At 56.1% G+C, this 57,671-nt stretch carries 46 protein-coding genes (2 of these 46 running past the window's edge); 25 read left to right on the plus strand and 21 right to left on the minus strand.

What is annotated here, in order from left to right; translation table 11 throughout:
- Positions 1 to 436 carry the 5' portion of a GntR family transcriptional regulator gene (locus DC3_RS14185; protein WP_146885368.1) on the minus strand. 236 nt of this gene lie to the left of the window's left edge, so the window shows 436 of its 672 coding nt (coding positions 1–436); it begins with the start codon at positions 434 to 436; its stop codon lies beyond the left edge, outside the window.
- A 127-nt stretch (positions 437 to 563) separates the two neighbouring features.
- Here DC3_RS14185 and DC3_RS14190 point away from each other — a divergent pair, with 127 nt between their 5' ends.
- On the plus strand, positions 564 to 1,253 hold the full coding sequence (locus DC3_RS14190) for an AzlC family ABC transporter permease (protein WP_146885370.1): 690 nt from the start codon (positions 564 to 566) through the stop codon (positions 1,251 to 1,253).
- Complete coding sequence (locus DC3_RS14195; protein ID WP_146885372.1) at positions 1,250 to 1,546, plus strand: AzlD domain-containing protein; 297 nt, start codon at positions 1,250 to 1,252, stop codon at positions 1,544 to 1,546. The genes DC3_RS14190 and DC3_RS14195 overlap by 4 nt, the downstream gene beginning before the upstream one ends.
- A 57-nt stretch (positions 1,547 to 1,603) precedes the next feature.
- Here the strand turns inward: DC3_RS14195 and DC3_RS14200 are convergent, their stop codons facing one another.
- Complete coding sequence (locus tag DC3_RS14200; protein WP_146885374.1) at positions 1,604 to 2,116, minus strand: hypothetical protein; 513 nt, start codon at positions 2,114 to 2,116, stop codon at positions 1,604 to 1,606.
- 804 nt (positions 2,117 to 2,920) lie between these two features.
- On the opposite strand from DC3_RS14200, the gene DC3_RS14205 reads away from it, so the two are divergent.
- Entirely contained in the window at positions 2,921 to 3,943 is a 1,023-nt protein-coding gene (locus DC3_RS14205; RefSeq protein WP_186816039.1) for a GGDEF domain-containing protein, read from the plus strand.
- Here the strand turns inward: DC3_RS14205 and DC3_RS14210 are convergent.
- Both DC3_RS14210 and DC3_RS14215 read right to left on the minus strand, forming a co-directional pair.
- Entirely contained in the window at positions 3,915 to 6,419 is a 2,505-nt protein-coding gene (locus tag DC3_RS14210) for a GGDEF domain-containing protein (protein WP_186816040.1), read from the minus strand. The genes DC3_RS14205 and DC3_RS14210 overlap by 29 nt on opposite strands.
- Positions 6,420 to 6,708: 289 nt before the next feature.
- Positions 6,709 to 7,029: a hypothetical protein gene (locus DC3_RS14215; RefSeq protein ID WP_146885380.1), complete on the minus strand. Its 321-nt coding sequence runs from the start codon at positions 7,027 to 7,029 to the stop codon at positions 6,709 to 6,711.
- Between the two features lie 767 nt (positions 7,030 to 7,796).
- On the opposite strand from DC3_RS14215, the gene DC3_RS14220 reads away from it, so the two are divergent.
- From DC3_RS14220 to DC3_RS14260, 9 genes are all read left to right on the plus strand, one after another.
- A complete protein-coding gene (locus tag DC3_RS14220) occupies positions 7,797 to 8,852 on the plus strand; it encodes a LacI family DNA-binding transcriptional regulator (RefSeq protein ID WP_146885382.1) in 1,056 nt (351 codons plus the stop codon).
- A gap of 460 nt (positions 8,853 to 9,312) precedes the next feature.
- Positions 9,313 to 11,568, plus strand: a complete 2,256-nt coding sequence (gene yicI, locus DC3_RS14225; RefSeq protein WP_146885383.1) for an alpha-xylosidase — start codon at positions 9,313 to 9,315, stop codon at positions 11,566 to 11,568.
- Positions 11,569 to 11,875: 307 nt separating this feature from the next.
- Positions 11,876 to 12,814: an ABC transporter permease gene (locus tag DC3_RS14230; protein WP_222594769.1), complete on the plus strand. Its 939-nt coding sequence runs from the start codon at positions 11,876 to 11,878 to the stop codon at positions 12,812 to 12,814.
- Complete coding sequence (locus DC3_RS14235; RefSeq protein ID WP_146885387.1) at positions 12,811 to 13,725, plus strand: carbohydrate ABC transporter permease; 915 nt, start codon at positions 12,811 to 12,813, stop codon at positions 13,723 to 13,725. The genes DC3_RS14230 and DC3_RS14235 overlap by 4 nt, the downstream gene beginning before the upstream one ends.
- Positions 13,726 to 13,800: 75 nt before the next feature.
- The gene (locus DC3_RS14240) at positions 13,801 to 16,092 is read left to right on the plus strand and encodes a glycoside hydrolase family 95 protein (protein ID WP_146885389.1); all 2,292 of its coding nucleotides are present in this window, start codon (positions 13,801 to 13,803) and stop codon (positions 16,090 to 16,092) included.
- 68 nt (positions 16,093 to 16,160) lie between these two features.
- The gene (locus DC3_RS14245) at positions 16,161 to 18,203 is read left to right on the plus strand and encodes a beta-galactosidase (protein ID WP_146885391.1); all 2,043 of its coding nucleotides are present in this window, start codon (positions 16,161 to 16,163) and stop codon (positions 18,201 to 18,203) included.
- A gap of 698 nt (positions 18,204 to 18,901) precedes the next feature.
- Positions 18,902 to 21,118 carry a diguanylate cyclase domain-containing protein gene (locus tag DC3_RS14250; RefSeq protein ID WP_186816041.1) on the plus strand — a complete coding sequence of 739 codons (2,217 nt, stop codon included), beginning with the start codon at positions 18,902 to 18,904 and terminating at the stop codon, positions 21,116 to 21,118.
- 142 nt (positions 21,119 to 21,260) lie between these two features.
- Positions 21,261 to 21,848 carry a hypothetical protein gene (locus tag DC3_RS14255; RefSeq protein ID WP_146885395.1) on the plus strand — a complete coding sequence of 196 codons (588 nt, stop codon included), beginning with the start codon at positions 21,261 to 21,263 and terminating at the stop codon, positions 21,846 to 21,848.
- Between the two features lie 111 nt (positions 21,849 to 21,959).
- A complete protein-coding gene (locus DC3_RS14260) occupies positions 21,960 to 22,937 on the plus strand; it encodes an aldo/keto reductase (protein ID WP_146885396.1) in 978 nt (325 codons plus the stop codon).
- A 77-nt stretch (positions 22,938 to 23,014) separates the two neighbouring features.
- On the opposite strand, the gene DC3_RS14265 is transcribed toward DC3_RS14260, so the two are convergent.
- Entirely contained in the window at positions 23,015 to 23,263 is a 249-nt protein-coding gene (locus DC3_RS14265; protein ID WP_146885398.1) for a hypothetical protein, read from the minus strand.
- 150 nt (positions 23,264 to 23,413) lie between these two features.
- On the opposite strand from DC3_RS14265, the gene DC3_RS14270 reads away from it, so the two are divergent.
- From DC3_RS14270 to DC3_RS14280, 3 genes are all read left to right on the plus strand, one after another.
- Entirely contained in the window at positions 23,414 to 24,235 is an 822-nt protein-coding gene (locus DC3_RS14270) for an MmyB family transcriptional regulator (RefSeq protein ID WP_146885400.1), read from the plus strand.
- Between the two features lie 45 nt (positions 24,236 to 24,280).
- Positions 24,281 to 25,177: an alpha/beta fold hydrolase gene (locus DC3_RS14275; RefSeq protein ID WP_146885401.1), complete on the plus strand. Its 897-nt coding sequence runs from the start codon at positions 24,281 to 24,283 to the stop codon at positions 25,175 to 25,177.
- Positions 25,178 to 25,281: 104 nt separating this feature from the next.
- Complete coding sequence (locus tag DC3_RS14280) at positions 25,282 to 26,565, plus strand: hypothetical protein (RefSeq protein ID WP_146885403.1); 1,284 nt, start codon at positions 25,282 to 25,284, stop codon at positions 26,563 to 26,565.
- Between the two features lie 54 nt (positions 26,566 to 26,619).
- Here DC3_RS14280 and DC3_RS14285 read toward each other — a convergent pair whose 3' ends face one another.
- From DC3_RS14285 to DC3_RS14295, 3 genes are all read right to left on the minus strand, one after another.
- Entirely contained in the window at positions 26,620 to 27,906 is a 1,287-nt protein-coding gene (locus DC3_RS14285) for a monooxygenase (RefSeq protein ID WP_146885405.1), read from the minus strand.
- An 8-nt stretch (positions 27,907 to 27,914) separates the two neighbouring features.
- Positions 27,915 to 28,268, minus strand: a complete 354-nt coding sequence (locus tag DC3_RS14290) for a c-type cytochrome (protein WP_146885407.1) — start codon at positions 28,266 to 28,268, stop codon at positions 27,915 to 27,917.
- A gap of 65 nt (positions 28,269 to 28,333) precedes the next feature.
- Positions 28,334 to 29,191 (minus strand): hypothetical protein, encoded by an 858-nt coding sequence (locus DC3_RS14295; RefSeq protein ID WP_146885408.1) that lies wholly within the window; start codon positions 29,189 to 29,191, stop codon positions 28,334 to 28,336.
- Between the two features lie 132 nt (positions 29,192 to 29,323).
- On the opposite strand from DC3_RS14295, the gene DC3_RS14300 reads away from it, so the two are divergent.
- Together DC3_RS14300 and DC3_RS14305 are read left to right on the plus strand one after the other, a co-directional pair.
- A complete protein-coding gene (locus DC3_RS14300; RefSeq protein WP_186816042.1) occupies positions 29,324 to 30,487 on the plus strand; it encodes a sensor histidine kinase in 1,164 nt (387 codons plus the stop codon).
- Entirely contained in the window at positions 30,484 to 31,134 is a 651-nt protein-coding gene (locus DC3_RS14305; protein ID WP_146885411.1) for a response regulator transcription factor, read from the plus strand. The genes DC3_RS14300 and DC3_RS14305 overlap by 4 nt, the downstream gene beginning before the upstream one ends.
- A gap of 2 nt (positions 31,135 to 31,136) precedes the next feature.
- Here DC3_RS14305 and DC3_RS14310 read toward each other — a convergent pair whose 3' ends face one another.
- On the minus strand, positions 31,137 to 31,964 hold the full coding sequence (locus DC3_RS14310) for a hypothetical protein (RefSeq protein ID WP_146885413.1): 828 nt from the start codon (positions 31,962 to 31,964) through the stop codon (positions 31,137 to 31,139).
- The gene (glsA, locus tag DC3_RS14315) at positions 31,961 to 32,914 is read right to left on the minus strand and encodes a glutaminase A (protein WP_222594770.1); all 954 of its coding nucleotides are present in this window, start codon (positions 32,912 to 32,914) and stop codon (positions 31,961 to 31,963) included. The genes DC3_RS14310 and glsA overlap by 4 nt, the downstream gene beginning before the upstream one ends.
- Positions 32,915 to 33,191: 277 nt before the next feature.
- On the opposite strand from glsA, the gene DC3_RS14320 reads away from it, so the two are divergent.
- Positions 33,192 to 34,052 (plus strand): IclR family transcriptional regulator, encoded by an 861-nt coding sequence (locus DC3_RS14320; protein ID WP_146885415.1) that lies wholly within the window; start codon positions 33,192 to 33,194, stop codon positions 34,050 to 34,052.
- A gap of 220 nt (positions 34,053 to 34,272) precedes the next feature.
- Here the strand turns inward: DC3_RS14320 and DC3_RS14325 are convergent, their stop codons facing one another.
- The 3 genes from DC3_RS14325 to DC3_RS14335 form a co-directional block, all read right to left on the minus strand.
- Positions 34,273 to 35,814 (minus strand): catalase, encoded by a 1,542-nt coding sequence (locus DC3_RS14325; RefSeq protein WP_146885417.1) that lies wholly within the window; start codon positions 35,812 to 35,814, stop codon positions 34,273 to 34,275.
- A 63-nt stretch (positions 35,815 to 35,877) separates the two neighbouring features.
- Positions 35,878 to 36,306 (minus strand): Fur family transcriptional regulator, encoded by a 429-nt coding sequence (locus DC3_RS14330; RefSeq protein WP_146885419.1) that lies wholly within the window; start codon positions 36,304 to 36,306, stop codon positions 35,878 to 35,880.
- A gap of 226 nt (positions 36,307 to 36,532) precedes the next feature.
- Positions 36,533 to 36,901, minus strand: a complete 369-nt coding sequence (locus DC3_RS14335; protein ID WP_146885421.1) for a hypothetical protein — start codon at positions 36,899 to 36,901, stop codon at positions 36,533 to 36,535.
- A gap of 24 nt (positions 36,902 to 36,925) precedes the next feature.
- Between DC3_RS14335 and DC3_RS14340 the strand changes: the two genes are divergently transcribed.
- Entirely contained in the window at positions 36,926 to 37,336 is a 411-nt protein-coding gene (locus tag DC3_RS14340) for a hypothetical protein (RefSeq protein WP_146885423.1), read from the plus strand.
- A 200-nt stretch (positions 37,337 to 37,536) separates the two neighbouring features.
- Here DC3_RS14340 and DC3_RS14345 read toward each other — a convergent pair whose 3' ends face one another.
- Together DC3_RS14345 and DC3_RS14350 are read right to left on the minus strand one after the other, a co-directional pair.
- The gene (locus DC3_RS14345) at positions 37,537 to 38,949 is read right to left on the minus strand and encodes an FAD-binding oxidoreductase (protein ID WP_146885465.1); all 1,413 of its coding nucleotides are present in this window, start codon (positions 38,947 to 38,949) and stop codon (positions 37,537 to 37,539) included.
- Positions 38,950 to 39,014: 65 nt separating this feature from the next.
- Positions 39,015 to 39,488 (minus strand): hypothetical protein, encoded by a 474-nt coding sequence (locus DC3_RS14350; protein ID WP_222594771.1) that lies wholly within the window; start codon positions 39,486 to 39,488, stop codon positions 39,015 to 39,017.
- A gap of 726 nt (positions 39,489 to 40,214) precedes the next feature.
- On the opposite strand from DC3_RS14350, the gene DC3_RS14355 reads away from it, so the two are divergent.
- The 4 genes from DC3_RS14355 (at position 40,215) to DC3_RS14370 (ending at position 47,859) form a co-directional block, all read left to right on the plus strand.
- Positions 40,215 to 41,708 (plus strand): hypothetical protein, encoded by a 1,494-nt coding sequence (locus DC3_RS14355; RefSeq protein WP_146885425.1) that lies wholly within the window; start codon positions 40,215 to 40,217, stop codon positions 41,706 to 41,708.
- A gap of 194 nt (positions 41,709 to 41,902) precedes the next feature.
- Positions 41,903 to 42,661 (plus strand): 3-hydroxybutyrate dehydrogenase, encoded by a 759-nt coding sequence (locus DC3_RS14360; protein ID WP_146885427.1) that lies wholly within the window; start codon positions 41,903 to 41,905, stop codon positions 42,659 to 42,661.
- Positions 42,662 to 42,667: 6 nt separating this feature from the next.
- The gene (locus DC3_RS14365; protein ID WP_146885429.1) at positions 42,668 to 45,661 is read left to right on the plus strand and encodes an AfsR/SARP family transcriptional regulator; all 2,994 of its coding nucleotides are present in this window, start codon (positions 42,668 to 42,670) and stop codon (positions 45,659 to 45,661) included.
- A gap of 242 nt (positions 45,662 to 45,903) precedes the next feature.
- Positions 45,904 to 47,859: a PAS domain S-box protein gene (locus tag DC3_RS14370; protein ID WP_146885431.1), complete on the plus strand. Its 1,956-nt coding sequence runs from the start codon at positions 45,904 to 45,906 to the stop codon at positions 47,857 to 47,859.
- Positions 47,860 to 47,920: 61 nt separating this feature from the next.
- On the opposite strand, the gene DC3_RS14375 is transcribed toward DC3_RS14370, so the two are convergent.
- The 5 genes from DC3_RS14375 to DC3_RS14395 form a co-directional block, all read right to left on the minus strand.
- Positions 47,921 to 49,744 carry an MDR family MFS transporter gene (locus tag DC3_RS14375; protein WP_146885432.1) on the minus strand — a complete coding sequence of 608 codons (1,824 nt, stop codon included), beginning with the start codon at positions 49,742 to 49,744 and terminating at the stop codon, positions 47,921 to 47,923.
- Positions 49,741 to 50,211 (minus strand): MarR family winged helix-turn-helix transcriptional regulator, encoded by a 471-nt coding sequence (locus DC3_RS14380; RefSeq protein WP_146885434.1) that lies wholly within the window; start codon positions 50,209 to 50,211, stop codon positions 49,741 to 49,743. The genes DC3_RS14375 and DC3_RS14380 overlap by 4 nt, the downstream gene beginning before the upstream one ends.
- A 308-nt stretch (positions 50,212 to 50,519) precedes the next feature.
- A complete protein-coding gene (locus tag DC3_RS14385; protein ID WP_146885436.1) occupies positions 50,520 to 51,818 on the minus strand; it encodes a diguanylate cyclase domain-containing protein in 1,299 nt (432 codons plus the stop codon).
- Between the two features lie 245 nt (positions 51,819 to 52,063).
- A complete protein-coding gene (locus tag DC3_RS14390; protein ID WP_146885437.1) occupies positions 52,064 to 53,569 on the minus strand; it encodes a caspase family protein in 1,506 nt (501 codons plus the stop codon).
- A gap of 320 nt (positions 53,570 to 53,889) precedes the next feature.
- Positions 53,890 to 55,155 carry a spherulation-specific family 4 protein gene (locus DC3_RS14395; RefSeq protein ID WP_146885439.1) on the minus strand — a complete coding sequence of 422 codons (1,266 nt, stop codon included), beginning with the start codon at positions 55,153 to 55,155 and terminating at the stop codon, positions 53,890 to 53,892.
- A gap of 348 nt (positions 55,156 to 55,503) precedes the next feature.
- On the opposite strand from DC3_RS14395, the gene DC3_RS14400 reads away from it, so the two are divergent.
- Both DC3_RS14400 and nagA read left to right on the plus strand, forming a co-directional pair.
- A complete protein-coding gene (locus DC3_RS14400; protein WP_146885441.1) occupies positions 55,504 to 56,298 on the plus strand; it encodes a DeoR/GlpR family DNA-binding transcription regulator in 795 nt (264 codons plus the stop codon).
- Entirely contained in the window at positions 56,295 to 57,410 is a 1,116-nt protein-coding gene (gene nagA, locus DC3_RS14405; RefSeq protein WP_146885442.1) for an N-acetylglucosamine-6-phosphate deacetylase, read from the plus strand. Before DC3_RS14400 ends, nagA begins: the two co-directional genes overlap by 4 nt.
- Positions 57,411 to 57,458: 48 nt before the next feature.
- Here the strand turns inward: nagA and DC3_RS14410 are convergent, their stop codons facing one another.
- Positions 57,459 to 57,671: the 3' portion of a VOC family protein gene (locus tag DC3_RS14410; RefSeq protein ID WP_146885444.1), read on the minus strand. The gene runs 129 nt beyond the window's last position; 213 of the gene's 342 nt are visible here — the last part of the coding sequence; its start codon lies beyond the right edge, outside the window; it ends in the stop codon at positions 57,459 to 57,461.

The raw sequence follows: 57,671 nt of genomic DNA on the forward strand, positions 1-57,671 counted from the left end.
GCACCCCGTGAAAGGTCTCATCGGCTTGCAGGGCAGTGCGAGAATCCTTGACGGAAAGGGCTTCCTGAAACCTCTGGTTGGCCTCATCCATCTTTTGCAGGTCTGCTTCGGTGAGATTGAGGAAGGCCAGTTGCAAGGCCAGATCTTCCAGGTGGGCAATGATGGGGTAGGTGTGCTGACTGTTTTTCAGGTTGAGGGGGGCAACCCGGGTCCAGCGGTTCTTGGCGGTTTCGATCAGGCCTTCGTCTTCCAGGCGGCGCAGGGCTTCCCGGATGGGAGTGCGGCTGACCCCGAGTTTCAGGGCCAGTTCCTGGTCCCGGATGTTTTCTCTGGGGGCCAGGGTGCCCTCGATGATCCAGGTCTTCAAAGTCCGGTACACTTCCTCTCTGGCAAGGGCACGTTTCAGAGGGGCCTGGTCTGCGGGGATGGGTGACATCTGCTTCAATGTAGCACATTCCCATTTTGTATCGTAATATGTAATATATTACTGAAGAGGGCAGGCGAGGAGCTGCTGCCCAGAGGTGAACGATGAACAAACACACATGGACCTTTGCAGGTGAGGCATGACCCTGACCCTCAGGCACTCCGATTTCAGGCTTGGATTTCTGGCCATTGTTCCATTGTGGATTGGTTTTCTGCCCTTTGCCATTTCCTATGCCCTGATCGCCCGTTCTGCTGGACTCTCCCTGTGGGAAACACAACTGATGAGCCTCACCGTTTTTTCTGGAGGCGCACAGTTCACAGCTGCAGGCATGTTCCTGCAACAGGCCAACATTTTCAGCATTGTGCTCACCACCTTTCTGCTCAATGCCCGTCACCTGCTGTACGGTCTTTCGGTCAGCCAGAACCTGAAGCTCTCCCCCCTTCAGAGAACCAAAGCAGCCTGGGTGCTCACCGATGAAGCTTTCGGGGTGACGGCCAACGCCCACTATCCCAGCTACGCCTACCTGATGGGTGCCAGCATGAGCGTTTTTGTGAGCTGGAACGTCTTCACCCTGGTGGGTGCCCTGCTGGGAAACAGCATTCCCGATCCCCTCAAATACGGGGTGGATTTTGTGTTCCCTCTGGCTTTCCTGGCCCTGCTGATGCCCACCCTCAAAGACCGTCCGGCCTTTCTGGTGGCTGGCTTCAGTGCTTTGCTGGCCCTGTTCCTGCAAAAAGCTCTGCATCTGCCAGGAGGGGTCAGTGTGCTGCTGGTGGGCATTCTGGGCAGTCTGCTGGGGGCCTTCCTCACGTACAGGGAGAAACCATGAATGCTGCCTTGACCATCCTGATGATGTTCCTGGTCACCTATGCCACCCGCCTTGCTGGCCTCAGTCTGGGCAATGCAAAAGTGCCTGGGTTCTGGTTGCACTTCCTGAAGTTCATTCCAGTCAGTGTGTTCACCGCTCTGGTGGTGCTGAATTTCGGCTCGGAAAACAGGGAACTCCCGGTTCGCCTGATCGCAGCGCTTGTGGCAGGAGGCGTGTTTTATTTTCACAGGCAACTCTGGAGCTGCATTCTGGTCGGGATGGTGGTGTTCTGGGGGCTCAGGACACTGCTCTGAGCCTCACGCTTCAACAGAAGAGCACCGGGCGAAAACCCGGTGCTGTTTCACTTGCAGTCAAAGCTTGCGAATGGTGTACGTGTTGTTGCTGTAACCGGCAGAAGGGCTGGTGTTGCACCCACTGCTGTAATACCTGGAGGTGACGGTCCATCCGCTGGGCAGGCTGGACAGGGCACACACTCCACTGAGCTGGGTCTTCCCAGCCGTGTTCACCAGATTGTAGGTGTTGTAGCGGTAACTGGCGTAAGCACTGGTGTTGCACCCACTGTTGAAATAATAGCCTGTGACCACCCATCCACTGGGCGGGTAGGTCACATCGCAGGCCCCATTGAAGGTGCTTCTGCCCGCGAGGTTCTCTATGGTGTAGGTGTTGTATTCGCTTCCTGCATACGGACTGGTTCGGCAACCATACGAATAATAAATGGAAGTGACTGCATGACCGGAAGGCAGGACCTGTGAAGAACAGATGGCCGTTCCCTGGGTGCTGATGTTCTGGGCTGGCTCTGCAGGAACTTGCTTGCCACATGCAGCGAGCAAAAGGCCCAGAGCGAACAGAAGTGGTTTTTTCATGGATCTCCATTCTGGATTTCGCACAGCATAAACCTGCCATCAGGGCCTGGGGTCAACCCTGATGGCTGTCAGGAACTGTCTGACAGGAGGTCAAACCCTGACGGTCATTCTGGTGCTGTGTCTGCGAAAACCGATCACATCGTATGTAGAAATGTAACAATTTTGCATCAATGAATTCCAGGTCTTTCTTCTGGGGATTCTCCCTGGACAATGTCCATGAGGGGGTGCACAACAGGATGCTCTTCATTTTCATCCCAGAGATCCACTTCTGGTTTTGAACCAATTTTATTGATCCAATTCAAGTCGAGCTGGAACGGTACACATTGACTCGGTTCAGCAATCGGAAGAACTGAGGTGTTCAAAGTGCAACTGGACACCACCTGCAGAAAAACACCCGGAAATTTTTGTCACACATGTTACAAAAGTGTAATTGTTAGGGCTAGAATGGAGGGCATGCGGAATGAGATGCTGTTTTCCACAAAGACGCCTTCCACTTCATTTCACGTCTCAACACGTCCCCTGAAGTGGGCTGGCAAACCTTCTGAGCAGATCTGTCCTGTCGTGTGCTGGAATGGCACTTTCTCCCTGATCTTCTTCCTGCACCTCTGAATGTCCTCCCATCCTTCTCCCCTGAACCGCTCTGCAAGACCCTCCATGCCCCATCCAGTCCTCAAGCATCTCCAGAACTTGCTCCTGCTCGATACATCCACCGTGTGCAGCCTGTTTATGCTGCTGACCGTTGGGTTTTCAGTGGCCCAGATGCATCCAAATCACCCACATTTCTCCTGGATCTGGGGAGGCCTGATGGGAATTTTGCTGGGCCTCCGACGGATGGCTTCAAAGAGAAGGTCACAGAGAAAACTCTACATTTCAGACACACTTCTTGCTCTGGGATGGACCCTTTATGGACTGGTGATGCCTCTGGGCAATGGACTGTCAGCAGCAACCACCCTCCTGATGGTGTCCAGTTTGCACGTCCTGGGTCAGCCTGGAGCTTCGCTCAAACAAAATGCCATCCACCTGTCCCCTCTGTTCTTTCTGTTGGCTCAACTGCTTTTGCGTCTGCCTGACCACCCGGATCATCTGGCCCTGGGGATCTTGCTTGCAGGGTGGAGTGGAGGTCTTCTGCTGATTCAGCAGCACCTGCGCCACAACCGAAAACAGGCCCTGGTACGTGAGCGCAGCCAGCACCAGGCCTTCAGACAACTTCAGGAGGCACACGACCAGTTGCAGCTCAAAAACGAGCACCTGCAACACTCCAGGAAACGTCTGCAACAGGCCCTGAAGTCCAGCCAGCAACTGGCCTCCACAGACGCCCTCACAGGGTGCCTCAACCGAAGGGGCATGATGCGACACCTGAAACAGCACTTTGCTCCTCAAACGCTTCAGGGTGCACTGCTGATGCTGGACCTGGACCACTTCAAGAAAATCAACGACCAGCACGGACATCCCTTTGGCGATCTGGTGCTGAAAACCATGGTGCAGCGCATAGAAATGCTCATCCGTACCGGGGATGTGGTTGTCAGGTACGGCGGAGAAGAATTCCTGTGCATTCTCCCAGATGCCTCACTTGATGACGCTTGCACCCTCGCTGAACGCCTGCGCCAGATGGTGGCCTGTGCTCCGGTGGTGGAGGATGGCCATTCCCAGTGGGTCACGGTGTCCATCGGGGTGACGGTTTTTGATGCGCAAGAAGAGCTTCAAACGGCCATTGAACGGGCAGATCAGGCCATGTATCAGGCCAAAGGCTCAGGACGCAATCGGGTGAAGGTCCTTTCCCCAACAGCAAGAAAACCCCTCAGGACAGTTCCTCCTGCAATGTCCTGAAGGTTGCACGGTTGCGCCCGGCATGTTTGCTCTCATAGAGGGCCTCGTCGGCCTTTTTGATCAGGGAGTGGGGAGTCACGTCATCATGGTCTTGCACGATGGCACTGATCACCCCGATGCTGAGGGTGACGTGTGAGGCCACTTTTGAGAATGCATGCGGCAGATTGAGCAGATGCAGCTCATTTTGCATGCGCTGAACCAGCAACTCTGCCTGCTCGGGTCCGGTGTTGGGGAGCACCATGGCGAATTCCTCTCCCCCATAGCGGGCCACCACATCTCCTGCCCGCCTGAACATGGCTTTCAGCATGGCCCCCACCTGCCTGAGGCACTGGTCCCCTTCCGGGTGGCCGTAGTTGTCGTTGTACAGCTTGAAAAAATCGATGTCACAGAGGATCAGGGTGAGGTACTGGTTGCTGCGCCGGGCCCGGCGGATCTCCAGGGCAAACAGCTCATCGAAGTGACGGCGGTTGGAAAGTCCGGTCAGACCGTCCTGGGTGGCCAGACGGGTCAGCATCTCGTTGGCCTCTGCGAGTTCTCGGGTGCGTTCGAGGATGCGCTGCTCCAGCACTGCATTGGCTTCTCTGAGTTGCTCGGCCTGCAGGGCATTTTCGGCGTAAAGGCGGGCATTGGAGAGGGTGAGGCCCGCGCGGTCTGCCAGGTTCTGCAGGAGGGTCTGGTCCTCGGTGGTGTAGGGCCGATCCTGCTCCAAACGCATCAGGGTGATGGCTCCTGTGACCCGCCCATGCACCCGCATGGGCACGGACATGGCCGCATACACTTCATGGGTGTCAAAAAATGGAGCCAGTTCCTGCTTGAAACGGTAACGGTTCTGGCTGGCCACCATGTTGTTGAGCACCACTGCTTCACCTGAGCGGAAAACCTCTCCACTGAGCCCGGTGTTCACGCTCAGCAGGCGGTCTCCCATCAGGAATTGCACCTGCTCACGCACTCGGGGATCTTCATGGTACACGGCTGCAAGGTGAGTGAATCCTGGTTTTTCAGAGAGTTGCACAACCATGCACATGTCCCCGATCAGGCGCACCAGATTACGGGTGATGGCCCCCAGGGCAGCATCTGGAACAAGCCCCACATCGGCGAGTTCCCGGGACACCCGATCCAGAATCTCCATGCGGTACAGGCGCTCGGTCCTTTCTTGCTCCACCCTTTTTTGCTCGGAGATGTCCATGGTCGCCCCGATCATGCGGGCAGGGTTGCCCTGCGGGTCTCGCAGAACCACACCCCGGTCGTACACGTCGGCATAACTGCCGTCTGCTTTGCGCATCCGGTACTGCTGGGACCAGATGGGACCCGATCCTGCAATGGCAAAACGAAGGCTGCGACGAACCTCTTCACGGTCCTCTGGATGCACCAGGTTTTCCCAGTGGTCCACGTGGGCAGGTGCCTCCCTGTGTCCGAACACGACTGAAAAGTTATCGTTCCACCACAGGGTGTCGGTCTGCAGGTTCCATTCCCACATCACATCGCTGGTGACCCGTGAGACAATCTCGAAACGTTCATGGCTTTCCCGCAGGTCTTTTTCGGACTGCATGCGCACGGTCACATCCCGCAGGAACATGATCACACTGTCTTCGTTTAAGGAAACCACCCTGGACTCAAAGGTGCGCAGCCCGTGGGCGGGATGGCGGAATTCCATTTCATAGGTCTGCATGCCATATCCCGAGCGCGCCCAGCTGATCGCCTGCATGGTCTGGTCGATGCTTTTTGAGGTGAGCATTTCATGGATGCGTTTGCGCAAAAGGGCTTCTGGTCTGGAGGGCCAGTTGGCCTGTTCTCCGATGCTCACATCCAGAATCATGCCTTCAGGCGAAAGACGAAAAACAATGTCTGGGAGGGCTTCCAGAATGGCACGGTTTCGGGCCTCTGAGGTTTCAAACGCCCGAATGGACTTCTCTTTCTGTTGTGAAGCCACTTTCACGGCTTCCTCGGCCCGGTGAAACAGCAGCAGCATGGCCCTTTGCAATATGACTGCTGTCAGGAGAATCACAATCTCGGTCAGCCAGATGGATGCAGGAGGATGGCGGAATTCAAAATGCAGCACCTTCAACTGCTGCAACACCAGCACGGTCAGGACACCGCCCAGAGCCAGGCCCGTGTACCAGACTGCAGCTTTCCTGCCCAGCAGGGCGAAGCTTCCACCAATCAAAAGCACCCACGCTCCCAGCAAGGGCGAGAACACCCCTGTGGTGCTCGCCATGAACACCAGCAGCATCAGGCCCATGCCACCAAGCGCAATGACACTGGTCCAGAAAAGCGGGGCTTTCTTGTTCTGCAGGTAGACCACAGCACTGAGGGCACCGAGCAGGAGCATTCCAGCAAACCACAACCATGAGGTGTAGGAGTCGTAGATGAATTGCAGGGCCCCGAGCGCCGCAATCACTTCAAAGAGCAGGACCACCATCCACGGGGACAGTCTGGGCTGGGCGGGGGTTGCGGGAATGGCCATGCGCAAGATCACCTGACTCCTGGGAATAAAAGGCGGCTGGACACAGAGGAAAGGGCCAGGGTTGGAAACGTCAATCTGGTGATCCCAATTGTAACCTGTCAGGTGCAGTTTGTTCTTCATGCATCGGGGGAATCCCTTACACAGCTGGTCCAACTGGTCCCACTGCTCCCTGAAACACCATGTGAACTGGGCCAGAAGAACATTCTTCTGGCCCAGGAAATGCAGTCACCTCAGGTTCAGCCCGGGACCCAGCCTTGAGGGGTCCTGATCTGTTCGTTTCAGTGGATCAGGGTGTTTTCGTTCAAATGGGATTGCCATAGATGATGTTGAAGCCCAGTCGATACTGTCTGAGGTCCTGTGTCGAGGTCACCAGAAGCCTGAATTTGTAGGACGACGCTGGATCGGAAACCACGGTGGAGCCTGGAGCAGGAAGCATCCAGTAATCCCTGACCTTCAGGACACCAGAGCTGTAGCTCATGATGGCCCAGGCGGGAACCACATAGGTGGCCTGTGGTTGCACCTGCACTTCTTCGGTGGTGGACAGGGAGGAGGGGGTCTGGCTGCAGGCAGCAAGGGCCAGGGGGAGCAGAATCAGGCCGAGCATCAACTTCAGTTTTTTCATCAACAGTACCTCTTTGGCTCCCGTCTTGTGGAAGGGGGAGGGAGTGGGTGATTCAAAAGCTGCGATGGGGATGCATTTCAGCTGAAACAGTTTTAAGCGCTTAAATTTAAGCTATCAAATTTGTAACAATTCTGTCAAGATGCATCGGCTGGATGGTGCCCGATCTTGTGCCTGCTGTACAATTGCATGGTTCGACTTTTTGCTTACAGAACACAAAAAGAGAGATTTGGCCTGGCTCGCAAGAAACAGAATCTGAAGCGGCAACCACCCGGACCCATCCTCAAGAAACCGCAGATCAATAAACCAGTTCAATTTTGATTTCTGATCACGAGACACAGGTGGTCGTCTGGAAGGCATCAGGAGGTGTTCTGGACAGGATGTTTACTTCGTCTTTTTGAAAAGTGTTCCCCTTTCAGGGATCTTGCCTGTTGTGTCATCAAGACTTTCAGTTCAAATACCCTTCCTGCATGAGATCAGGGGCAGTAAAATCGCAGACTCTTTTTTGACAGATTTCACGTCTGGTCCATACGTGCAAACGTTTGCTCTACATCTGGCCCCGAAATGAGTTAAAGTGAAAATCAGTCCACATGGTTTGGTTTTTTGGTCACCTTGAACAGCCTTTCTGGCCCTCCACGGAAATCCACCCTGCTGCATTGCGGGTGTTCTCAGCCCTTTCAGTGCTCAGGCCTTCTTCGTTTCGATCCCACCGGATTCCAGGATGGTGTTTTGCAGGCACCTCCAGATCAACTGAAAGCAGGAAGTGAGTTATGACCAGAACACCAGGTAAAGCACCAGGCAAATATGCCACCATTCAGGATGTTGCTGCGCGCGCAGGGGTCTCACCGTCTACAGTTTCCTATGTGCTGAGCGGGAAACGCAGCATCAGTGAGAGCACCCGCCAGAAGGTGCTGCAGACCATCGAGGAGATGAACTACACCGCAAGCAGTCTGGGACAGCGCATGCGTCAGGGCAAAACCCAGAGCATTGGGGTGGCCAGTCCAGCCCTGAGGGCCAACGACTGGAGTCTCCCAGAGTTCTTCGGGTCCATTGCTGCGGCAGCAGGGGTGCATGATTACACAGCAGGGTTTTTTGTGGACCGCAGCCCCCAGCAGCTTGTGGAACTGGGCAAGAGCAGGTTTGTGGATGGGTTTCTTTTGATTGACACCACGGCAGAGGACCCCAGGGTGGAGGCCCTCAAGAAAAACCACATTCCCTTTGTGGTGATTGGTCGCGTGCAGGACAACACTGGCATCACATACGTGGATTTCGAGTTTGAAGAGTTGATGCAGGCTGCCTTCAAACATCTGGTGGAGCTCGGACACAAAAAGATCGCCTATCACCGCCTGCCTCCCCGCACAAAGCAGGACATCAACAACGGTTTTTACATTGAAGACAGCTACCGGCGGGCTTGCCAGGAGTTCAACATCGAGGTGGTCGAGCAGATCGTCCCAATGTACCGGGATGAGGCGTTCACAGCCACGCTGGATTTGCTGGACCGGCATCCTGATGTCACCGCCATCATTGCCCACAACCACATCGAGACCCTGCATGCCCTTCACGAGCGCCATGTGCGGGTGCCAGAAGAGGTTTCGGTCATTGGCATCACCACGGCAGTGGCTGCTGAGGGGTGCATTCCCCCTTTAACCAGTGTGGATGTGCCCATTTCCATCATGACCAAACTGGCGGTGGACCAGCTGATTCGCATCATTGGAGGGGAGGCCCCTCTGGACAATGTGATCATGCCTGCAAAGCTGATCCCCAGAAAAAGCACGTCGGCTCCGATGGAAAGCAAGCTCGGGAACGCCGAAGTCAAGGGTTTTTGAACTGCGTCTGACGCAGGGCGATCAGCATTCAGTCATCAGCTTTCAGCAAAAGATTCTTTGATGCTGTCGTGGCAGGCAAAGGAAGGGTCACGTTGTTCTGGAGAGCAAAGGACGTTTTCTAACTTCCTGGAGAACCACAGTTGTTTTTGTGCTGACCGCTGACGGCTGATGGCTGACAGCTTTCCCAGGCAACAATGCCCTTTGAAGCAACTTTGGACTCACGCTGGCACTGCTTACAGCCTCTTGACAATCGAATCGATTCGATATTACGATGGAACCAACCAAAAAACCGCAGGCAACACGCGAGGTGCGTCGAGCCAGGCCCTGATTTTGCTGCCCTGCTGGGCAAGGAGGCTTTCAACATCGAATCGATTCACCAAACCTGCTGGTCTGCAAGGTCCCCATACCCCTCTGCTTCCCGTGCTGTAAAGACCCCCTTTCTCCCTTCCACGAGGTCAAGATGAAGTTCACCGATGGAAACTGGCTGCTGCAGCCAGGGATCAAAGCCCATTACCCTGCCGAAGTCTTCGAGGCGGAAAACAAAGGGCAGGAGCTTGAACTGTACGCTCCCACCCGCCACATCCGTCACCGGGGGGACACCCTCGAAGGTCCTGTGCTGACCATCCGCCTGTCCTCTCCTATAGAAGACGTGATCCGGGTTCGCATCAGCCACTTTGAGGGGGTCAACAATCCAGGCCCTCACTTTCCCCTCTTTGCAGAGGACAGCGGTCCCACCATTGACCTGAACGGCCAGTTTGCCACCCTGACCGCAGGAAAACTGACCGCCCGGGTGAACCGCAAAAACTACGGAATTGAGTTTCTTGCCGATGGCAAAGTGGTGACCCGCAGCCCATCCCGGGGCACCGGATACATCAAGAGTGAAAAAGAGGGTGCTTTCGTTCATGAGCAGCTGACCCTGGGTGTGGGCGAACTGGTCTACGGCCTCGGTGAACGTTTCACCTCCTTCATCAAAAACGGCCAGACCGTGCAGATCTGGAACCGTGACGGGGGCACCGGAAGCGATCAGGCCTACAAAAACGTCCCGTTCTACCTGACCAACCACGGCTATGGTGTGTTTGTGAACCAGCCCGAGCAGGTGGACTTTGAGGTTGCCAGCGAGAAGGTTTCACGGGTGCAGTTCAGCGTTCCTAGTGAGAGCCTGGAATACTTCGTGATTTACGGCCCCAGCCCCAAAGAGATTCTGGAGAAATACACCCAGCTCACCGGCAAGCCTGCATTGCCTCCTGCATGGAGTTTCGGGCTGTGGCTCACCACCTCTTTCACCACCAGTTATGACGAGGGCACTGTCAACAGCTTCCTGGACGGCATGGCAGAGCGAGACCTGCCCCTGTCGGTGTTCCACTTTGACTGCTTCTGGATGCGGGCTTTCAGGTGGTGCGATTTCGAGTGGGACCCGGAAGTGTTCCCCGATCCCGAAGCCATGCTGCAACGCCTGCATGATCGGGGCCTGAAGGTCTGCGTGTGGATCAACCCCTACATTGCCCAGCGCTCTCCCCTCTTTGCTGAGGCCGCCAGCAAGGGTTATCTGCTGAAACGCAAAGATGGCAGCGTGTGGCAGTGGGACCTCTGGCAACCGGGCATGGGCATTGTGGATTTCACCAACCCAGAAGCCTGCCTGTGGTTTGCAGCCCACATGAAGCGCCTGACCCGCATGGGCGTGGACAGCTTCAAAACCGATTTCGGTGAGCGCATTCCCACCGAGGATGTCGCCTGGTTTGATGGCAGTGATCCCGAGAAGATGCACAACTTCTACCCCTACCTGTACAACAGGGTCGTTTTTGAGGCCCTGCAGGAGGAAACCGGAGAGGCGGCACTCTTCGCCCGGTCTGCAACTGCCGGATGCCAGCAGTTCCCGGTGCACTGGGGCGGCGACTGCGACTCGACCTTTGAAAGCATGGCCGAGAGCCTGCGTGGCGGCCTGTCCCTGACCCTTTCTGGCTTCGGATTCTGGAGCCATGACATTGGCGGATTTGAAGGCATGCCGCCGGCTGAACTGTACAAACGCTGGATTGCCTTTGGCCTGATGAGCTCCCACAGCCGTCTGCACGGGTCCACGAGTTACCGGGTGCCCTGGCTCTTTGATGATGAAGCGGTGGATGTGCTGCGCCACTTTTCCAGCCTGAAAAACCGCCTGATGCCCTACCTGTTCCAGGAGGCCGTGCACACCCACAAAACCGGCATCCCCATGATGCGGGCCATGATGCTGGAATTCCCTCAAGATCCAGCCTGCCACACACTCGACAGGCAGTACATGCTGGGCTCTTCCCTGCTGGTGGCTCCGGTCTTCAACCCTGACAGCGTTGCCGAATACTACGTCCCTGAAGGGATCTGGACGGATCTCTTCACCGGAAGAACAGTGCAGGGGGGTCGCTGGGTGCGTGAGCAGCATGACTTCATGAGCATGCCTCTGCTGGTGAAACCTGGAACCCTTCTGGCCTCTGGCAGCGTTGAAACCCGTGCCGACTATGACTTTGGCGATGAGGCTGTGCTCACCATCTACCAGCTTGATGATGGTCAATCTGCCAGTGCCACTGTGCCCACCCTGTCTGGTGAGGTGGACTACACCATCACCGTTACCCGTGAAGGGGACGCTTACCGGGTCAAGCACACTGGAAACGTGCGCCCCTACACCCTGAAGGTCGCTGGAAGCGATCAACCTGTAAGGGTCCTCACCACTGAAGCTGTTCCCGTCTGACCGATCAGGTGGGCTGGACTTTCCCAGCCCACCTTCTGTTGTTGCAGGTGGTTGGGTGTCTTCTGTCCCTCAAAAACCGAAATCGTTTTGCGACGGAAAGATGACAAAAATGAGTTCCAGAGGCGGTTGTGAGCGCGAACATACAGCATTGCCACAATTGACAATCGAACCGTTTCGATAGTATCCTTTGGACAGACTCAACAAACACAAAACGGCCAGAGATTTCACGCTGGGCCAGAAAAGTGGGCCAACCTGACTGCCCCTGGACAGCCCTTTCACCCCTGAACAAGGAGGCAGGAAAATGCAGATGGAACGCACCATCCCCGCCGAAAAGAAAGTCAAAAAAGGTCTCTGGCGCACCCTTGTTGATCAGAAGTACCTGCTCTTCATGAGCGTCCCCTTCGCCATTCTGGTCTTCATTTTCAGTTACATCCCCATCTGGGGCTGGACCATGGCCTTTCAAAAATACCGTCCGTCCAGGAGTTTCTTTGAACAGGAATGGGTGGGTTTTGACAACTTCGTCAAGATGTTTCAGGACCCCAACTTCTACCTGGCCCTGAAAAACACCCTGGGGATGAGCATTCTTGGGCTTCTGATCGGATTCACCATGCCCATCATTTTCGCCCTGATGCTCAACGAGCTCAGAAACGGAATGTTCAAACGCTTTGTGCAGACTGTTTCTTACCTCCCCCACTTCGTGAGCTGGGTGGTGGTGTCAGGTCTGGTGTACAAAATGCTCTCCACAGACGATGGTCCAGTCAACCAGCTGATTGCCATGTTCGGATACGAAAAAGTGCAGTTCATGGCCAAGAGCGAATACTTCTGGCTGATCGTGGTGCTCGCAGACCTCTGGAAAGAACTCGGCTGGAACACCATCATCTACCTGTCTGCCATCACGGCCATCGACCACAGCCTGTATGAAGCCGCCAAAGTCGATGGAGCAAACCGCTGGCAACTGATGCGGCACGTGACCCTGCCTGGAATTTCCAGCGTCATCATCATCCTGCTGGTGCTGTCCATCGGGCACCTGATCGCCATCGGGTATGAAAAACAGATGCTGCTTGGCAACCCCCTGGTCAGTGATGCCAGTCAGGTGCTGGACCTCTACGCCCTGAAATACGGCATCGGGCAGAACAACTTCTCCTTCGGAACTGCCATTGCCGTGGTCAACAGTGTGGTGGGTGTGTTGCTGCTCTTCACCGCCAACGGCTTCTTCAAGAAACGCACAGGAGAAAGCGTCATATGAGCCACTCCCCTTACCGAAACGGTTTCCAGAAACCTTCCATCTCTGACCGCATCATCGACATTGCCATTGTCATCGTGATGGTTCTTGTGGTGATCGTGACCCTCTACCCCTTTCTGAACGTGCTGGCCGTGAGCTTCAACTCCTCTTCGGACACCGTGAAGGGTGGCGTGACCATCTTCCCCAGGGAATTCACCCTGGACAACTACAAGACCATCTTTTCCTTTGGGACCATTCCACATGCCTTTTTCATCAGTGTGGCCCGCACCGTGCTCGGAACCATCTTGAGCCTCTTTGCCTGCTCCATGGTGGCTTACGTGCTCTCCCGCAAGGATTTTGTGTTCCGTCACTTCCTCTCCCGCTACCTCGCCATCACCATGTACATCTCTGGTGGTCTGGTGCCTTTCTTCATCCTGATCCGGGACCTGCAACTGATGAACACCTTCACGGTGTACATCCTGCCCGGCATCGTCAACGTTTTCTTCATCTTCATGATCCGTTCCTTCATTGACGGCCTGCCCTACGAACTTCAGGAATCTGCCAAGCTGGACGGAGCCAATGATTTCACCATCTTCTGGCGGGTGATCCTGCCGCTGTGCAAGCCTGTTCTTGCCACTGCAGCCCTCTTCATTGCGGTGGGCCAGTGGAACTCCTGGTTCGACACCTACCTGTTCAACGGCTCCAACCCAGACCTTTCAACCTTGCAATTCGAGCTGATGAAAATCCTGCAGTCCACCCAGACCGGACAGGATGCCGTGAACAGCAACGACATGGCGCGCAACATGCAACAGGTGAGCCCCGAATCCATCAAGATGGCCATCACCATGGTCACCACCCTGCCGATTCTGCTGGTGTACCCCTTCCTGCAACGCTACTTCGTCGCTGGCATGACACTGGGTGCCGTCAAAGGCTGAAGTCCAGGCTCCCTCCACCTGATCGTTTCACTCGCAAAGGTCCCCCCATTCAGGGGGGTTTTTCCAGAGGTTTAAATGTCAACGCGACTCCATTACACACAACCTGCAAGCTGCTGGAATGAAGCCCTCCCCATCGGCAATGGACGGCTGGGAGGAATGGTTCACGGTGGCATCCAGGCAGAACGCATTGACCTGAACGAATGCACCCTCTGGTCCGGTTTCCCCAGAGACGACATCAACTACGATGCCCGAAGGCACCTCAAAAAAGTTCGGGAATTGCTCGCCAGTGGAGAGCACTGGGAGGCCCAGCAGCACATTGAACGCCACATGCTGGGAAGGTCTCCAGAGGCGTATCAACCCCTTGGAGCCCTGCACATTCGTTCGAGCAGTGAAGCAGAAACAGCAGCCTACCAGAGGGTCCTTTCACTGGACACGGGCCTGCACACTGTGCAGTACCAGCTTGAAGGGACAATGGAACTTCGAGAGGCCTTTGTCAGTCACCCGGATCAGATCCTGGCTTTCCGATGGATGGCAGAAGAAGGGGATTTGCCAGACCTGCAACTCACCCTGGAAACCCCCCATCCTCATACCGTGCAGGCGGAAGGATCTTCCCTGCTTCTGAAGGGCCAGTTGCCGAGCCGGGTGGTGGACAATTATTTCCAGGACCATCCCGCACCTGTGCTGTACGAGAATGAACTGGGTTTGAGGTTTTGCTGCCTGATGCAGGTGCAGGCTGAAGGGGGAGCCGTTGTCCCCTCTGGCGAGGGTCTGATGATTCGGGGGGCCAGAAGTTTCACCCTGCTGCTCACAGCGGCATCCAACCATCAGGGCTGGAAAGTCATGCCTGATCCTGAAGATCCACGTCCTGAAGCAAAATGCAGAGGGATTCTGGAAAGGGCCGCTCAAAAAACCTGGGATGAACTGAAAGCACGTCATGTGCAGGACCACCAGAACCTGTCTGGTCGGGTCACCCTGGATTTGAAAACCGCCAAAAGCAGAAGTGAAATTCCCACCGACCAGCGTCTGGTGGAGTACAGATCAGGACAGCCTGATCCTGAACTGGAAGCCCTGTATTTTCAGTATGGACGTTACCTGCTGATCGCCAGTTCCCGGGAAGGGGGAGAACCTGCGAACCTGCAGGGCATCTGGAACCCTCATGTGACCCCGCCCTGGTGCAGCGACTACACCATCAACATCAACACCCAGATGAACTACTGGATGGCGGAAAGTTGCAACCTCAGTGCGTGTGCGCTGCCGCTCTTTGACTTGCTGGCCGACCTGTCTGAGGCTGGAAAGCGCACTGCACGCATTCACTATGGGGCCAGAGGCTGGGCGGCCCACCACAACACCGACCTCTGGCGCATGACCACCCCCACCAATGGAAACGCAACCTGGGCTTTCTGGCCGATGGGGGGCGCATGGCTTTCCCGTCACCTGTGGGAACACTTTCTGTTCACCCGTGATGAAGCCTTCCTGCGAAACCGTGCCCTGCATGTGATTGCCGGAGCCAGCCGTTTCCTGCTGGACTGGATGGTGGAACAACAGGATGGGATGCTGGGCACCTCGCCTTCCACCAGTCCAGAGAACCTGTTCCTGGATGAAGAAGGCAACCGTTGCGCGGTCAGCCAATCCACAGCCATGGATCTGGGCATCATCAGGGATGTCCTTTCCTTCACACTGCAGGCCTGCGAACTGCTGGACACAGAACCTGAACTTCAAACCGAGATCCGCCATGCCCTTCCTCGACTTGCCCCTTTCAGGGTGGGTTCAAGGGGTCAGGTGCTGGAATGGGACCAGGAGTTTAAAGAGGCAGAAAAAGGCCACCGTCACATGTCACACCTTTATGGCCTGCATCCTGCGGATCTCTTTGATGAGACCCTCAAAAATGCAGCCCGTGTGACCCTCTCAGAGCGCATGGCGCATGGCAGTGGTCACACCGGATGGAGTGCTGCCTGGACCGCGAACCTATACGCCAGACTGCAGGACAGCGAAAAAGCCTACGGCATGCTGCACAAACTGCTGACACATTCCACCCTCCCCAACCTGCTCGATGACCACCCTCCTTTCCAGATCGATGGCAATTTCGGAGGGGCTGCAGCCATCGCAGAAATGCTGCTGCAAAGTCACGGAGGGGTCATTCACCTGCTGCCTGCCCTCCCTGCCAACTGGCCGTCTGGCCAGGTCAGGGGCCTGAAAGCGCGTGGAGGTTTCACAGTCAGCCTGAGCTGGGAAAATGGAGCACTGACTTCTGCAGAAATCGAATCCAGCTTTCCGTGTACAGCACAGGTGCGTTACGGGCACACCATTCGGGACCTGAGCTGGAAGGCTGGAGAGCAAAAAAGTTTACAGTTCACCGTTTACAGTTGACTGTCTCACAAGCCTTTTCTGTGAACTGTCGCCTGTAAACTGTCCACTTCTTCAAAAGGAGAACCCACATGATTGACCTCGGCATGAAAAAAATCCCTTACGGCGGCGACTGGAACCCTGAACAGTGGGAGCGCGAAATCTGGGACCAGGACATCGAGATGTTCAAAGAGGCCGGGATTGACCTCCTGACCATCAATGTGTTTGCCTGGACCCGACTGCAACCCAGCGAGGAGACCTACGATTTTTCGCTGCTGGATGAAATGCTGGCCCTGCTCAAAGCGAATGGCATGCTGGCCTGCATGGCCACGTCCACGGCTGCTCACCCGGCCTGGATGGCAACAAAATACCCGGACATCCTGCGGGTGGATTTTCAGGGACGCAAACGCAAGTATGGAGACCGACACAACTCCTGCCCCTCCAGTCCCACTTACCGCCACTTTGCCCCCAGACTGGCCGAAGAACTTGCAAAACGCTACAAAGACGAGGACACCATTGCCCTGTGGCATGTTTCCAATGAGTACACCGGGATCTGCTACTGCGAGAACTGCGAAAAGTCCTTCAGGGCCTGGCTGAAAAACCGCTACCAGACCCTGGACGCCCTGAACCAGGCCTGGAACACCACCTTCTGGAGCCAGACCCTCACCGACTGGGATGAGATTGTGGTGCCGAACCAGCTCACGGTGCAGTGGGCTGAACGTGGCATGTGCCAGCAGGGCCTGGTGCTGGATTACACCCGCTTCAACTCGGACAACCACCTGGAGTGTTACACCCTGGAACATGAGGCCATCCGAAAACACATCCCAGATGCTGTCATCACCACCAACCTGATGGGGGCTTACAAACAGTACAATTACCGCGACTGGGCGAAAAAGATGGACGTGGTGAGCTGGGACTGTTACCCCTCCCCCACCCAGCCTTACTCCCACACGTCGCTGATCCATGACCTGATGCGTGGCATCAAGGACGGGCAGCCTTTCCTCTTGATGGAGCAGACCCCGAGCCAGACCAACTGGCAACCTTACAACTGGGTGAAACGCCCCGGGCAGATGCGTCTGGGAAGTTATCAGGCGGTGGCGCACGGTGCGGATTCGGTGCTGTTCTTTCAGATGCGCCAGTCTGTTGGAGCCTGTGAGAAATTCCACGGGGCAGTGATTGACCACACGGGCCGAAACGACACCCGTGTCTTCAGGGAAGTGGCAGCTCTGGGAGCAGAGTTGCAGAAACTGGGTCCTGATCTGATTGGTTCAACCCTGGACAGCGAGGTGGCCCTGTGGTTCGACTGGGACAGCTGGTGGGCCTCAGAAAATTCTGCCGGTCCCAGTGTGGACCTGCATTACATGAATCAGGTCTCCCGGTATTACAGTGCCTTCAACCGGGCTGGAATTCAGGTGGATGTGGTGGGTCCGGGTTCAGACCTTTCAAAATACCGTCTGCTGGTGACTCCGGTGATGTACCTGCTGCACCCTGAGGATGTGGAGGCTGTGACCTCCTTCGTGCAAAACGGTGGAACGCTGGTCAGCAGTTTCCTGACCGGAGTGGCAGATGCCAGTGACCGCGTGTTCAGAGGGGGTGCCCCTGGTCCTCTGCGAGAGGTGTTCGGGCTGTGGAGTGAGGAAATCGACGCCCTGCCTCCTGGGCAGAAAAACAGCATCGTGATGCAGGCTGATCTGGGCGGTTTATCTGGAACCTATGAATGCAACCTGCTTTTTGACCTGTTGCGCCTGGGTGGTGCAGAGGTGCTGGCCACTTACGGCTCTGATTTCTATGCAGGCCATCCTGCCCTCACCCGCAACCTTTATGGCAAGGGCACAGCCTATTACGTGGCGACCAGTCCTGAAGAGGCTTTTCTGCAAGGTCTGGTGCACCACCTCTGTCAGGAAGCCCACTTGAAGCCTGTCCTCGAAAACCTGCCGACGGGTGTGGAAGCCACCCGTCGCAGCAAGGGAGGTCGGGACTTCCTGTTCCTGCTCAACCACAATGCAGCAGAAGTTGAAGTCAACCTCGGCAGCAGGAGCCTTCAAAACCTGCTGAACGATCAGCACCTTTCTGGCACCCTCACCCTGAAGCCCCGCGATGTGATTGTGGCTGAAGAGGTTCCTGTTCTGGCCTGAGCAGGGTCAGCAGTGTGGTGCCCAGTTTTTTCAGACCCCCTGACCTCAATGGATCAGGGGGTCTGTTTGGTGGTCTGTACAGCAAGCAAACCAGAACCGTCATCCATCACATGGGCAATCAGAGACGGAACACCAAAATTCTCTTCCAGGTCAAGGAAAAAGCCGAATCCTGAAACCAATGCTTCACAGACGGCTGGTCCTCATGCTGAAGCCAGCATCAATGCCGACATCCCTGTGCCTGAACACAACTGCAGGTGTCAAAGGGAGAGGTGCACTGGTCCAGAAACAGTCCTTTGTGATTTCAACCCATCTCCTGCCCTTCTGACCAGAAAACACCCAGCCCGCTCCATGCAGCCAACCAGGACAACCCCTACCGCACCTGCCACATTCACTGGTCATCTTTCTCTTTGATCAGGCCCTCTGGACCCCCCTGAGGGCACTGGTTTTGAATGGCCTGTGGAGCAGTTTCTTTTCAGGTCCCAGCAGAATGTTCTGGCTCAGAACTTGGTCAGGGAAACCTCTTACCTGCCTTTCTGAGATCTGTCATTTCGTGCCCAATGGTTTATTCTGAAGATCAGACCTCCTGCTCTGATGGCCCACAATCTGGAACCTCACACCCATAAATGAGGACAGAAGATGCGATTTCACAAGCTCCTTGCATTCCCATTCCTTCCCATCCACAGGGAGAAAGGCCACCCATGACCCGCAAGGTTGCTGTGCTGATGGAGTACTTCCATCCTTATCACACCACCATCCTGGCTGGCATTCGCTCCCAGCTGGACCAGGAGGGGATGGTTTGCACGGCGGTGATCGGGCGTTTTTTGAATGCCCCATCTGCCAATTTCAGGCAGGCCAATCAGGTGTATGGTCTGGTGCAACCAGAAGAATACGATGGCCTGATCGTCTTTGCCATGTCGATGGGGGTTCACTGTACGGACGGTGATTTGCAGGAATTCGTCCACCGTTTCCGCCCGATGCCGACGGTGTGCCTGGGCCGAACCGTTGAGGGTGCCCCCAGCGTGCTGATCGACAACCGTTCAGGGATGGAGGCCCTGCTGGACCATCTGGTGTTGAACCGTGGCTTCAGAAGTTTTGTGTTTGTGCGGGGCATTCGAGGGCTTCTCGATTCCGATGTGCGGGAAGGCATTTTCAGGGAAAAAATGCAGCAATATGGGCTCGATGTTCCAGAGCATCACTATCTGACCGGGAATTTTGCCTTCCATGACACCCAGGTGGCCCTGGAGCAACTGCTGAAAATCACCCGGGATTTTGATGTGGTGGTGTGCGCCAACGACGAAATGGCCCAGGCGGCCATTGACACCCTCAGTCGCAATGGCTTGATCGTTCCAGATCAGGTGGCGGTCACGGGTTTTGACGACAGCGAGGAGTTTCAGCATGTGGTACCGGCCCTCACCACCGTCAGACAATCCTTCTTTGAACAGGGCAGGCAGGCGGTTCGCACCCTGATGAAGGTCATGCAGGGGCCCCAGGACGAAACTGTGGTCCATGTTCCCTGTGAACTGGTCATCCGGGAGTCGTGCGGCAACTCTGCAATTCAGGGGCAGGATCTGGTGGCTGGAAAGACCTTTTCGCCGGTCAATGGCCCTGAGCTGCAACAGCGGGCACTTGAGCAGTTGCATCTGTCTCTGCAGGAAAATCGGGCCAGCAGCTTCCTGAAATTCTGGCGAAAAATGCTGCTGGGAAGGCCACAGCTGGATGAGGAGTTCATGTTCTGGCAACACCTGCTGGGTCAGACGTTTCAGCACATGGAAATGAACCGGGATCGCGAAACCCTGGTGAAACTGTCCGACCTGAAAGAAGAGTCGCACCACATCCTTTCGAGTGCCCTGCAGATGCTGCACTCAAGGCGCAGGGTGCGGTCCATTGCGGTCTCCATGTCCATCCCCACACTCTTCAAAGCCCCCACCTGGACCGATCTGCTGTTCGAAATTCACCGTCACCTGACCGACCTGGACATCCAGAAATTCCTGCTGGTTCTGCGCACCCCTCAAGGCCATGCCCAGGTGGCCCTCTATGAAGGTTTTGATGAACCACTGGATGCGGCTCCTTTTGTCCCTTCCATGCTGCTTCCACCGTCCATGCAGTCCCTGCTGGAGCAGGACCATCTGGTGGTCACCCCTCTTTTTGATGCAGAAGGGTTCATGGGGCATCTGGTGTACCAGCCTCCCAGTTTTCTGTTTTTCGATGAGGCTTCTCTGGCGAACACCCTCAGCAGTGCCTTGCAACAGTACAGGCAACAGCAGATGCTCAAGGCTTATACCGAGAACCTGGAGCAACAGGTGCAGCTTCGCACCCGTGAACTGCAAGCAGAGATTCAGGAGCGCCGCAGGGCACAGGAGGCCCTGCAGGAAGCCAACGCCGAGCTGCAACGCTCTGCCTTTCTGGATGGGCTCACCCAGATTTACAACCGGACCGCCTTCAATGACCGCCTTCGGCAGTTCTGGAGCGCCCACACCCGCAATGGGAAACCTCTGGGTTTGATCCTGTGTGATGTGGACTTCTTCAAGAAGTACAACGACCATTACGGGCACCTGCAAGGGGATGCCTGTCTGCGGGCAGTGGCAGAGGTGCTTGCCACTGCAGTGCGCAAGCATGATTTTCCGGCCAGATATGGTGGTGAGGAATTTGCCATTCTTCTCCCAGAGACCGATCTTGCAGGTGCTTTGCGGGTCGCTGAGCGGGTTCAACAGTTGCTCCAGCAACGTCACCTTCCGCACCTGCACTCGGAGGTGTCTGCTCAGGTGACCCTGAGCATGGGGGTGGCCTGCGTGCATCCACCCCAGCAGGAAGAGGTTTCCTCACTGGTGCAGCAGGCAGACCTGAGGCTGTACCAGGCCAAACGGTCAGGCCGCAATCGGGTGGCGTGGGAAGAGCAGCAGAATCCTTCCAGTTGAAACAGCCAGCACTGTCAGGTTGGCGCCATCCCTGTCTTTTTCTGGGTGGCCTGCTTCTCAAACCGCAAACAGGCCAGTGCATCATTTCGTAAGCGATGTTGTTGTAACCACCCGCAGACGACAGCATCCTGCAGAAATCGATTTGATCGAATCCATTTGCGATCAGGTGGCGGGATCTCCTCTGGCAATACAGTCTGCTGCCACATGGAGCCGGGGGCACTCCCTCTCGGCCATTCAGCTCAAACTGGAAGCGGGTTTTGAGTGCTCTGACCATCCAGTTTCTGCCGATCTCAGGGATGTGTTTGTGAACACCTGCAAGATGCTGGCTGCAGAAACCCGCACAGTGTTGCCTGGACTCGCTGCCCTCAGGGGGAAATTTGACCTGCGACTGGCCCAGCACGCAACAGGGGCAGAGCCACGACACCTGCTTGAGCTGCATGATCATGCCTTGCTCCTTTTAGCAGATGATCCAGGAAATTTTGTGCTGCATCCTCTGATACAGCCCTTTGCACTGGAACAATTGAAACAACACCATCAGGATTTCCTGCAGGTCCAGGACCACTTGCTCCAAAAGCTCGGGACCGCTCCAGCGGTGAATTGGTGGAGTGCTTTGCGGTCAGGATGCCAGCCAGCCCCATCTGATCGCAAATCCTGGAGCTTTGATGCTCTGGAAGGCACAGCTTCCAAAAGACATTTTGAGGAGGAAAAAGGTCGGAGCGTGAGCTGCTGAAATCAAGTCCATCTGCAAACTTCCTGAAAACCTGCAGAAATAGAGAAGGTTGTCGCTGAAATTCACAAAGCGACAAAAAAACATCGGGTATAACAGGTCAGGAGGTACAACATGATCAAGCGCACTTTGGGCCGCACCGGCCTGCAAGTCACAGAAATTGGATACGGGGCCTGGGGCATCGGTCAGAGCATGTGGATTGGTGCCGAAGACGATGAAAGCCTGAAAGCCCTGCGCCGTTTTGTGGAGCTGGGCGGCAACTTCATTGACACCGCTCTGGGCTACGGGAACGGACACAGTGAGGAACTGGTCGGTCAGGTGATCCGGGAGTTCCCGCATGTGCTGGTCGCCACCAAGATTCCTCCCAAAAACATGATCTGGCCTGCACCCAGAGGCATTCCAGCCAGTGATGCATTTCCTGCAGAGCATGTGATTCAGTGCACCGAGCAGAGCCTGAAAAACCTCGGGCTGCCCCACATCGACGTGCAGCAGTTTCACGTCTGGGACGACAGCTGGACCGACCAGGGCGACTGGAAAGATGCCATTGACCAGCTCAAGAAAGACGGCAAAATCCGTCACTTTGGCATTTCCATCAACGACCACCAGCCTGAAAACGCCATTCGCCTGATTGAATCGGGTGCGGTGGACAGTGTGCAGGTGATTTACAACGTCTTTGATCAGGGACCGCAGGACCGTCTGCTGGACGCCTGCCTGGAGCACAACGTCGGGGTGATTGTGCGGGTGGCCCTGGACGAAGGGGGACTGACGGGCAAAATCACCCCTGAAACCCAGTTCCCTGAAGGAGACTGGAGACACCGTTACTTTGGTGGGAACCGCAAAGCAGAGTTGCAGGAGCACCTGCAGGCCATTGAGAAGGATCTGGGCATCAACACAGACCAGCTTCCCGAAACAGCTTTGCGCTTTGTGCTGTCCCACAAGGCTGTCTCGACAGTGATTGTGGGCATGCGCAGTGTGCGCAATGTGGAACGCAATGTTGCCCTCGCAGATGGCAATGGCCTCCCTGCAGAACAGGTTCAGAAGCTTTACAACCACCGCTGGGACCGCAACTGGTACCAGGCTGCTGAAGAATAAAAACCTGCATTTCCAAAGCCTCTGTTTTGCAGCACAGAGGCTTTTTGCTTAGAGGCAATTCGGTTTGAGAAGCTGCATCATTCACATGTGTATTGACCGCGAAGCTCCTCTGGCAGCCGGTTGACCCCTGCCCTGCAGTCCAGCAGAACATTGCCTTCACTGTCCTTGATCACATGGTTGATGGTTTTGAGCTGGGTTCTTGAAGCTGTCCCCTCCCTCACATGGCGGTCCAGGTCTTCAGGCATGGGCCGATGGGTGAGGGAACGCACGGCCACACCTGCAACCACGAGCACCAGCAGTCCGCCTGCAATCAGAAGTCCCTTCATGTCCTGATGGTGCAGTGTCTTCATGAGGATCTGGGGCAAAGTCTTGCTGGGGAAAACCTGTAGATGCTTCGATTCTTCACCCTTGAGCGATGTCACACATGATCTCTCTGTGGGCAGTGAGGTACACTGAGCCCATTCACAAGGAGCAACATGACCTTACTGACCCAGGTGACCCCCGAATGCAGGCCTTTTGCCGAAACCTGCGAGGACCTGCTGAAACGCAGGCAGTCCGGGGTGACCCACCTGTTCAAAACCTGGACCCGCGATGAGGTGTGCGATCTGGTGTACAGCTCTTACAAGGCCATGTTGCGTGGCGGGGTGCGGCATCCTCCCAGACGCAACCAGGTGCTGGATCTGGCAGATTATTTTGAGTGCACCCTGGCAGAACGCAACAGCCTGCTGGTCTCTGCTGGATACGCTCCTCTGAACCTGTACCTGACCGGACCTGAGCTTGCAGAGGCCCTGCAGGTGGGCATGGACACCCTGAACCTGCTGCCTTTCCCTTCGGTGCTGATCACCCGTGACTGGAGCATCCACGCGGTCAATGCGGCTGTTCTGGAGATGTTTCAGGTTGAGGCAGAGGTGTTCCATGCCCTGCCAGAGCACGCCCGTCACCTGTTGCATCTGGCCTTTGATCCAGGCCTGCCGCTGTACCACAAGCTTTCTGGAGGAACCCAGGGCTGGTGGGATCTGGTGGTGCGGGATGTGTTGACCTTCCGGCGAGAAAACCAGTTTGCAACGCAGGAGCCCTGGTTTCAGGCGCGACTCTCCAGCCTGCTGCAACTGCCCGGATTTCCACCAGCCTGGAAACAGGCTGGGCAGGACCACCACGATCTGGAGCTCAGTGCTCTGCACCGCATGGATTTTCAGATGGACACCGGAGAGATTCTTCCTCTGCGCCTCACCTACACCCTGCTGGGAGAACTGGACTACCCGAGGATCATGAGCTACATCCCGATGCAGGTCAAGTAAAAATTTTTCTGGTGTTTGCAGGGTGGCGTGCTGCACACTGTCAGCATGAACATTTTGAAGACTCTGGACCTCAGGCAGGGTCCGGTGCAGTACTCTGACACCGGCAGTGGAGAACCCATCCTTTTTCTTCATGGGGCGATGTTGAGTGCCCGCCTCTGGAGGAACATCATCCCGAAACTCGAAAGACATTACCGCTGCATTGCTCCCACCTTGCCAATGGGAGGCCACACCCTGCCCATGCCTGAAAGTGCAGACCTGAGCCCTCAGGGTCAGGTTCAGGTGATCATGGAACTGATGGACCGCCTGCAGTTGCCGGAGGTGACGGTGGTGGCCAACGACACTGGAGGGGCACTGGCCCAGTTTCTGATGAACCGCTGTCCGGAGCGCCTGAAGAAGGTGGTGCTGACCAACTGTGATGCGTTTGAAATCTTTCCCCCTCGCCAGTTTCAGTACCTGGTGACCTGCATGAAATGGCCTCCTTTTGTGGACCTGATGGCCCTCAATCTGCGCATTCCTTTCGCTCGCAACCTGCCTTTTACGCTGGGCGACATGAGTGTGAAACCTCTGGAAATCATGGATGAGTACCTGCAACCCCTGCTGAACCAGAAAGCCATCCGCAGGGACTTGAGAAAACTGTTCATCGGCATCCACCCCAGGGACACCCAGAAGGCCGCCGAAGGGCTTCCTCGATTCCAGAAACCCGTGCTGGTGGTGTGGGGTAAAAAAGACCGCCTGTTCCCCCAGGAACTTGGCCGCAGACTGGCCGCCGCCCTCCCGAAATCTCAGTTGATCTGGCTGGAAAACAGCAAAACCCTGGTCCCCGAAGACCAGCCTGAATTGCTGACAGAGCTGGTGCACCTGTTCATGGAGGACCGCCCCCTCCCTTCAGGGTCAGTTCAGAGTGGGACCCGATCTGAGAGGACTTATCGCAGGAACGCTTGAATACGCCCCTTTGAGATTTCAAGTGCCCATTACGCACTAAGCATAATCCCCTAGGCCACAACATCCCGAGATTTTTGCTGCAACTTCTGTTAGCATGTGGCGTGATGAAATTGTTACATTTAAAACTGCTCACAACCACACTCCTCCTGTCTTCTGCTGCCAGTGCCGCAACCCTGGACAGCCTGCTCAAAGACCTGAAAAGCCCTGAGCAGACCACCAGACAGAATGCTCTGGACGAACTTTCAGAGCTGTCCGAAGAGGGCTTCACAGAGAAAGAAGGCCTGAAAATTCTGGATGCTGCAGCAGGAAAATATGCAGCCAACGGAGAGTACAGCATCAATGCCGAACTCGTCTCTTTCCTGCGTGAAAAACCCAGCCCGAAACTGATTCAGCCTCTTGTGGCCCTGTTCCCGAAGCTGGATGCAGACGCCAAATGGTACGCTCTGGATGTCCTGGCCTACATGGAAGGCAGCAAAGACGCCCTGAAAACCTATCTGGGTCTGGTGGGCAAACATTCCGCCACACTGGATGGCCTTCCGGTCAGCGCCCTGAAAGAGCAGAAGGATGCGGTCAAAATCCTTTTTCCGACGCTCTTTCAATACACCAGAAACCCGAAACTTCAATATGACATTTATGATCTGGCCCTGGAGTACGTGTATGAAGACTGGATGTCCATTGCTGACCTGCGCCGTGCAGAAGCAGGCATCCTCAACGATTACCGGACCCTGGCCACCCGTCTGAACCCCGCCCAGCAAACCACAGGCATTGCCTGGAGGTGGCAAGAGCCTTACCTGGACGACCGTTACCTTGGGGGCCTGATGCTGGACCTGATTGGCTTCCTGAACACCAGAAACGCAAACCAGGTGTTGCAAGACGCTCTGAAATTCAATGATCCCTACCTGCAGGGCTGGGCAGTCATCTCCCTGGCTTACAACGACCAGAAAATCCCTGCAGAGGCCGTGAAGCAGGTGGCCGCCAGCAACGAAATGCGCTGGACCCTCTACGACTACCTGCAGGACGCCGAACATCTGGACCTTTTTCCCGCCGAGTACCGCAACCAGCAGGACATGGGAGCCTCCGATCTGGTCAATGTCCTGATCGACTCCGATGAACTGGGCTACGAACCAGAAAGTGTGGAGTTTGTGCAGAAGTTCACCCGACAAGAGGGAAGCAGCCTGTACGACTACTACCTGTACAAATTCACCGACCACGAGGGCACAGCCTACGCAGGTCTGGCAGGCCCTTACTCCCCTGCCAGGGTGGTGACGATTGAGGGTGGAGATGACACCAGCACCCTCTTCACCAGATGGGAGGAGAAGAGCCCCGAAGCGCACTATCAGGCCATCCTGGATGACCTGTACGGCGAATCCGAAGACGATCTGGAATGAATTGAGGCACCCTGCAGAATCCCCTGCAGGGTGCTTTTCTTTTACAGGTACGGATCACTGGGTAGACCGCAATGTCAGGCTCCCCAGGCACATTTCATCTTCTGTGCCCTCTCCCCACACCACGTATTTTGGGTTTTGTGCCCTGGAAGCATCCCACACACATTCAATGCGAACCGTGTCTCCTTTTTTCAGGGGAATGGGGTTCTGGTACCAGTAATCGCCCTGCCAGTGGAAATCCCAGTGGGGGATCTCCAGCAAAGTCATTTCATGCGGAGTGTCGGGATTCAGGACAAGACTTGCACGGGCACCGAGCGTGTGCATGTGCAAAATGGCTCCGACGGCCAGAGCATCCTGCTGCACGGGATAATCGCATGAGCTGGTGGCCTGACGGGGGTCCTTATCCCGGTAATCTTCCAGCGTCTTTCCGCAGACTGCCAGGAGTCCCACGGGTCTGGCTTCCGCAACAGGGCCATCCAGCTTCTTGCTGGCTTCAATGGCCTGATCCCTGCTGCACAGGGGGGTCTGAGCGTCACCCATGCAGGGAATTTCCACTGGAGCCGCCATCACCATGCCTTTCAGAGGGTCAAGTGTGCTTCCCTCAGGTGCGAGTTGCAACTTCAGGGTGGACTGGTCGGGCTCCAGACCCATGTGGGTGTTGTAGTGAACCTGCATGACCACCAGTGATCCTGCAGGAAACCGCCTGCCTGAGCCTTCAGGGAACAGGGTGGCCTGACTTCCAGGTGTCCAGCTTCCCAGCCCCATCGAACCCAGTTGCTGCGCTGGAGAGCTGTTCTTCAGACCTTCTGGAGTCATGCCTGTGGACTTCATGGCCTGGAGGAGCTGCATGGGATTTCCTCCCAGTTGCTGGTAGGTCTGCAAGGTGTTCAGGGGGTCACCATTCCCTGTGCGGAAAGCACGGAAGGCAAGATTCAGGTCCACTCCGCTGTCTCTCAGGCCCAGGAGCACCGCAGCTCCTTTTGCACCACCTGTACCCACTCCAGCCCCTCCGAAACAGGTCCATCCCGGACGGCCATCCTGTCCATCTTTTGCCAGAACCTGATCCCGCTGTTCTTTCGGGACCATCGACAGGATCACGTGATGCACCTCCTGCAGGTTTCCGGGGACCACCTGATACCCGGTGATGTACCGGTCGGTGGTCAGACCAGGGTCCAGCACAAAACAACGGTAATCGTCGGTGTAGGCACTGTCTGGGGTGTAAGGATGGGCCATTTTGAGGTCCAGATCAGGATGAAACCCTGAAGGTGCAGCTGCACTGTGGGCATGCTGGGCCAGCACCATCCCCGACATCAGAATGCCCAGAACAAAACACAGTCTTTTCATGCTCTGCCTCATTTCTCAGGTGCTCCGGCAGCGGCCCAGAGGGCCAGGGTCTGGATCTCATGGTCGGTCAATTTTCGTTCGTTTTTCAGTGGAGGGGTTTTGCCTCCCGGCATCCACGGTGGCATGATCTTCTCGGTGGTCACGTAAGCAATCAGGTCTGCCCGTGATGCTGCTGCCTGAAAGGACTCCAGGCTGAAGGGAGCAATTCCCCCTGTGCTGTGGCAGGCCACACAGTGCTTCTGCAAGATGGGCTGGGTGTCTTTCTGGTAGGTGGGTCTGGGGGTGAGGGTTTCTGTTTCGGTGAACACCGCTCCTGCGGCACAGGACAGCGAAACAAAAACCAGCAACATGCGCCAGGACATGAAAACCTCCTGTAAAAACAACAGAGGGCCGAATCCTGTTCAGCCCTCTCGATTGAAGATGGATTTCAGGGCACTGCAAAGAATTTGATGCTGGGCTCTGTGCCGCAGGCACCGAAGGTGACGTTCAGGTACCCTTTTGGACCGCTGCCCGTCAAAGTGGCTTTCAACTGACCTCCAACGATTTTCAATGCAGAGGCGCAGCCAGGGTCAAACTGGAGGGGATTCACGGTGGTCACGTTCAGGTCGGTGTTCAGGTCACCCTGGGTCCAGGAGGCATTCCCGGAGACTTCCAGCGTGCCTGCAGGCAGGGATTTTGCTGTGATGGTGCCCGCCGTGGCCTGAAACGCGACCTGCAGCTTGTTCTTCAGGGTTCCAGCCGTCTGGCTGCTGACCTGCCGCACCACCGTCATGTCGTTGCCCACGCTGATTGCGGTGGTGGTGCCTGATGCCGTGCGCGTCCCATTTCTGCTTTCATAGAGCACATTGTTGCCACTGGCATCCTTCTGGGAGAAAGTCAGGCTGGTGGCCGTGACCTTTGCACCCTGGGCAGGAGCGGTCTGGGTGTCCTCAAATTTGAGGGTTCCCTGCACGGAATTGCTCCCTGCCGGTCCAGACTTCTGGCAATTGTAAGTGTAGGTCACGGTGTCTGGCAGGCCATCTCCATCTGCATCCGCAGTGGGGTCAGGTGAGGCAGTCACGCACTCTGGCTTGCCTGTGGCCTGTGCATTCACTGCAGAAAATCCAGCGGCGAAATCGGTGTCTGTCAGGGCAGCGGTGAGGTTCTGCAGTTCACTGGACAGCACACTGCCCAGACTGCTGGCCTGCAGGGCAGTGAGCCCCTCACCTGGGGTTGGGCCTTTGCTGCAGGAAACAAGAGAGAGGGCGCTGGTCACGATCAAAAGTCCAAATCTGGCATCCTTCATGGCTTTCTCCTCTGCGACTGGAACGGGGATGTGTTCATGATGCGCCTTTCTTTCTGGCAAGAGGAGGGCCATCGGTGGGTGGTACCAATGGCCCTAACGGAAACTGTCAGATTTGCGCAAATATACTGGGATATGGCCGTTTCCACACCCCTTTCTGTGGTCAGGCAGCTTCTGCTGTTCACATTTGTGGTTTCCGCCCTTTTTCGCACAGCATATGCGGTGCGTTACATGCACATCCTGCCTGCACTAGAGTTGACTGTGGACGCTCTGGTGGTGGGAGGAATTCTGCTCTTTTTCCATGCCCTGAGCAGGAACCGTCTGCTGGTGGCAACGCTGGCCCTGCTGGCACAATTTGCCGCAGTGCTGTTGATTGCCCAGGTTTCTGCTGCCCTGCTTGCACCTGCAGTCATCACCGGAGGGATCATCCTGCAGTTGCGGTTTCTGCTGCCTCTGCAGGTGGTGTTGCCCCTGGGGTGGCTCCTGGCGGTGCCCATCTCCATGCATTCGGTGATGGTGGGGGTGCGTGCACCCGTGGAACTCGGGCTGTGGCAGTGGTGGGTGGTGTGGTCGGTGGCGTTCACTCTGTCCTTGCTGGCCGCAGACGCCCTGATCCGGGAGGCCCAGGCCAGAGAGGAACTGGCCCTGGCCCATGAACAGCTCAGTGCCTACCTTCCGGTGGTCGCCCAGCATGCAAGGCTGCAGGAGCGCACCCGACTGGCCCGTGACATGCACGATGCTGTGGGGCATCAACTGGTGGCCTTGCAGATGCGCCTGAGCCTCTGTGACACCCTGTTCGACGACCATCTGGAACAGGCCAGAACCGAGTTGCAAAAAGCCAGGGACCTCACCCGTGAAGTGCTCTCCGAAACCCGCAGGGCTGTGACGGCCCTGCGTCCCCTTGCTGTGGAAGAAAAAGGGCTGGTGAACGCCCTGCACGATCTGCAGCAGCAACTTCCCACCCTCAGACTGCATGTGAAAGTTCAGGGCCAGGAGAAGCAGTCCACCGAGGCCGAACAGGATCTGGCCTACCGTCTGGTGCAGGAAGCCCTCACCAACACCAGCAAACATGCAGCACAGGCCCAGAATGCTTACATCGAGCTGGTCTGGCTGGATGGAGGCATGCGGCTCCAGGTCGAGGATGATGGAAGCTGCCCGGAACAGCTGCAGTTTGGTTTTGGCCTGCAACACCTGCAAAGACGCGTGCTGGAAATGGATGGGACATTTCAGGCAGGTCGAGGTGTTCGGGGAGGCTTTCAGGTCCAGGCCCTCATTCCTTTTCAGGAGGTCCCTCTATGAATCCCATCCGTGTGCTCATCACCGACGACCAGGCCCTGATGCGGGAAGGTCTGGCCCTCCTGCTGTCCCGCAACACCGAACTGCAGGTGGTGGGGCTTGCTGGACATGGCAAAGAGGCCCTGGAATTGACCGAAACCCTGCACCCGGACGTGGTGCTGATGGATGTGCGAATGCCGGTCATGGATGGCATCACTGCCACACGCGAACTGCTGCGAAAGCATCCCAACCTGAAGGTCATTTTGCTCACCACCTTCGATGACGACACGGCCATTGTGGAAGGGGCACGCGCAGGTGCACACGCCTACCTGCTCAAGGACGCCGATCCTGCAGCTGTGGCACAGGCAGTCACTGCAGTGATGAGTGGAGAGCAGCGGTTTTACGTTCCAGTGGCCAGTTCCACCGAGCGCATTGTGGCCCAGCGCCTGTCCATGCCAAAGGATGTCGAAGCCCTGTCTCCCAGAGAAAAGGACGTGCTGAACCTGATGGCTGCAGGACTGGAGAACAAACGCATCGCGAAAGCGCTGAACCTCTCGGAATCGACGGTCAAGAATTACGTGTCCACCATTCTGGCAAAGCTTGGAGTGACAGACCGCACCAAGGCCGTCCTGAAGGCTGTGGCCCTGGGATGGCTCGCTGCACCCCGCTGAATTCAGAAGTGCAGGGGCAAAACCTCCACATGCACAATGTCTCTGGCAGCAATCCCTGTGCCCTGCCCGTCAAAACAGAGGTTGCTCTGGGCGGGGGTTTCCAGCTGGTGCAGGTGCCGATAGCAGTAATACAGTGCCCTGTTCCAGGCTGCCTGCGGGGTTCCTCTGGTCCTGAATTTGACGATGCACGGGTGGGTGTTCTGGCGGTACAGGGTGAGAAGGTCCATCCCGAACGTGCCATGAAAGCAGCGGCAGATGTCCAGAACGGTTTCAGGCGCATCCAGATAATCCTGGTTGCCCAGCAGGTGGGCCTGAAAAGCAGCTTCCTGGATGAGCATTCCATGTGGCCCCCACTGGGTGGGATCTGCAAGCTTGCTGTCATAGAGCCAGCGAAGGCGGTGGTTCCCAAGGTTCTCCCGAAAACGGACCCAATCCTGCAGGGAGATGTAGGGTCTGGCGCATTCCCAGAGGGTGTCCCACATGCCCGGGAGGGCTTTTTGAAAGTTGAGCAGTCCCAGGCGGAACACCCGGGGGTCTCGCACGCGGGTCAGGTGGAACCAGCAGGTGCCCACACCTTCGGGCCTCAGGGGATACAGGCGTTTCATTTCTCGCCACAGCACGTCATCTGCTGGCCCGAGTTGCATGTTTTTTCTGGAGTGCAACTTGCGGGGAGGCAAAGACAGCAGAAGGTCCTGCAAAATGGCTTCTGGGACCTGCAATCCACTGGACAGGGTGGTGAAGGTGCTGTCCAGGGTGGTGCAATCCAGCAGGTACCTGGTTCGGGTTCCGGTGGGGGCATGAAGGCTCTGTGACCGTTCCAGCAGGGTCATCTCAGCACCCCTGATGCAGAAAAGAGGTGCAGTCCGAGGCGTTCAGCGATCCTCTGGCAGGCCAGCACACCCCTGTGGCTGTGCCCGTGGGCATCCAGCTTTGCAGAATAAATGGCAATGCCCATCTGGCCAGGAGCCACGGCCATCAGGCCGCCACTCACCCCGCTTTTTGCAGGAAGCCCAACCCTGAACCCCCAGTCTCCTGCGCTGTTGTACATGCCACAGCTGTACATGACGCTGAGGACCGCACGCACCACTGCAGGATCAAAAATGCGTTGCCCTGAGAGAGGATGCACCCCTCCACTGGCAAGGGTGGCAGCCATCATGGAAAGGTCTGCACATGTGACCTCCAGGGCACACTGCTGCAGGTAAAGCTGCAACGTTTTTTCCGGGTCCTGGTCCAACATGTTGAGGTTGCGCATCAGATAGACAATGGCCCGGTTGCGGTGCGCTGTGGAATTCTCGGATTGCAGCACATTCAGGTTGATCCGGGGGGGCTTTCCTGTCAGGTCCTGCAACAGGTCCAGCAGGCGCTCAAATGCTTTTTCCTGATGTTTGCCCAGAAGCAGGCTGCTGACGACCAGCGCACCTGCATTGATCATCGGATTGTCCGGCACCGAGCGGCCCTCATCCAGTCGAATGGAGTTGAAGGGGTTGCCACTGGGCTCCACATTCACGTGCTGTAGGACCTCCGCGCAACCGATGTCCTGCAAAGCCAGGGCATAACTGAAAGGCTTGGACACCGATTGCAGGGTAAAAGGGACATCCACATCTCCTGCCTGGAATGTCCTTCCATTTTTCGTGGTGATGCTGATGGCAAAGGTGTGCGGATCTGAAGTGGCGAGTTCAGGGATGTAATGGGCCACATCTCCAGTGAGGTCAGAGGCCAGGGTCTGGTGGAGCTCGTCCAGAAAAGCTTGAAGTTCAGGCAGTGGGTCAGGTTCAGTCATGGTTTTTTCGGCAATATTGGTCCACCCACCGGAATACCGTGGGGCAGAAAACGACCTCTCGATGCAGCACAGGACTGCACTTCTGGCAGCAGAAGTACCATCCTGCTGCACAACAGGTCAGCGCAGAGGGGGTGAAATGCTAGACTGGAGGCATGTTGACTTGTGGGGCAGGTCTGTTGAGGGTTCCTTTCGGTGGCGAGGCAGGATCGCAGTTCAAGAGCTGGGAAGCATTGTCAGGTTTTCACCAGTATAAAACTGTGGTACGGTGACCGCTACGATGGACCATTCAACGGACCACCATTTGAACGCAGATCAAGAATCCGCCATTCCCATTCTGGAAAGGCCCTTTCATCTGCTCACTTTCTTCTGTCCTGAACGCCCCATCTGGACCCTCTCCGCGCTGGCCCGGGAAAGTGGCCTGCCCAAAGCCAGTTGCCTGAGGTCCATCCGTGTGCTGGAAAAATACCGCTTCCTGCGCCGGGAAGGGGACGCCTATCGACTGGGGTCCCAGTTCATCCGTCTGGGAGCCTTCGTGCAGGAAAGCTCTCCGTCCAGAGGCATTGCCCTCCCCTATCTGGAACGCCTGCGCAACATCACCGGGCACACCAGCCAGTGGGCCGTTCTTGATGGATTCGATGGGGTGTACACCGAGGTGGTGCAGGCCCAGGCAGGACTCAGGCTCTACATCGTTCCAGGACAGAGGGTGGACCTGTATTGTGGTGCATCGGCACGCCTGCTGCTGGCTTTTGCCCCCAACAGCGTGCGGGAACACACTTTCCAGGCCCCCCACCCCAAATACACCCGCACCACCCCCACTTCATTGGAGGAACTGAAAACGCTGGACACCCTCACCCAGAAAACCTGGATGGCTGCCAGCTTTGGAGAGGTGGTGGAGCACTCGGTGGAACTCGCCGCCCCGGTGTTCGGGGCCAACGGGCATTTTCTGGCCGCAATCAGCATCGGGGCTGCCAGCACGGCCTACCCCACCATTGAGGAACTGCGGCGAGACCTCACCCTGCTCAATGAAACAGCCCGTGACCTCTCAGCAGATCTGGGGTACAGCAAGCCCTGGCTGGGAGACCCGGATTTTTTCCTGACCATGCTTAAAGGCCTTCAGTGGCTTCCATTTCAGGATTGAGTTTACAGTTTACAGTAGACAGTTTTTGATGTTGGCTTTCGCTCAGTTAATGGAGGCCATGATCTGCAATATTCATCTGGGAAAGCGCTGGGCAAAAAGACCTGCAAGATCTTGCACCAACATCAATAAATGGAATCTATTAAAAAATAAGCCACCATATTTTGAAGTATGGTGGCTTTGCCAGAAACACTGTGAACTGTTTACTGTGAACTGTCAACCCTTAAACGGTTGCCACTTCTTTGAAGGCTTCATCGTCCAGGGTGGCCTGAACACGCTCCTCCTGGGACAGCCTGGACAGTTCAATCACACGGTTGAGATCGAGGCCCAGACCTTTTGCCACACGGGTGCCATAGTCCTCATCCACCAGATAAAACAAGGCTGCCTGACGGTACTGCAGGCGTTTGATGGCACCACCGAGGGCTCCCACAATGTTGTCGATCAGAATGGCGCGCTTCTCTTCGGTCATCACTTCGCGGTACAGGATGCCAGGTTGCTCGAAATCACTGTTGGGGTGGGTGTAATCCTGGCGACCCATGGCCCCGATCACGGAAAGCTGGGGAATGGAAATGTCACTTTTCACCTGGGGTCCACCAAAGGTGTTGGGGTAGTAATTGGGGCCGCGCCCTCCATTGCTGCCCGTCATCATGGCCCCATCACGCTGGTAGTTGGCCCCACCTGAGTTTTTGGGGTTGTTCACGGGAATCAGGTGATGGTTTGCCCCCAGACGGTGGCGGTGGGTGTCTGCATAGCTGAAGAGGCGACCCTGCAGCATCTTGTCAAAACTGGGCGCAATCCCAGGAACGAAGTTGCTGGGTGCAAAGGCACTCTGCTCGGTTTCGGCAAAGTAGTTCTCAGGGTTGCGGTTGAGGATCAGCGTGCCAATGGGAATGAGGGGGTAATCCTTCTGGCTGACCGTCTTGGTGACATCGAAGATGTCGTATCTGTAGGTTCTGGCCTCTTCAGAGGGAATGATCTGCACCGAAACATCCCACACCGGGAAGTTCCCCTGTTCGATGTTGTCGAAGAGGTCGCGGGTGGCGTGATCGGCGTCTGCGCCTTTCAGGCGTTCTGCTTCTGCCGCAGGCAGGGTTTTGAAGCCGCCTCTGGCTTTGAAGTGGTATTTGACCCAGACATAATGTTCTGCGTCGGTGTACCACATGTAGGTGTGGCTGCCAAAGCCGTGCATTTCGCGGTAGTTGGCCGGAATGCCCCGGTCACTGAACAGGATGGTCACCTGGTGCAGGCTCTCGGGGTGCAGGCTCCAGAAGTCCCACATGGCGTTGGGGCTTTTCAGGTTGGTGCGGGGGTCGCGCTTCTGGGTGTGAATGAAATCAGGAAATTTCAGGGGGTCGCGGATGAAGAAGACCGGAGTGTTGTTGCCCACCAGATCGTAATTGCCCTCTTCGGTGTAGAACTTGACGGCAAAGCCTCTGGGGTCACGCTCGGTGTCGGCACTGCCACGTTCGCCACCCACGGTGGAGAAGCGCAGGAACACCTCGGTTTTCTTGCCGACCTCTGAGAGGAATTTGGCACGGGTGTACTGGGTCACATCGTGGGTGACTTCAAACACCCCGTAAGCTCCTGCACCTTTGGCGTGCACCCGGCGCTCGGGAATCACTTCCCGGTCAAAGTGGGCCATCTTGTCAATGAAGTGAACGTCCTGCAGCAGGCTGGGGCCAGGCCATCCTGCGGTCTGGGTGTGGGTATCGTTTTCAACGGGAGCACCAGTGCTGGTGGTCAATGTTTTCTGATCATCTGCCATATCGCAGGCAGTATAACACATACTCATAATGATTATGAATATTAAAGTTGCAACACGACTGGGTCAGGCATTTCCCTGACACTGCGGACATGTGCCTTCAAGTTCCAGCTGAACACCTGCCACCTGCCAGCCCTGCTCTTTCCCAAGCTGAGAAAGTGTTGCTTGCAGGCCTTCTGACAGAACCAGGTCCAGAATCCGTCCACAGACCGTGCAATGAAGATGATGGTGTGCACTGGTGTTCGCGTCATAACGGGCGGTACCCTCTGCATCCACAAACTTGCGGATCAGGCCTGCTTCCGAGAGAACCTGCAAGTTCTGGTACAGGGTTGCAATGCTGATGGGATGGCCTGTCCGCTTCAGGCCATCCAGCATTTCGTAAGGGGTTGGGTGGTCTTCACAGGAATGCAGGTACGTCAGGATGGTCCTGCGGGGTGCACTGGGACGCAGACCGCACGCTTGCAAGGTTCTGGCGATCTGGGAGGGGTCTTCCATAAACCCTGATTTTAACAGACGCTGGTCCTGCAGAGTGCAAGGTGTTCTACAGCACACCAGGGAAAAGGTCAAATCCAAATCAGTGAAGTTCTGGATGCAAAGACCCTGACCCTGGACTTGCTGTCAAAACTGGTCCATGATCCGTGAGGCAAAATGGGTTCATTTGATGTTGGTTTTTGTGAAGAGCAATTTCAGTCAAACACATGCTCTTGAGGGTGACCGGCATTCAGGATAGACCGACCAACAATTGCAAATAAGGACCGGAAAAATCAGCTGGATGTCCCTTTTCAACTTTTTGCCAGAAGAACACATCAAAGCTGAAGCAAAACTGAGTGATTTGCAGTGCACAATGGGTTCGGGCCGCCACCTTTGCTGTTACAGTGAAAAATGCACTTGCATCTGGTGCACTTGCATAGACTGAATTTGCCTGTTTCTCTTCCAGAGCGATACTTTTTTGAATTTCCAGCACATTTCTCAGCTTCACTACAGGTGATGTGTGAGATTTTTTACATTTATGATCCTCTACATCAAGTCCAGCAGAAGCAATCACCTTCTCAAACTCAACATCGAACCTGTGATATTGTTGATTTCCCATTTTGTTCCTGTTATTCTACACATCATGAAACTCCAGAAACTCAGTGAAGCCGTATCCGGACTCAATAATCCCCAGCGCAGTGATCAGTTTGTTCGTGCTTTCCGCAATGCAGTTCGTGACGAAGTCTTTGATGCTGCAGAAATTGAGGGCCGTTTTGAACTGCCCAAAGAGTACAGCCGCCGCAACAGCAACGAAACCTACAAGAGACAGGCCAAGGAAATGATTTTCGAAGTGACCCCCACTTACCAGAAGTGGTATGAGGAAGTCACCCTGGACCTCAACACCAGCAAGCGCCAGAAACGGGTCAAACCCACCCTTGAAGCCTATTCCAGTGGGGCTCTGGACTTCAGGGCTGCTGCTGCAGCAACCCGCGAGAAAATGAAAGCCAGCGAGCAAAAGGGCAAGAAACTCGGGTCCAGCCGCAAGAAGAAATAAAAACAACAAACCAAAAACAAACCTCCTTCCACCACGGCGAGGAGGTTTGTTTTTTGGTTTGCTGCAGAGCTGCCTCAATTCCATGCCAGTCGGTTGTGTTCGGTTCAAAACAATCATGTCTGTTCCCGACTGCACATCACCACAAACCTGGAAGATCTGGCAGAATGCACTTGCCAGATCTTCTTGATGCACCTGGAAGATTACAGGGTCACAGGTTCTTTTGCAGCAGGTGCCACATTGATGTTGCGAGAGAAAACATTCTCGGGATCATACTGGGCTTTCAGGTGGGAGAGGCGAGCCAGGGTGCTCTGACTGAACACGTCCTGCACACTGTGGGTGTCACGGCTTCCTGCGAAACTGCCGTACAGGCCTTCAGTGAAAGGGGTCAGTGCAGACCACATGCGTTCGGTTTCGGCCCAGAGCATGGGGAGGTGGTCTTTGCTGGGGCTCATGTTGGACACCATGATCAGGTACCCTTTGTCACGGTGAGAGAACGCAGCACTGCTGGAAGGAATCTGGGCCATCTTGCCCCCCAGAACACGCAGGCTCACAAACTGGGTGGGGGCCATCTGCCGGATGCACTGGTCGACCAGAACAGGCACAAAGTCCTGATGCATCTCCTTGATGAATCCAGAGCGCACGGTGTGGAAGTTTCCTGCAGCTTCACCTTCAGCCATCAGGGTGAAGAGGGCAGGGTAAGGCATCACACCTGAGAGGTCTGCCACAGGGTTGCCCAGTTCACGGAAGGGCTTGAAAACCTGTTCACCGATCTGAACATCTCCGCTGTAGCAACCCACGATGCCCACCACAGGTTTGCCCACCGCTTCAGCAGGCACAAAAGGAGCAGGAGGAGCGGCAATCAGCAGGGCCTGGCAGGTGAGTTCGGCAGGAGCAAGGAAAGCCAGCCTGGAAAATTCACTGAGCACCCTCTCGGCTTCCAGACCACTGTAGAACACGATTCCAGCGTAGATCATGCCGCCTTCGTGGGCCTGGTATTCCAGTCGGGTGATGATCCCAAAGTTGCTGCCAGCACCCTTGAGGCCCCAGAACAGCTCGCTGTTCTCGGTTGCAGAGGCGCGAACCCGTTCACCCCTCGCGGTGACCAGTTCCACGGCGATCAGGCGATCCACATTCAGGCCGTGTTTGCGCACCATCCAGCCAATGCCACCCCCCTGGGCCAGTCCGGCCACACCCACAGAGCCCGCATCACCTGCAGTGATCGCAAGGTTGTAGGGGTGGAGTTGCTGGGCCACCTCTCCCCATTTCCAGCCTGCACCGAGGGTCACACGGCTGGTTTCCACATCCACCTCGAAGTGTCTGAGGCTGGAGGTGTCCACCACCAGGCCGCCGCGAATGGACCCGAATCCGGCAGGGCTGTGTCCCCCCGTGCGGACCGCAACAGGCAGACCCTGGGCAAGGGCGAAACGCAGGGCAAGGGCCACACTTTCACTGCTCAGGGGGCGAACCACGATGGCAGGTTCGGCTTGCTCGGCAGCATTCCAGATGCGGGTGATGGTGGCAAATTCTTCGGTGTGGGGCAGCAGCACTTCGCCTTCAAAGTGGGAGATCAGGTAGGCGATGGCATCAGGGGTGAGGGTGTTCAGGGTGGTCATTTCAGGTGCTCCTTGAGGATGAATGGGGGTGAAAAGTCTGTTGCGGAAAGGAGTGCACAGAAAGATCACTGCACAGGGAGGCAGTAATTCATGTGCTCTTGGTGGGTCACAAAGTAGGCGTGGATGTCATAGTGGGGCACCGGAAAACCATCATGGCCCTGGGGCTGGAATTCGATGTCCACATGGTTGATGCGCTTGCCAGGAAGGGGTTTGAGGATGTCCACCCAGCTCTGCCCGTTCTTGAAGAGGTTGTGGTCAACCATCACCTCGACGAACACCACCTTGTTGCCCATCACGCCATAAATGGGTCCAAAGGGCAGGTCCCTGGGGTTGGCCCAGTGTTCGCCCATGCCGGGCACGCATTCGGAGATCTTGATGGTGCCTTCAGGGAGCCCGAGACGTTTGGCCTGCACGGCCACTTGCTCCTGGGTGGGGGTGCTGGCCTGGGCAGTGGTCTGGTGATCGTGGGGCATGCCCTGGTGGGCGAAAGCGGCAGAGGCAAGGGTGAGACAAAGGGCTGCAAAAATCGGTTTTTTCATGTCGTGCTCCTGATGGTTTGGCCCTGCAAAGGGCAAGAGGGGACGGTGCATCCACAGCTGTACTGTGGACACTGCGAAGGTCCTGGTTTTGTTGGCCTCCTGATTCAGGGGCCAGAATGTGTTGTGTGCATCATGGCTGTGCGCTTTTTGCGCTGCCTTTGTGCCTGGGTATAAGGTATTTCACGGTGCATGATTGCGCAGTGGTTCACATGAAGTGCATCACCCCACACAAGCAGTCTTGCATGAATTCTCTGTTCCAGACGCAAACAAACAATCTTTGCACCACAGGACGCAAGAAATGAAAGATCTGCAAGACCTGAAAACCGCGCAGAAATTCGGCTTCTACCCTGAAGAGCGGTCTAGAGCGCACAATCACGTTTGAATCATGCGAAAGTCAGGCACCCTCCCAGTCTCAGAAACAGAGAGAGCCCTCCAGAAAACTATGCTCCAGAATGAGGTTCATCACGCACCATCAGAACCTGTGGGCAGCCTGTTTAAGACACCCTCGTAACAGGGCAGTGGTTGGCTCAAAGTGTAACTTGAGACACAACTCATGGTTTCGCCTCCGGGGCTTTCCAGGTATAACAAAGAAAGCAGAGCAGACCCCCATTCTCAATCTCAAAAGCACGGCTCTGAAGTTCCCAGAAACAGAACTTTTGCCACCCTCCTAAATGGATTCTTCATTCACGGTATTTTTCACATGCATCAGGTACATTAAAGACATCCATGCGACTTCCCCCTGCCGAGCACCTGAGCCAGCTGATTCACTCCCCAGTGGATTACCTGAAGCTCTACATGGAGTGCGAGCAGGAAGGTGTCTTGCCTGATCTCCTGAAGGCCCTGGAGGCCCTGCCTTTCAGTGAGATCCGGGAGGCCAGACGGGCACGTATTTTGTACCGATTGGGCCAGTATCAGGCCATGCGTGGTTTACTCGAATCCCACCTTGCAGAGCCCCTCTGTCTGGCCTGGTATGTGGTCGAACTGGTGAGGCAGGGTGGAGAGGAACAATTGCGCAAGGTGATCACCCGTTTTTCTGTGACGTGGCCGATCAATGCAAAACCAACCAATCTGGAGGCCAAAGCACGGCTGCATGTTGCCCGTGGGGTGGCCTTTGTGACCCTCAACATGATGGACTCTGCAGAGCGGGAATTCTCTGAAGCTGTGCGTCTTTCTGAGTTGCTGGGCGATCAGCTCACCCGAAGTGTCGCCATCATGGAATTTGCCCGGAGGGACCTTTTCAACAACAAACTGGAACAGGCGCGTTCCACCTACCGGGAAATTCTGGAACGTGTTCCTGCCAACACAGCCATTGCCGATTTCAGCATGTCATACATGACTTTGCTGCATTGGATGCTGGGCATGGGAGAAAATGGCCTCTCTCCATGGGCAAAACATGCCCTGAGGCTGGCTTCATTGCAAACCTGGGATGAACCCATTCCCGATTATCCTGCAGATGTCAACCTCAAAATCATGGGGGAATCTCTGCTGCTGCTGAAAGATCTGCGGGTTCGCTGTGACCGCTATTTGTTCCACGCTCCATGGCACAGCCCTCAGCGTTCTCAGCTGGTGGAATTGCCCCAGATTCTGGAGCTTCATCAGCCATCAACCGGCAATGAGATTGTCCGGTTTTTCACCCAGATGTCTGCAGCTCTGGCTCTTGCCCTGGCCGGTGACCCACAGGCCATCTCTGTGCTGGATCATGCGCTCCAAAAACCCATTACCGGAATCCTGCAGCTGGTGGTGGCCCACCAGGCAGCACGCCTTGAGGTCGCCATGCTTCTCGGTCCTACAGACAAACTGGCCTTGCAGCAAACAGCAGCAGATTTGCTGGAGCAACTGCAACTCCTGTCACCAGCTGGACTGCGCTGGGTGATCTGGTGGATGCGTCATTTTTCACCTCATGCTCTGTGTATTCTGGCAGAACACACTGAACTGCTGCAGGCTGGAGCTGACACATGTCTGCAAATTGGTCCACAGCAGGTCAAGTTCAATCAACAGATTGTGTCAGGATATCCCTTGCACCTGCTGGATCAGCAGAAGCAGGGATCGGGACAGGACACAGTGGCTTTGATGGAAAGCCACCAGAAACTGCTTCACCGTCTGGGAAAGCCTCCAGTGGTGTTTCTGGACCGTATTGCCTCTCTGCACCTCAAAGATAAAGATTCCAGTAAGGGAAATCCCTGTGAAATCACAGAGACTCTGTCTAAGATGGAGTCATGAAACGAACACGACTCTGGATCGCAGGTATCTTGGTGATTTTGGGAACCCAGGCTGCTTTCGCCAACCCGGGACAGGGGGTACAGCAACAACCTGTATTGATGAGCACACAGAGCTCTCCTTCACAACCTTGCAGCGGTTGCTGATTCCCTTTCAGGTGTAACCAGATTGTGCGTGGGTCTGGATAGAATACATGCATGTCAACACGCATCGCACTGGTCACTGGTGGCACCAGTGGCATTGGCCTGGGCATTGTTCGCAGGTTGAAACAGGACGGCCTGCAGGTCGCGGCCCTGGACCTGGATTCTGAACACAACCGCAAAGTGGCATCAGAGGAAGAAGTGCTCTTTGTGCCTGCCAATCTGGCAGAACGTGAAGCCTGCAAAAACGCCATCGGGCAGGTGGAAGAGGCCCTGGGGGGTCTGGACGTGCTGGTGAACAACGCTGGGTTTCAGCACATCAGCCCGATTGCAGATTTTCCCGAAGACACCTGGGACACCATGCTGCATGTGATGCTCACGGCACCCTTTTTGCTGTCCAAATACGCCTGGGAACTGCTTGGTCGCTCTGGTCAGGGGCGGATCATCAACATTGCTTCTGTGCATGGTCAGGTGGCGAGCCCTTTCAAAAGTGCCTACATCAGCGCCAAACATGGACTGATTGGTTTCACCCGGACGGCCGCTCTGGAAGGTGCAGCCACAGGCATCACGGTGAATGCCATCTGCCCGGCCTACGTGCGGACCCCACTGGTGGACAGGCAACTTGAAGACCAGGCGAGGACCCGCAACATTCCCATTGAAGAGGTGGTTTCGAAGGTCATGCTGGAACCTGCGGCCATCAAGCAGCTTCTGGAGCCAGAGGATGTCGCGGCTCTGGTGTCTTATGTGGCCTCAAAAGCCGCCTGGGGCATGACGGGTTCAGTGTTGAATCTGGACCTGGGCTGGACCGCCCGGTAAACCTCCATGTGGCGCGAAGACATCCCCGAGCACCGCACCCGCCCTCCCCAGTTGCGCGGGGTGATGGACCGTCCGCACCTGCTCCAGGACATGCAGGCCACCCGCCTCTGTGTGGTACAGGCTCCAGCAGGATACGGAAAAACCAGCGTGCTGTACCGGCTGTACCATGCCCAGAAATGCCTGTGGTACACCATGGACACCGATGACCTGCAACCTGTGCACCTGATTGGCGCTTTTGCACTGGGTCTGGAGCGTCTGGGGCTGGGAGACCGCCTGACTCACCTGCTGGACGAACAGGCCCCCATCAGCAAGTTGGTGGACACATTGATCGGCACACTCATCCAGCATGGGATCACCCTGATCATCGATGAAGCGCAGCACCTTCCCGAGAGCCCCCTGCATGGTGTGATGCGCAAACTGCTGGAGCAGAACCGGGTGGTTCTGGGCACCCGCAGGCCCATCCATTTGCCTGAACTGGTGAAAGCCCGGGCCTCTGGTGAACTCGGGGTGATCAGCTCCAACGAACTGAGTTTCAGTGCTGCAGAGTTCATGACCATGCTGCAGCAAGCCCAGGTGCAGCTCTCCCCTGCCGAGGTGCAATTGTGCCTGAATGTCACAGAAGGCTGGCCGATTGCCACACGGTATCTGGTGCAGGCCCTCTCGAGTGGCCGGGTGACCCCCAGAACGCTGGAGGACCTGGAATTGCGTGGTGCAGGTCTGGGTGAACTTTTTGCGTATGTGGCGCAGGAAGTGCTGGAGCCTCTGGACCCGGGCCTGCAGAGTTTTCTGAGGCGCAGCAGCGTCTTTGAGGTCCTGACCCCCGAAATCATGGAAGAGGCCCTTGAGGAGCCCCTCTCCCGCACCCACCTGGAAACCCTGGCCCGGTCTGGAACGTTCCTGTCCAGGGATGCCAGTGGAGCCTACCATGCCCATCCCCTGCTGAGAACCCACCTGCGCAGCACCCTCTCTGAAGAGGAGCAGCAGCAGATTGCCGCCAGGGGTGCACTGGCCTACGAGAAGCGTTCCCGCTTCAGGAATGCCCTCAATGCCCACCTGCTGTCAGGCAACCTTGAACGGGCTGCAGAACTGTTGTGTGAACACGGCAGTCGCTGGCTGATGGAAGGACGTGCCCGACTGGTTGGACGCGCCCTCAATCTGCTCTCGGAACGCTTTGGTGCCCATCCTGAACTGCACATCTTGCAGGGGGACGTGTTGCGGCACGCCTGCAGGTACCCGGAAGCGATTGCGGCCTACCGTCAGGGTCCCGAACTTGAGGCCCTGCTGGGTGAAGCGCAAGTGTATCTGGACACGGTGAGTCCTCTGCATGCGGTTCCACTGCTGGAAAAGGTTGCTCACCTGCCCAGAAATGAAGCGCAGGAGGCCAGATTCCTCACCATGCAGGCCGAAAATGCCCTGAACGAGGGAGAGGTTGAAAGGCCCAGACGCCACATCAGGCACCTCACCAGTCCGGCCCGACTGCACCTCCGTTCCGGTCAATTGCGGGAAGCCCTGCATGCAGCCACACATGCCTCAAGGGACGAAAAAGGCCTTCCCAGACTGGCCTCAGGGCACCGGGAAGGGCTTTTGCTCTCCAGCCTGCTTCATGCTTTTCTGGGTCAAACTGAAGAAGCCGAGCAGTGCGCCAGAGAAGGGATCAGGGAAAGCGAAAGGCTGGTCAGTCCTTTCAGTCTGGCCCTGGCCCATGCACGCCTGGGGCATGCCCTGATCAGCGCAGGAAAGTTTGAGGAGGCCCGCACCGCCTACCTCAACTCGCTGGAACAGGGCCAGGTGACAGTGGCCCCTCGGCTGCGGATCGAGGCCCAGATGGGTCTGGCCCACCTGGATGCCCGCCTGTATGGCAGAGGAGAAGAACACGCTGAAAAAGCCCGTGCCGTGCTGCAGGATTCCGGAGACCGCTGGATGTACGCGCTGATGCACCTGATCTACGCTTACGGCTTGCACCACGCCAGCACACAGAAGTCCCGTCAGGTGCTTTCTGAGGCAGCAGGTGCCGTGAGAAGCCTGCATGACCCTTTCCTGCAATGCCTGTGTGACCTGCTGGAATACCTGCAGACCCCTGGACCAGAACTGGCCCACAGGCTCCTGCACAACATGGAGTCGCACGATTACAGTTTCCTGCTGCTCAGGCCATCTCTCTTCTACCCTTTCGAGAATTCATCTGAGCGCATTCAGGCACTCATCTTGCTGAAGGCCCACAGCCCGGAACACAGCCTTTATCTGGACCACCTGGCAGAGCAACTCGGATACTCTGGGCTTCCAGACAGGCACCCTGGATACACCCTCAGGATCGAGCTGCTGGGTCCTCTGAAAGTCTTCAGGGACCAAAACCCCATCGAGGACTGGGGCCGGGCCAGAGCCCGTGACCTGCTGGCCCTGCTGGTGGTCAGTCCTGAGGGCATCACCCGGGATGTGGCCATTGAGACCCTTTATCCAGAAGAGGCCCCTGAGATTGCGGAGCGCAACTTCCGCATTGTGCTGCACGCCCTGGGCCAGACCCTGGAAAGTGAAGATGCCAAAGGCTACTTTCTGGAACGCAGTGACGTGCTGAAACTCAAACCCAGCCCGGACCTGAAGGTGGACCTTTGGGAGGCCTTCCGGGTCCTGGATTCCAGTTGCAGCCCGGAAGCCCTGCTGAACCTTCCTCTCAACCTGAGCACCCAGTTTGATCTGGCTGCCCTTGAAGACCAGAGGGTCCTGTACCGCACCCGGCTTGAACGTGCCCTGGTGCAGGCCGGGGAGCAGGTGCTGCACCAGAACCCCATTCAGGCAACCACCCTCGCAGAACGCGCCCTGATGCTGGAAAAAGCTTCCGAAGATGCCACCCGCCTGCTGATGCGCTGTGCCCACCTGCAAGGTCAGATGGACGTGCTGCACCGCAGTTACCAGCGTTGCGAGCAGGCGCTGGAAGACCTGGGCCTCAGGCCTTCCAGCCAGACCCGGAACCTGTATGTGGAATTGAATCGAGCACTGCTGCATTGAAGACAAGTCATGGGTTTCATCCAGAAGGACAGGACGGGCCAGAGACCCGTCCTGTGCAGTTTTGAGACCGCCCATCTCCTCCTGCCCCTCTGCAGGGTCCACCGGATGGGCTCTGTCAGAGGCCTGAGAGGCAAAATGGTGTAGCATCTTTTAAAACCATCTGCAACAGCAGTCAAACGTGCATTTCATGTGCAGCTCTTTTCCTATATTGAGTGTGTTTCTTCCTGTTCCCCGGAGTTTCCATGTCCCTGTCCTTCCGTCCCTCCATCACCGAACTGGCCCTCAAGTGGCCCAACCATGCTGAAGACAGGTTCGCAGCCCTCTTTGCACAGGCCTTGCACTGCAGCAAGGCAGCAGTGTGGTTGCAGTCACAGGATGAACCCACAGGAGTCCTGAAACCTCTGGGCACATATGGCATCCATCCAGATGAACGTCCTTTGCTGGAAAACGCCCGCATCAACCTGAAAGAACCTTCGCTGGGTCAGCAGGCCCAGCAGGGGGAGTACATTCAACTGGTCTGGACCCGGGACCTGAACAAAATGGGAGCCGCCGAGCACCTGCTGATGCGGGCTTATGGTCTGGACACCCTGTTCTGTTGTGCCCTCAGGCTGCCCGATGATACCCTGGGCCTGATCTATGCTGCCAGCGAAGAGGATCTGGAGCCCACCACCCAGCAGATTGTGCGTGCAGCACAGGTGGCAGAGGGCCTCACCATTGGGCTGCACCGCTCACAGTTGAAAGATGTGGCAAAGCAGACCCGTCAGGAGCTGCAAAACATTCTGCAGCACTCTCCTGACATGATCATCACCCGCAAGGGCACCATGTACACCTCGGTCAGCGATGCAGTGCAGCAGATTCTGGGTTACCGCCCAGACGAGATGGTGGGGCGCAGCATCACCGAATTCATCCACCCAGAGGACCTGGAGCCCACCCTGAAGCTGGTCCGGGAACACCTTGAGGAGCAGCAATCCATCCGGCATTACCGCTGCCGTTTTGTTCACAAAGACGGCCACGCTGTGCACATGTCCTGGAACACCGCCCTGCAGGAGGGGGACCGGGTGGTGGCTGTTGGCAGGGACATCAGCGACATTGTGGAAGCCAGGGCCCGCATTCAGGAAAGTGAAAACCGTTTTCGCACCATTGCCAACAGCGCACCGGTCATGCTGTGGATGATGGATGCAAAGCAGCAGTGCACCTTCTTCAATGATGGCTGGCTTTCCTTCCGGGGCCGCACCCTGGAACAGGAACTGGGCTGGGGATGGGCCCAGGGGGTGCACCCTGATGATTTTGAGTCCTGCAATGTCGAGTTTCAGAAGCGCTGGGCCGCCAGAGAACCCTATGAAGTGGAATTCCGCATGTTGCATGTCTCCGGGGAGCACCGCTGGACGGTCTCTAGGGGTGTTCCGCACTTCAGTGAGCATGGGACATTCCTGGGTTACCTGGGAGGCTGCCTGGACATCCATGACCGCAAACTGGCCCAGAAAGTGCTGGAAGAACAGGACCTGCAACTGCGCGAGGTGATGCGCCTGCAAAAGCAGTTCATGCAGGATGCAGCCCACGAACTGCGCACTCCGCTCACCGCCATCCAGGGCAATCTGGAAATTCTCTCCAGACACTTCCACCTGCCAGACACTGAAAAGCAGGAGATTCTTTCAGAGGCCCTGTGGGAGACCATGCGCCTGGGCCGTCTGGTCAATGACATGCTGGTCCTGGCCCGAGGAGACATGGGGCTCAGCTTCAGGGTGGAGGATGTCCGTCTGGACCGCCTGCTGCGGGGCATCTGGCATGAGGTCTGTTCTGTGACCCCCACCCATCACTTCGAGCTCGGAGGGCTGGAGAGAACAGTGATTCAGGGAGACCACGAAAGGCTGGAGCAGATGTTTCAGGTGCTGCTGGAAAATGCCGTGCGTTACACCCCGGAAGGTGGAACCCTTCAGCTCAGTCTGCAACAACAGGGCCATCTGGCAGAACTTCGCCTGAAAGACACCGGGGTCGGCATCGGACCTGAAGACCTGCCTCGCGTCTTTGAGCGCTTCTACCGGGTGGACAAGGCCAGACAGCGCAACGATGATCCGGGAGGAACAGGTCTTGGCCTGCCCATTGCAAAATGGATTGTGGAAAACCACGATGGCAAAATCTGGCTTGACAGCGAACCAGACAGAGGAACCACTGTGGTGGTGCAGTTTCCTCTGAAATAAAGTCAAACAGCTGAATCAAAAAAGCCCGGAGGTCTCTCCGGGCTTTTGGATCTGGTCAGGCTCAATCTGCTGCAACAGTGCGAACAGCGGTTTCACGGTTTTTGAGGGGAATCTGAGGCACAAAGAAGCTGAGGAGGAGGGCCAGCAGTGAGATGTACAGTCCGGCCCAGAACAGGTGAATGATGCTGACGGCAAAACCTTCCTTGAGCCCGGCGTTGAGTTTCACAGCCAGTTCTTTTGCCTGCTGGTCCAGGCTGGTTTTCAGCTGTGCCAGCACCTGCGTTTTCATGGCGGCTGGTGTGCGGTCGGCATTTGAAACGAGGGTTTTCAATTGCTCAGGGGTCTGAGGGTCGGCCAGCACTGCAGCCTGGGCCTTCTGGTCCCCATTCAGGGCATTTTTGATGGTGGCGTACTGCTCATCGAAAGCCTTTTTCACCTGGGCAGTCATGTCCAGATTTCCGGTGAGGGCAGCGCTGCCTTCTCCACCGAACCCGGAGAAACTCTGCCCCTGCAGTCCAGGCATGCTGGGCATGTGCTTTGGAACTTCGGTGGTGAGGGTGTTGGTGAGAACGGTTCCGAAAATGGCCACCCCGATGGTCCCACCGATCTGGCGGAAGAACTGGCTTGCAGAGGTGGCCACACCGATCTCGGTGGGTTTCACAGCATTCTGCACGGCAAGGGTGAACACGCTCTGGGCAGGTCCGAGGCCGAGGCCCAGAATCACCATTCTCCAGACCATGTCCCACTGGGTGCTGTTGACACTGACGGTGGTGAGCAGGAACAGGCCAAGCACCATGATCAGGTTGCCCACAATCAAAACAGGCAGGTACTTCTTGATGCGGGCAATGATCGTCCCGGAGATGATGGAGGAGAAAATCATCCCGAACATCAGGGGCAGCATGGTGGTCCCGGAGTTGGTGGCGGAAATCCCCAGAACCTGTTGCATGAACAGGGGAAGGAACATCAGGGCACCCATGAAGGCCATGTTGATCACAATGGAGGTGATGCTGCTCATGGTGAACACTTTGTTCCTGAAGAGGGCCAGGTGAATGATCGGCTCTTTGACCCTGGATTCGGTGATCAGAAAGAGAACCAGAGACACCAGGGACACCCCAAACAGGGAAAGGATGCGGGCAGAATCCCAGGGGTAGGCGTGCCCACCCCAGGTGAGGGCCAGCAGCAAGGGCACGAAGGTGGTGATGATCAGACCTGCACCCACATAATCGATCCGGGGTTTTTTCTCCAGGCTCATCTTCAGCAGGGGCATGTGGGTCACCAGCATGTACAGGCTGATGATGCCGATGGGGAGGTTCACATAGAAGACCCATCTCCATCCGGCAATTTCATGCCCGAGGAAGTGCATGGTCCCGTGGTCGGTCAGGAAACCCCCAATGAAAGGACCCACCACACTGGACAGTCCGAACACTGCACCAAAGAGGCCCTGAATCTTGGAGCGTTCCTCGATGGGCACGATGTCAGCGATGACCGCAAAGGCGATGGTGAAAAGGGCTGCACCACCAAGGCCCTGAATGGCCCGGAAGACCACCAGCTGGGTCATGCCGTCTCCAAGGAGGGGCAGGGTGCCAAATTCACCAGCAAGTCCGCACAGCATGCTGCCCAGCAGGAAGATGATGACCCCGATGATCATGATGGGTTTGCGTCCATAAAGGTCAGAGAGTTTTCCGTAAATGGGAACCATGACGGTGCTGGAGAGCATGTAGGCTGTGGTGACCCAGGAGTAGAGTTCCAGGCCTTTGAGCTGCTCGATGATGCGGGGCATCGCGGTGGAGACGATGGTCTGGTCGAGAGCGCCCAGCAGCATCACCACCATGATGGAGCCCAGAATCAGGTTGCGTTCTCTGGGTGTGATCGTGATCTGTGTCATGCGTTTTCCTTTTCCTGAGGGGTTCTTTCTTTTTCGTAGATGGAATCGAGCAGTTTGCGCATCAGGGAGATGAAGGTGGAAAGCTCGTCTTCGGTGAGGCCACTGACCAGCGGGTGCACCGTGTTGTAGATGGTCTTTTGCACCTGCAGCCTCTTTTCCTCCCCTTCCGGGTTGATGGTCAGGATGGTGCGGCGGGAGTCTTTCGGGTCGATCTCGCGGGAAATGGTGCCAATCTGCATCAGGCGGTCAATGGAACGGCTGACCATGTCTCTGGGAATGCGCAGCCGGTCTGCAATCTCGCTGGGATAACGGGCACCATGGTGGATTTCCCGGGCAATGATCAGGTCTTTGAGCTGCAGGTTGTGTTCCTGCTCCAGACGCTGGGTCATGCGGCTTCCTAAAGCCTGGCCCAGTTCCTGATGGGTTTTGAGAAAATCGAAAAGCTGGGGGATCGGTGCATCCTGCATGTGATTGTTATAGCAGATAATTGCATCGTCCAACTATATGCACATGCAACTAAGCCATTGTGCTGAATTCAGGCTGAATGACCTGCACTCAGCGACAGGCTGCAGAAAAAACCCAGAGCTGGTTTTCAGGGATGTCAGGTCCATGGTTGATCCTCCTTGAACCTGCACAGTATGCAGCATTCCAGAAAAAACCAATGTGAGACGCAAGACGGCACCCGGAAATGGATTGTGCTATGGTGAAGACAGGAAGGCTGGGGACCTGTGCAGGTCCCCAGCCCTTTTGCTTTTCCAGCAAACCTCTCCTCAACTCATCCCATGCGGAAATTGAAGCGTCCGGCCTGCTTGACCTCGTACATCAGGCTGTCTGCCCGCTTGAGCAGGGCATCCACCGACTCCCCTGCAATCGCCCGGGTGATGCCTATGCTGACCCCGATGTGAATGTGGTTCTCCTCAATGTGAAAGGGCTCTCGCATGACTTTGAGGATGCGGTCGGCAATCTGGGTGAGCATGTCATCGGAAACATCTCCCCCCAGAATCACCGTGAATTCATCCCCGGCCAGACGGTACACCCGGTCCTGGGTGCGCACTGCGTGTTTGAGGCGCTGGGCCACTTCCTTGAGGACTTCATCTCCGGCCTGGTGACCATGGGTGTCATTGACCTGTTTGAAGTGGTCCAGGTCCAGAAAAGCCACGGCAAAAGGCCCAGAACGAAAACGACTGCGCAGGTAGGCATAAAAAGCATGTCTGTTCTCGGCAGCAGTCACCTGATCTTTGAAAGCAATGTCCTGCAGGTACAGCTGGTATTCCACATGGTCTGTGATGTCTTCAAACACCAGAAGCGTGCGATCTTTGCGCTGCATGGGGATGCGGGTCAACTGGAACCATCCCTGCCCCACCCAGCGGGAGTACACGGGTTCTTCCCGGCTGCTGGACACCTTGCTGTCCTTTTTGAGGGCTTTCCAGTTGAAGGTTTCTCCCTGCTGCCAGAGCACCCCGGTGATGCGTTCTGCTGCAGGGTTCAGCCCAATGATCTTCTCCCGATCATCGAGCAGCACGTAACCACTTGGAGAGTGGGCCATGATGGTCTGCAGGTCTTCATTGACCTGTTCGAATTCTGCCCTCAGCAAGCGCTGTTCCAGTTCACTGATCACCCGCGCAGAGAAGCGCTGCATGATGTCAATGTCGCGTGCTGTGAACTGGTGAGGCTCCTTGCAGATGCCCACAATGGCTCCCAGGCGGTAGCCATCTGGAGTTGCAAGGGGAACCCCCAGAAAAGACTGCACTCCGGGAACCTTTGCAGGAAGGGGAAGACGGTACCGGTCTGGATTTTGCACATCAGACACAGACACCGGCTGTCCAAACTGCAGCACATAATCACAGAGGATCACCAGTTGTTCGGCCTTCCCTTCTGGCAGGTGGGCACACACCCGGAACCATTCCCGGTTGTGGTTCATGAAGCTGATCACCACCCCACGCAGATTTAAAATGACGGCAAGATCTTCAGCAATTTTGTTGAATACCGCTTCATCCAGCGTGTCCAGGATGGAAAAACTGAACAGTCGGTCAATGCGTTGTTCTTGGGTGATGGTGTAGTGGGAGGGGCGCACAATATACTCCAGAGGAATTGATTTTCTACATGGTAGGGGAATTTGCAACAAGAAGAGTGAAAGAATTGTTGTAAGGGTAAACCCCGGGGTTTACAAAGCAGAGATGAAATTCTAACCGCCTTCAAATACAGAAATCAGCTTAACTTCAGCCAAAATTCAGGCTCCTTTCAAGAAGGGCATCTGCACAAAACAGATCCTCTTGGCGGAGGATCTGTTTTGTGCAGAATATTAGCAAGCCAGCTGTGTTATCGGGTGGTGATCAATTCAAGTTCAGCTGCCCCATAATAATGCGAAGGCCCCTGATTTGCGGGAATTGTGGATGTGTTGGTGGTTGGAGGGTTTGTGGTTGTGGTGGTTGTGTTGCTGGTGGAAGGCGACACCACAGGTGCTGAAACCCCGATGGCCCGTGCCACAGCAGTGGACAGTGCGGGTGTGTCCTGTTCGGTCATCACCTTGAAAAGACCGGTCAGGTTGCCCACGTTTTCGGTGAGGAGGTTCAGGGGCTGACTGGTGACCAGGGCCAGCACACGGCTCTTGCCCACAGGCTCAATGGCTGTGAAGTCAAAGTTGCCATATCGCAATCCAGGAAGCGTGATCACCTCGTTGGCCCGAATCTGGTTTTTGTCGTTGTAGGTGTTGGGGAACACCACCACCAGATTCCCATTGGGGTCCAGTTCAATGATGTTCAGGTAACCGGCCTTGCTGCTGCGCACTTTGAAAGAGATGCGCTCACCGAGCTTGTAGGAAGGCTGACTGGCCTGTGCTTCCACCTTGAACTGGGTTTTGTTGACCAGTTGCTGGAAAAGCTCAGATGGGCTGCTGGCATTCTGGACGGTGGCAGGAGGGGTCACCGCCGGAGCAGGGTCGGCGTCACCAAAGGCATAGAAATCACTGTTCAGCCACTTTTCGGGACCCGAGAGTTGGGGGGTGTGGGCCCTGGATCTGGCCCGCTGTTTGATCCAGTCCACCGCATAATTCCTTAAAGCCTCAAAGCTGATGGGTTTGGGCAGGGTGGAAAGGCCGTTGTAAACCGCCTGGGTGAAGGCACTGCCCTCCCCTTTTCTGAGGGCTCCGAGGGCCACCTGGTTTTCTGCAGCCGCAGAAAATTCAATGTAATTCTGGGTGTTCACAGCCTTGCTGGCATCCAGTGCGCCATCGTCCAGGGAGAATTCCTTGTTGCTTGCAATACCACACCCGGTGCTGGCCTTGTCCCAGAATTTGGTGTCTGCATCCACACCATCATCAATGTCAAAAAGGCTCTTGGTGACGGTGCCACTGAAGCAGGAATCAAACATCACCAGGATTTCCCTGGCCTTGACCTGCTGCAAGATGGTCTGGATCTCATCGTCGAGGATGACATTCAGATCGTAGGGCACAATGGACTCGTCACAGCCATCGGATTCATCACCGCTGCGGTCATTGACCTGGGCACCGTGACCGGAGTAATAGAAGATCACCCTGTCGTTGGGACCCACCCCTTCGGTGAGCCAGGTGCGCATCTGACTCAGGATGTTGGCACGGGTGGCCTGGCGGTCCAGCAACACATGCACCTGATCGGGAGTGAAACCGATCTGCCCAATCACCTCCTGGATCAGCTTCACATCGGTCTCTGGACCGCGCAGGTTGGCTTTGGGGTCCTTGTATTCGGCAAGTCCCACCAGAAGTGCCCGGTTTTCTGCGTAAGACATGCTGCTGAGGCCAAGACAGGCAAGCAGGCCCAGGGCTTTGATGGATGCGGATTTGAGATTCATGGGTGCCTCCTCAGGCAGATGCCTGTGTGGTTGAATGCTTGATCTTCTGGTCTTCCAGCTGTGGACTTGCCTTCATTAAACCAGAAAGGGCTGTCCGAAACCTGACAGGTAAAGTTTTCAGGTCCTGGTCTGAGCAGCCTGAACTGGAGCTGATTACGGGAAACACCCGGAGATGGTTCCTCATCAACATGAAGGTCACTCAGCCCTGTCTCAGATCATGCACAATTTTCAGGCCTGAAGGGCACGTTTTGATCACAACCACTGCAAAACATCAAAAACCAGCACCAGCTGAGCAGGTGCTGGAAACAAAAACCTCCAGATCACTGAAAGTAAAACTTCTGGGTGCCCGCTCCGCTATAAGGCCATGCACTGAGCCATGCTCCTGCACTGTTGCTGTTCACCGTGAGGGCATGTCCATTTGACTTCGAGGTGAAGTACACCAGACCTGCGCTTTCCTGCAAGGCAAACAGTTGACGGTCTCCCTGGGTGCAACTGCCCCAGTTCACGGTGTTGGCATTGTTAGAAGAGATGTACAGGCAGTTGCTGCCATATTTCAGCTGGTAAAAATGACCGGACACGTTCTGGTAGGTCAGTGTCCATGCGCTCACACTGCTGCAGGATTGCTGGTCCACCACGCTTCCTGTGCCCCTCAGGCAAAGCTGGCTGGAGGAATTCACCAGTTTTTTGCTGAGGTTGCCCCAGTTGACCCCACCTCCACCGCCTGTGGTGGTTCCACCATGCAGGACCTGGGTTTCGCGGGTCCAGTAAACGGGAAGGCTGCCCCAGGTGTTCTCTCCGGCCTGCCAGTTGCCCCCGATGTTGGTGATGTAGCCGTAATCGGCATTGCGGTTTTTGATGTCCTCGGCGACCCGCTCCATGTCGGTCTGGGTGGGAACGGAGTGGACCAGATGCCACACCAGTGCCCCTCTGGCATGGGCCGCGTTTGTGGCGTTGATGATGTTCTGGGCCTGGGCTGCGTAAGCATTCATGTCGCTTTCAAACAGCACTGCAATCTCGTCAGCATTTACCGCGCTGGTCACGCAAGTGTCGGCAATCCCTGCATTGAAGGCAATCAGAGCACCACTGCGGTACTTGTTGACGATGTTCCTGAGCTGCTGGTATTCATTCACGAAGGCACTGCAGCTCCAGTTGCTGGGGGCGGCCTCATCAAAGAAAATCCCTTTCAGGTTGGGCATCTGCTGGAAGTAGGCCTGCACCTGCGCTTCAATTCTGGCCCAGGTCTGGCACACCCCGATCTGGTTGCAGCCGTGGTTGAAGTAACCTGTCGGGACATAACCCAGCATTTTGACACCTCTGGCGTTCTGGGTGTCCACGATTCCCTTAAAGGTGCTGACATTGTTGACAGGGGTGGTGGTCTGCCCCTGAAAGATGCCATTTTCAGGGTTGATCAGGGCGAGGCCATTGGTGGGCAACTGGTTGTAGAGGCTGCTGTCGGTGCCCCAGTAGCTGATCACGCCAATTCTGGACTCCAGACGCTGCTGCTGAACGTCTGGAGACTGAGGGCTCTGGCTGCTGGAGCAGGCCACCAGCAAGGTGAGGGCGGAAGCAAAAGTCCATTTCTGCATAAATCCTCCTGTTTGCTGCAAGCATGAAGGGTGCAGCACCTTTTGAGAAAGTGCAACTGGGATGCAAGGGGAATTGTCAGGCCCTTCCACTGTAAATGGAATTTTAATCAAAGTCAATCAACTGATTGATCATAATTGATTTATGATTGTTTTTGCCTTCCAGGTTCCTCAGGCCTTGCAGAAAGTCCATCGAAGAAAGTCATGTCATCAGGCCTGAAAAAACCATGTAAAGCTCTGGGGGCGCTCAAAAACCTCTTCGTTTTGCATCAAAAATCGATCAATCTTTGATTGACTTTGATCAGAGAACCTCCTATGCTGGAACCAACTGCCCCCGTCGAGGTTCTCAAAATGCTAGAAATTCGCCTGAAAAAAATCCAGCAGTACCTGTACTCCCATGGCACGGCCACCGTGCAGGAGCTCGCGGATCACACTGGAGCCAGTGTTGCCACCATCCGGCGCGATCTGGTCAAGATGGAAGAAGATGGCCTGATCAGTCGCACTTACGGCGGAGCCACCCTCACCAGTGAAAATGGGGTGGAAATTGCCTTCCAGGTGCGTGAGCACCAGTACCTGAAAGAAAAGCGCGCCATTGCAGAAGCTGCCTACGCCCACCTGAAAAGCGGCATGACGGTGTTCCTGGATGCTGGAACCACCGTGCTGCAAATGGCCAGAATCATCAAGATGCAGCCCCTTCCCCTCTTTGTGATCACCAACGGCATCAGTGTGGCCCAGGAACTGATCGGGGTGAGCGAGGTCAAGGTGATGCTGCTTGGCGGCCAGATCCGGCCCGAGAACCTCTCCAACGTTGGCCCTTACGCCGAGCGCATGCTGGAGAACTTCTGGTTTGACCTGCTTTTCCTGGGCACCAGTGCGGTGCGACTGGACCATGGGCTGTTCACACTTGATGCCGCAGAGGCTTCGCTCAATTTCAAGATGCTGGAACGGGCCGGAGAGAAAGTGCTGCTGGCAGATTCCAGCAAATTCAACCGCAGTGCCCCTTACCGGGTGGCGGAACTCTCGGCCCTGACCCGCATCATCACCGACCACCACCTGCCAGATGATCTGGCCCGTCGCATCACCGACCAGGGTGTGGCCCTGGAACGGGCAAGCAGCACTGTGCCACAGGTGGGAGAAATCGGGTGAAACACAGCCTCACTGGACAGGTGCTCACCGCACAGGGACTGAAAACAGGCACCCTCCATTTTGACCAGCAGGTGCTGGGCTTTGAAGAACAGGAACTGCAAGGACCCCAGAACCTGATTCTGCCCGGGTTCATTGATGTGCATGTGCATGGTGGGGGTGGATTTGATGTGATGGACGGCCTGGAAGGCATTCGGGGCATGGCCAGATATCATGCAAGACATGGAACCACCTCACTGCTTGCCACCACCATGACAGGGCCCTGGGATCAGGTGGTGGAGGTGCTCAGGGACATCAAACAGGCCAGTCAAACCCAGGAGCCAGACTGTGCCCAGGTGCTCGGCGCCCATCTGGAAGGCCCCTTCATCTCAAAACACCGTCTGGGCGCACAACCGGATTTCACCCTGGAGCCCACGCCTGAGCGAGTCAGTGAGGCTCTGAGTGCTGGAAACATCCGGGTGGTCACCCTGGCACCAGAAGTTCCCCACGCTGCAGGGGGCATCAGGCAATTTGTGGATGCAGGTGTGAGGGTGAGCATCGGTCACACTGCAGGAAATGAACAGGATGCCCTGCAAGCCGTTGAGCTTGGAGCCAGCAGTTGCACCCACACTTTTAATGCCACCGGAGGCCTGACGGGTCGGGAACCCGGAGTGCTGGGAGTGGTCCTGACCAGTGAAATGGTGCATGCAGAGGTGATTCTGGACTTCCATCACGTGCATCCTCTGAGCTTCAAACTGCTGACTTTGCTCAAGCCCGACAGAACTTTGCTCATCACCGACGCCATGCGTGCTGCAGGCTTACAAGACGGCATTTACGATCTGGGAGGCCAGGAGGTCACCGTGCAAGGTGGGGTCACCCGCACCCTCTCAGGCTCTCTGGCAGGCAGTGTGCTGACCATGGATCAGGCTTTCAGGAATGCTGTGCAGTGTGGTCTCTCTGTTGAGGAGGCATCCAGACTGGCCTCTCTGAATCCTGCAAAGTATCTGGGGCTGGAAAAGAAAGGCATGCTGGAACAGGGCTGGGATGCAGACCTGGTGGTTCTGGGGCCTGATCTGGAGGTGCATCAGGTGTTTGTGGGTGGAACACAGGTCAAGCAGGAAATCCAGCCTGTTTAGTGGTCGAGATCAAAAGAGGAAGCCCAGGGCTTCCTCTTTCTCGCAACATCAATGCAGAACTTCCACCAGAAAACCTCCAGGACAGCGGTAATAAAAAGTCCAGGAGCCGTGGAGTTTCCGTGGGGATTCTGCCTCGAGACCATCACGGATCATCTGCTGGTGGATTTCATTGACTTTTTCTTCACTGGGCTGAATGAACCCGATGTGGAAACCCTCAGGATACTGGGCACCTTTGCTCTTGAAGATGCCCATGACCATGCC

The organism is Deinococcus cellulosilyticus NBRC 106333 = KACC 11606 (assembly GCF_007990775.1).
In the GTDB taxonomy this organism is placed as follows: domain Bacteria; phylum Deinococcota; class Deinococci; order Deinococcales; family Deinococcaceae; genus Deinococcus_C; species Deinococcus_C cellulosilyticus.

Bases quoted from the DNA above. Each gene is read 5' to 3' on its own strand.
- DC3_RS14190 (WP_146885370.1), top strand. From the start codon at position 564: ATGACCCTGACCCTCAGGCACTCCGATTTCAGGCTTGGATTTCTGGCC.
- DC3_RS14195 (WP_146885372.1), top strand. From the start codon at position 1,250: ATGAATGCTGCCTTGACCATCCTGATGATGTTCCTGGTCACCTATGCC.
- DC3_RS14200 (WP_146885374.1), bottom strand. From the start codon at position 2,116: ATGAAAAAACCACTTCTGTTCGCTCTGGGCCTTTTGCTCGCTGCATGT.
- DC3_RS14205 (WP_186816039.1), top strand. From the start codon at position 2,921: ATGGGAATTTTGCTGGGCCTCCGACGGATGGCTTCAAAGAGAAGGTCA.
- DC3_RS14215 (WP_146885380.1), bottom strand. From the start codon at position 7,029: ATGAAAAAACTGAAGTTGATGCTCGGCCTGATTCTGCTCCCCCTGGCC.
- DC3_RS14220 (WP_146885382.1), top strand. From the start codon at position 7,797: ATGACCAGAACACCAGGTAAAGCACCAGGCAAATATGCCACCATTCAG.
- yicI (WP_146885383.1), top strand. From the start codon at position 9,313: ATGAAGTTCACCGATGGAAACTGGCTGCTGCAGCCAGGGATCAAAGCC.
- DC3_RS14230 (WP_222594769.1), top strand. From the start codon at position 11,876: ATGGAACGCACCATCCCCGCCGAAAAGAAAGTCAAAAAAGGTCTCTGG.
- DC3_RS14235 (WP_146885387.1), top strand. From the start codon at position 12,811: ATGAGCCACTCCCCTTACCGAAACGGTTTCCAGAAACCTTCCATCTCT.
- DC3_RS14240 (WP_146885389.1), top strand. From the start codon at position 13,801: ATGTCAACGCGACTCCATTACACACAACCTGCAAGCTGCTGGAATGAA.
- DC3_RS14245 (WP_146885391.1), top strand. From the start codon at position 16,161: ATGATTGACCTCGGCATGAAAAAAATCCCTTACGGCGGCGACTGGAAC.
- DC3_RS14250 (WP_186816041.1), top strand. From the start codon at position 18,902: ATGACCCGCAAGGTTGCTGTGCTGATGGAGTACTTCCATCCTTATCAC.
- DC3_RS14260 (WP_146885396.1), top strand. From the start codon at position 21,960: ATGATCAAGCGCACTTTGGGCCGCACCGGCCTGCAAGTCACAGAAATT.
- DC3_RS14265 (WP_146885398.1), bottom strand. From the start codon at position 23,263: ATGAAGGGACTTCTGATTGCAGGCGGACTGCTGGTGCTCGTGGTTGCA.
- DC3_RS14270 (WP_146885400.1), top strand. From the start codon at position 23,414: ATGACCTTACTGACCCAGGTGACCCCCGAATGCAGGCCTTTTGCCGAA.
- DC3_RS14275 (WP_146885401.1), top strand. From the start codon at position 24,281: ATGAACATTTTGAAGACTCTGGACCTCAGGCAGGGTCCGGTGCAGTAC.
- DC3_RS14280 (WP_146885403.1), top strand. From the start codon at position 25,282: ATGAAATTGTTACATTTAAAACTGCTCACAACCACACTCCTCCTGTCT.
- DC3_RS14285 (WP_146885405.1), bottom strand. From the start codon at position 27,906: ATGAAAAGACTGTGTTTTGTTCTGGGCATTCTGATGTCGGGGATGGTG.
- DC3_RS14290 (WP_146885407.1), bottom strand. From the start codon at position 28,268: ATGTCCTGGCGCATGTTGCTGGTTTTTGTTTCGCTGTCCTGTGCCGCA.
- DC3_RS14295 (WP_146885408.1), bottom strand. From the start codon at position 29,191: ATGAAGGATGCCAGATTTGGACTTTTGATCGTGACCAGCGCCCTCTCT.
- DC3_RS14300 (WP_186816042.1), top strand. From the start codon at position 29,324: ATGGCCGTTTCCACACCCCTTTCTGTGGTCAGGCAGCTTCTGCTGTTC.
- DC3_RS14305 (WP_146885411.1), top strand. From the start codon at position 30,484: ATGAATCCCATCCGTGTGCTCATCACCGACGACCAGGCCCTGATGCGG.
- DC3_RS14310 (WP_146885413.1), bottom strand. From the start codon at position 31,964: ATGACCCTGCTGGAACGGTCACAGAGCCTTCATGCCCCCACCGGAACC.
- glsA (WP_222594770.1), bottom strand. From the start codon at position 32,914: ATGACTGAACCTGACCCACTGCCTGAACTTCAAGCTTTTCTGGACGAG.
- DC3_RS14320 (WP_146885415.1), top strand. From the start codon at position 33,192: ATGGACCATTCAACGGACCACCATTTGAACGCAGATCAAGAATCCGCC.
- DC3_RS14325 (WP_146885417.1), bottom strand. From the start codon at position 35,814: ATGGCAGATGATCAGAAAACATTGACCACCAGCACTGGTGCTCCCGTT.
- DC3_RS14330 (WP_146885419.1), bottom strand. From the start codon at position 36,306: ATGGAAGACCCCTCCCAGATCGCCAGAACCTTGCAAGCGTGCGGTCTG.
- DC3_RS14335 (WP_146885421.1), bottom strand. From the start codon at position 36,901: ATGGGAAATCAACAATATCACAGGTTCGATGTTGAGTTTGAGAAGGTG.
- DC3_RS14340 (WP_146885423.1), top strand. From the start codon at position 36,926: ATGAAACTCCAGAAACTCAGTGAAGCCGTATCCGGACTCAATAATCCC.
- DC3_RS14345 (WP_146885465.1), bottom strand. From the start codon at position 38,949: ATGACCACCCTGAACACCCTCACCCCTGATGCCATCGCCTACCTGATC.
- DC3_RS14350 (WP_222594771.1), bottom strand. From the start codon at position 39,488: ATGAAAAAACCGATTTTTGCAGCCCTTTGTCTCACCCTTGCCTCTGCC.
- DC3_RS14355 (WP_146885425.1), top strand. From the start codon at position 40,215: ATGCGACTTCCCCCTGCCGAGCACCTGAGCCAGCTGATTCACTCCCCA.
- DC3_RS14360 (WP_146885427.1), top strand. From the start codon at position 41,903: ATGTCAACACGCATCGCACTGGTCACTGGTGGCACCAGTGGCATTGGC.
- DC3_RS14365 (WP_146885429.1), top strand. From the start codon at position 42,668: ATGTGGCGCGAAGACATCCCCGAGCACCGCACCCGCCCTCCCCAGTTG.
- DC3_RS14370 (WP_146885431.1), top strand. From the start codon at position 45,904: ATGTCCCTGTCCTTCCGTCCCTCCATCACCGAACTGGCCCTCAAGTGG.
- DC3_RS14375 (WP_146885432.1), bottom strand. From the start codon at position 49,744: ATGACACAGATCACGATCACACCCAGAGAACGCAACCTGATTCTGGGC.
- DC3_RS14380 (WP_146885434.1), bottom strand. From the start codon at position 50,211: ATGCAGGATGCACCGATCCCCCAGCTTTTCGATTTTCTCAAAACCCAT.
- DC3_RS14390 (WP_146885437.1), bottom strand. From the start codon at position 53,569: ATGAATCTCAAATCCGCATCCATCAAAGCCCTGGGCCTGCTTGCCTGT.
- DC3_RS14395 (WP_146885439.1), bottom strand. From the start codon at position 55,155: ATGCAGAAATGGACTTTTGCTTCCGCCCTCACCTTGCTGGTGGCCTGC.
- DC3_RS14400 (WP_146885441.1), top strand. From the start codon at position 55,504: ATGCTAGAAATTCGCCTGAAAAAAATCCAGCAGTACCTGTACTCCCAT.